Origin of the sequence: Fredinandcohnia onubensis (assembly GCF_002734215.1) — a bacterium.
Classification (GTDB): domain Bacteria; phylum Bacillota; class Bacilli; order Bacillales; family Bacillaceae_L; genus Ferdinandcohnia; species Ferdinandcohnia onubensis.
Genome location: NZ_NSEB01000004.1, coordinates 540,129 through 597,799, shown reverse-complemented (window position 1 = coordinate 597,799; position 57,671 = coordinate 540,129). Strand labels below are relative to the sequence as shown.

Here is a 57,671-nt window from a genome sequence, read left to right as displayed (position 1 = left end):
TACATTAATGGGTCCAAACTACTCATACTACAAAGTGAAATGTTAAGAATGGAGTTGAATGTAATGGGACGAACGAAGCGCGGAAATGCGAATGCACAACGAAATAATAATGCAAAAAAAGGAAATAGAATTAGTGAAGAGCTTGTAGAATTCGCATCTTATACAGAAGTAGAAGCAGAAAAACAAAATGTTCAAAAGAAGAAAAAGAAATAGTCTGCTCCGGCCAAGGGTTTCCTTGGCCTTTTCTATATTATCTAATCTGTGGTATAATTATCTTGAATTCAAGATAATTTATTTTTTGGGGGAATGAACATGCAATTACTAGGCTTACATCATGTTTCGTTACTCACTGGCAAAGCGGAGCGAAACTTTGAATTTTATACAAAAGTTTTAGGAATGCGCCTAATTAAGAAAACAGTGAACCAAGATAATACGCAATCCTACCATCTTTTCTATGGAGATGCAAAAGGAAATCCAGGGACCGAAATTACATTCTTTGATATACCTGGACTCGGAAGAACACACCCAGGAGTATCAAGTATTTCTTCCACTTCGCTACGTGTGAAATCAACTGATTCCTTGCATTTTTGGAGGAAGCGATTAGCGGAGTACCGCATTTCAACAGAAGAAATCACTAAGCGAGCTGGGCGCGACACTTTGGCTTTTCAGGATTATGAAGGCTCAAGAATCATCCTTGTTGCGGATAATGGCGAAGCGGGAGTTTCTGCAGGTGAACCTTGGGAAGTTAATGATATTCCAGCTGAACATGCGATAATTGGGCTCGGACCAGTCACTTTAACCGTTGCCAATGCTGAACCTACTATTAAAATTTTGACAGATGTCATGGGTTTCCGAAAGGTCGGCAGCTATCCTTCGCTTGCAGGTGATTATCCTGAAATCCTAGTCTATGCGACAGGTGAAGGTGGATCTGGAGCCGAACTTCATATTGAAACACGACCTGATCTACCAAAAGAACGTTTGGGACGTGGCGGTGTGCACCATGTGGCCTTCCGTATTCCGAACGAAGAGGAATATGAAAATTGGTTTACAAGAATAAAACAAACACGCCTTCCCAACTCTGGTAAGGTAGACCGCTATTACTTCAAAGCATTGTACTTTAGAGAACCAAATGGTATTTTATTTGAGCTCTCAACTGACACTCCTGGGTTTGATGTAGATGAACCATTGGAAACGTTAGGCGAACGACTTGCACTTCCTGCATTTTTAGAACCAAAGAGAAGCGAAATTGAAGCAAATTTACGACCATTAGAAATTTAAAGAAAGATAGCCCCTAGGATATTCGAATTTCTTGGGGCTTGTTTTAATTTTCACCAAAAAATCTGCTGATACGCCCAATTTACTAAAAAGGCAAGTACCCCGGCTGTTATATTAAACCATCCTAGAAACGTGCTAACCTTCTTTTCTTTTTGCATGTTCTTCGTTTTATAACCCTTCACATCAAACATGAGAATAAAGACCCCTGTCATGACACTTAGTACAACTACGTAATTTAAATACCCAATAAAAAACATGTAAACTCCTTCGGTACGATAAGGCTATTTTGCCTTTGTACCCACTCTTCGAATTTTTGATGTACATTGAATATCATAGGTCATATCCTTGTAGACTTCACGCCACTTCTCTTTTGTTTGAATCTCCTTATTCCAGTAATCAGGTTGTTTCGCTCGAAAATATTCTCCAAACCCAAAAATATCTGATTGTTCATCCTGCATTTTTTTGATTAATTTACTTGTTCCTTCTTTTACACCCTTTGAAGCCTCTACTTCAATTTTTCTAATAATTTCCGGATTATTTAAATCTACCCCAACCGCTCCTTCCGCGATTGTACTTTCATAATGAATTTTTATGTCCAAATGAGGCTTCCCGTTTCGTACGGTTGGTTTTAGCGATGACCTGCGATATTCTGCCCTCACAATCACCTTAACATCTGTATCAGGCACTTCAACAAACACCTCATATCCGCCTCTCCTCTCTCCTGTTACAGCCATGAATAAGCCTATTTCAACAGGTTCCGTTCTACCTATCATTCGATCATCTTTAAAATACGCTAAACCAGAAATTTGTATGTTATCCTCTTTTTTTAATTCAAGATATGGAAGGAATGTATCTTGACCTTTGCTTTGTAGCTTTGTCCAAAACAAGCCGATAAAATCTTCCGGAAATGTACCTAATCCAACAGCATTTTCGACCATTGCAGACAAATAAAGAGTAGGTACCCGCTCTAGTTTAGGTGCTACCTCCATAAATTTTATGGCTTCACCTTTTGATACTACCATCCAAGCAGTCCTTCTAATTTCAGGATTTCTTCGGAGATAATCGTTAAACCTTTTTACCCCATCCTTCGCAACGTCTTCACTTATGACAATGGTCCGTAGATGACCAAAAAAAAGCCGGTCAGCGACTTCTTGTTGAAGTACAGCTATCGCGTCATCTAATGTATAGCCCACTACACTGATTACCCAAAGAGGGTTTTGGTCTACTCCAGCCCCACCCGTTTGCGGTCCCAGTGGAATTCTTCCTGGAACAGCGATTTGAGCACTTAATTTAATTAATCCATCTTTCGGCTTTGGAAACTGATTTCCTAAACCGGTTATTTGAGCAAGGTCTGCACCGTCTACATCTTCAACCTTATCAATTGATATACCTAATACCGTCGCTCGTTGTTCAATATCATCACTATCCCAGCAACCTGTTAAGAATAGCCCAGGCACTAAAGCGATAAGTATAATTTTTAAACAAGTCTTCCAACTATGCTTTGATACTCCCACTTTTTTTCACCTTTTTCTTTACAAGGTCTACACTAACTAATAACATTGGATAACCGACTGTGAGAATTAGGCCTAATCTACCAAAGATTTCAATAACATCATATAAATGCAAAATATTTTGCGGAATCATCGCGATAATGAAAACAATCGGCAAAATAAAAAAGGAAAGCATTTTATGATCACGTAATCCAGCCATTTGGCTAATGGAATGAACCGTGAACATATAACTGGAAAACAATGTAGTGAATACAGCAATTACCCACACAGATAAAAAAACAATATCTAATCTCTGAAGAAGATTACCAGGTATTGAGGTCGTACGAGCTAATTCAAGGGTCGGCCATAGAAGGTTTGTTATTTCACCAGGGCCAAACACCGCAACCGTTGCAATGACAATTAACAGGTATAAACCACCGGCAATAACCATTCCCCAAATACTAGCTTTAACCGCTTTTCGTGGATGCCTCATAAAGGGAATTATCATTGTAAAAATAAAAGAACCCTGAAATAATGCTGCAATGGTTAAGCCTCCAATTAAGTAACTTCCAGGTTCATTTCCTAGTATTGGAAGTAAATATAAAGCATTTGCGTTCTTTAAAGATAAAGCAACGATGATTAAAGCAGGTGCCAAAATAAACGGAACATAAAAATTATGGATATAGGCAAAGACATTCATGTCATTCCTTGTAGACAATGCCGCGAGTATCAACATCACAATTACAGTCACTTCTAGTGGCGTTTGCTTTAGAATGGCAGTAATAACTACCGCTCCAAACTCCCGTGAAGTTAGTCCCGTTAATATTGCAAAAAAGAGAATGATAACTAGGTTCGGCACCCTGCTTAACCACTTCCCCAAAATATCTTCTCCATACAAAATGATAGATTTTCGGGGGTGACGGATTCCAAGAAATGTAATTAACCCAAGTCCAATGGATGCGATCCCTATACCGAATAAAGTGAGTAAAGGAGCACCCGTATCTGCGGACCGAACCGCAAAGAGAGGAAGAGCCAATAATCCCACTCCGATAATGGTACTAATTAGGATCGTTGTTGCTTGAATGACCGTTATCTCGCGTGGATATTCCACTTGACTTGTCCTCCTTCCATTTTTCATTTCCAACCATTACCGGATCCAAAGTGTTACTTGTTCCCTTTGTAGATTCTCCCTTCGTTTTTCCTAAACGGTCAGAGTTTTGAGAATGTAGCATTTCAGGCCTTTTTGGCATCCACCAAAAAGGTGCTCTAATAATAACATCCTTTAAACCTTGGAAATTACCAGGTGTTACTGGGCTCATATAAGGGACTCCAAAGGATTTTAACGAAAGCATATGATTAAAAATGAAAATAATGCCAATGACGACACCGTAAAGTCCAAAAAAGCCCGCCATTATGACAATTGGAAATCGAAGCATGCGGAGAGCAAACGCAGCATCATATGCCGGAGTTGCAAATGAACCAATCGTTGTCATCGCAATTACAACAACCGTTATTGGACTTGCAATTCCCGCTTCAACCGCTGCTTGTCCAATTACGAGTACCCCTACAATGGAAAGGGCTCCACCTACCTGCTTAGGTAGTCGAACAGTCGCTTCACGTAGGATCTCCATCGCAACTTCAATCATTAACACTTCTACCACTGCAGGAAAAGGGACTCCTGAACGTCCACCCGCAACAGCAACAGCAAATTCAGTCGGAAGCAGCTCCGGGTTAAACGATATAAAGGATACATAGAGTGATGGAAAGATTAAAGAGAAAACTAATGCCACCATACGAGCGAGTCGTACGAAACTCCCCATTAAAAATCGAGAAGAGTAATCCTCGAATGTTTGATAAAATTGATTAAATACCACTGGAGCAATAAGCGAGAATGGTGATCCATCGACTAGAATAGCCACTCTTCCTTCTAGAATACTACCTACTGTCTTATCAGGGCGTTCTGTACTCTGAATCTGTGGAAAGGGAGACATATGGTTATCTTCAATAAATTGTTCGATATAGCCTACATCCAAGATGGCATCAATATCAATTTTCCCTAAACGATCCTTCACTTCTTTTACTAAGTCATCGGTTGCAATCCCTTCAAGATAGCAAATGGCTGTCGTCGATTTTGACACACGGCCAATTTCCATAATTTCAACACGAAAATCTGCTGTTTTTAATCGATTTCGTAATAATGCTATGTTCGTTTGTAAGGATTCAATAAAACCTTCTCGAGGTCCTAAAATAACCTGTTCTGTTTCTGGCTGGGAGATTGAACGTTTATCGATATTCTTTACAGCAAATTGAATACCAGAATTGACCCCATCAATAAAAATAAAGGTTTCTCCACGTAATAACGCATTTATGATATTTTCAATATTACTTTCTTTTTTTATTTCAGTATGAAACATGGCCTCATTCAAAATGAAATCCAACACATTTGTTTTTGTAAGTTTTTCAAGGTCGGTTTGAACTGGAACATACATTAGAGGCTTCATAATGCCACTGTTAATTGTATTTTTATCAACAATGCTAGAGAAGTAAATAATCGCTGCACTAAATTTACCGTACATTTGAAACTTTCGACAAAAGAAATCAGCGTTTTTCCCTAATAGATTTTTCAATAATTCAATTGTGCCATCAAGGTTTTCTCCCAGTTGATCTGTCGGCAGCTCTTCAACCAATTTATGTGGAATGTTATTTTCATTTGCTGTCGCAGCTGGTTGTTGTGAAGATTTAGTACCTCTTCGTTTCGGACTTCTCTTTATGGTAGACCAAGACATTTCGATACCTCTTTCTTAAAAGAGACATTTTTATATATATTCCTCCATAAATGGTATTTTATTCTTTTAAAGGTAATTGGTATGGGATAAGGAAGTTGAGGATTGTGCGGTTGAGCGTTGCTATTGCGTAATTATCTGGATTAAAACGCAATTAACCCAAGATTGGTGTTTTTACAACACAATCTTGGGTTATTGTTTTGATGTATAAAACTGTTATAACGCAATTCCACTAGATTAACACGCAGTGAGACAGAAACCACCCGATTTTAAAAGTGTTTCTTGTACCACTTCGCTGCTTCAGCAACCTCTGTGCCAGTTAGCATATGTCCATTATTTTCCCAATGTACCTCGACATCTGCGTTTGCTTTCTGTAATAGGTCTTGCAGGTCAATGGTTTCCTGTGCTGGACAAATCGGGTCATTTTTACCTGCTGTTATGAAGACAGGTGTACCGGTAAGGTCGGGTAACTCTATACCTCTTCTTGGTACCATTGGATGGTGGAGAATAGCTCCTTTTAAGGCATCTTTATAATGGAACAGTAGGCTTCCAGCAATATTTGCTCCATTTGAGTACCCAATTGCAACAATATTATTTCGATCGAATGAGTAAGTTGTGGCAGCCTCGTCGAGGAACTCATTTAATTCTTTCGTACGGAAAATAAGGTCTTCCATATCAAAAACCCCTTCAGCTAAGCGACGGAAAAAGCGTGGCATGCCATTTTCAGATACATTTCCGCGCACGCTTAGTACGGATGCATCCTCATCAATATGTGGTGCTAATGGTAATAAATCTGACTCCGTTCCTCCTGTACCATGTAATAACAGAAGAGTTGGTTTTGTTTTATCTTTACCTTCATGGAAAATATGCTTCATTGTATTCCCTCCAAAACAAAATACTTTTTCTAGTATCTCCTAACGAGACCGTAATAATAGTGAATGATAAAATATCTTTAATTCAAGATAATATACTAGAATCTATTTGTCAAACCGCAAGCATATAACAAGGACAAGTCTCATATCTTTTTATATACGTTACTAGGGAGGGACAATATGAGTCGAAAAATCATTCTACCATTCATCTTTATCGCGTTATTAATAGGATGCTCCTCACCTTCTAGGACCGCTTCAGATCTATATAGTGCCCTTGATCAGAATCTTTCACAAAAGGATCAGGTTATATTAGATAGCCTGCATAGCCATGTTCAAAAATTTATTCAGCTTAATAAGGAATTAAATATGCTTTTGGAAGAAATGAAAAAAGAGGATGAATTAGAGGCAGCAGTTGAGACTATGCAAATCGCTAATGAGGAAGCGATGTACATTTTTAATCTAATTGAGCTTGATGGTAAACCGAGTAATAAAAGTTTGGACGAGTTACGAAATCATATTCAAGCGTCAATTGAACGATATATGGAAAGCATGAGTACTCTGCTCCAGGGGATTACGAATGGGGATACAAACAAAACGGACGATGGCTACGAGCAGATCAAATCCATTAACGAAGAGTTTGATCAACTATTATCTACCATGGGAGGTTGAATTGTTAAAGAATAGAAATTTTCATTTAACCAATACTACCCATATATGAAGTATTGGGGAGGGTGCCTCATGGAGAAACATAATATTCGTTTATCCAGTGCTGAAATCAGTGGATTATGGACCACGTTCATACAGGCTAGTATGACAGTTTGTTTGATTAGATACTTCCTTCACCATTTAAATGATGAAGAAATTAAACCACTATTAAAAGAATCTTTACAAATATATAGTGGGCAAATGAACGAAATAAAGCGAATCTTTTCGGAAGAGAACATACCTATACCGGATGAATTTTCCGACGAGGATATAAACCTATCGGCACCACCATTGTTCTATGATCCTTTTTCTTTAACCTTTGTTTATGCAATGAGTCGAATGAATATGATCAATTTTAGCTTTATAGCTTCAAATGTAGCTAGAGAGGATATTCGAACATTATTTTCTAAATGCTTATCAGATGCTTTAACACAGTATAATGAAGCAACCCAGTTAATGCTTGAAAAAGGAATGTATGACCGTCCCCCAATGGTTGTCTATCCTACTGAAAATGAGTATATAGAAAAAAAGACATATTTAACAAAGTTGATCGGGGATAAGAGGCCATTAAATGTTTTGGAAATCACAGATATGTTTTTTAATATGGAACGAAACTTTTTTGCAATTGTTCTTTGCACGGGTTTCCTGCAAGTCGTAAAGGACAAAGAAATATTTGATTTTATTATCGAAGGAAAAAAGATATCGGAAAAGCAAGTTACATTTATTAATGATCTGCTGAAAGAGGAAGATCTTATGGGGACTGTTTCCATTCCAATGGAGGTAACAGGTTCAACGGTTTCACCATTTTCGGATAAACTCATTGTTACACTTTTTCATGCCCTTAATAGTATCGATATTACTCTGATTGGACATGCCCAAGGAATATCCATGAGGGCAGATTTACTCGCATTTTACTCAAAAACGATCGGTGAGATTTTCGTTTATGCTGCTAAGGGGTTCAATATCCTTGTTAAGCGCCGGTGGATTCAAGAACCTCCAGCTACGATTGATCGGATTAAATTACAAAAACACAAATAAAAAACGACGTGTGTTTTGAGGCACGTCGTTTTTCCTATTGAAACTAATTGAATGACATCGTTGGTGCTTGAATATTTTCTTTTGGACGGCGAGATTGAATAAATAGAATCGCTACTAATCCAATCACACCTGCAGCTCCAAAATAAATACTTGGTGACACAAGGCTTAAGCCTGCAGCGAATAAGATAATTCGCTCCCATACAAATGCCCTACGTATGAAGTATCCGATCATGGCTGTGCTAATGCCAATCATACCAATGATTGCCGTTATAACAGAGATGACCAAGAAAGGAACCTCAAAGTCGATTAAAAGCATTTGCGGATTGATGACAAAGATAAATGGAATAATATAGGCAGCTGTCGCAAGCTTTGTTGCTGTAACTCCCGTGGTAAATGGATTTGCCCTCGCTAAGCCAGCCCCCGCATAGGCGGCTAAACAAACCGGTGGAGTGATATCTGCCACGATTCCAAAATAGAAGACAAACATATGAGCCGCAAGTACGGGTACATCTAATCCAAGGATTAATGCCGGAGCTGCCATTGTAGCTGTAACAACATAGTTAGCTGTAGTTGGCAGACCCATTCCGAGGATTAAGCAAGCAATCATGGTAAAGAACAAAGTAAGGATTAAGCTTCCTCCACCCAATGCAATGATACCATCTGCAATACGTCCACCGAGACCTGTTTGAACAACTACTCCAACAATGATTCCAGCAGACGCACAGGCTGCGATTACAGGCAATGCAACTCTTGCACCTTCCTCAAGTGTTTTAATGACACTTTTTAACGACATTCTTGTATCTTTACGAACAAGACTCACTAAAAATGAGACAAGAATCGCAAGCAATGCTGCACGCATTGGCGTCTTTCCTGTCAGTAATGTGTAGAATATAACAATAAGCGGAAGCAATAAGTAGCCGCGTTCAAGCATTAACTTCTTTGCTTTAGGTAAGGTCTCCTTTGGAACCCCCACAATCCCAATCTTTTTAGATTCGAAATGAACACCAAAAAATACGCCAAGAAAATAAAGGGCAGCCGGGATAATTGCAACCAACATAATTTGGCTATATGGGATATTGGTATAGGAAGCCATGATAAATGCGGCTGCTCCCATGATTGGAGGCATAATTTGACCACCCGTAGATGCAGAGGCTTCAGCTGCTGCCGCAAACTCTGGTTTATAGCCTGCTTTTTTCATCATTGGAATCGTAAACGAACCCGAACCAACTGTATTTGCTACAGAACTACCAGAAACCATCCCCTGCATGGCACTTGCTACGACTGCAGCTTTTGCTTGACCACCCGTAAACCGACCAGTGATCGCAAATGCAATATCATTAAAGAATTGTCCGACACCCGTTCGAATTAACATGACTCCAAATAATAAAAATAGAAAAATAAATGTCGAAGAAACTTGGATTGGCGTACTATAGATTCCTTTTGTCGTTAAATACAAATCTGTAACCAATGTATTCCAAGAGAAACCTCTGTGAGCAAATAGTTTCGTAGGAATCAAGTTTCCATACAATGCATAAAGAATGGCCACACTCGATACGATGACTATCGGAAGGCCAACACACCTTCTAGCAGCTTCAAGAACAAGTAATACTCCTAGTGTTCCAACAATAAAGTCTGGAGTTGTATATCCGAATACAATCCGTTCTGACACCAATTCCTCATAGAAAATAACATTATAATAGCCAACACCTAGTGAAATAATTGCTAGGATCACATCGTACCAAGGAATTCCTTTTTGCTTACGATGAAGTCCCTTTTTAATTGGATAAAGTAGAAAGATTAATCCCAATGCTGTCCCTAAATGAATGGGACCCTGAATTCGAGCTTCAAAGGCACCGCGATACCCTGTATAAAGATGAAATACCGTCAGGCCAACAGCCAAGATGAGAACAATCCATTTCCATTTCCCAAGATTCCTTCGATAGGTACTTTCCCGATCGTATTTTTCTAGAATCTCTTCTGCCGATACACTTTCTTTATTTTGAGCAGGTTCCTTCGAGTCCCTCATCTCCTTCTTCTTCCACCATTTCATTCTTACCACCACCTGTGAAATCATTTTATTTGACGATTAATTGGATTGAATTAATAAAAGTAATCCTTGTGAAAAAAAGGGCTAGAACACATAGTGTTAAGCCCTTCTTCTAATCAAATTCGCCTTGGCGTATTTGCGCCCGATTTTTTTCGAGCACGCTCGAAAAACTACCTCTGAAAAATCGTGGCATCCGCCGGAGGCTTTAACTTTATTCAGCCAGGGTTTGGACCCACCACTAATTTAAATACTCAAAATTGCATTTGTCCCCCACTTATTGAAGTAGGGGACTTCTGCTGAATAAAGTTAAAGCTATTAATCTAGTATTCCAACTTCTTTATAGTACTTTTCTGCACCAGGATGAATTGGTAAATCTCCTAATCCACTAAGTGCGTTTTCTTTTGTCATGTGGGCTGCTTGTGCATGTGTATTTTCACTTGCCTTTTCAAGCATGACTTTTGCAAGTTGGTAAGCTAATTCATCATCCACTGTGTCTGTATTTGCAACAAGAACAGCGTATGCCGATACAACATTCGCATCCTCTTTTAACCATTCGTAAGAACCTGCTTTAATTGTATACCCAGTGTATCCGCTTGTTTCTTCTACCGTTTTTAATTCATCACCTGTTACCTCTAAGAACTTCACATCGCCAACTGAGGCTTGAAGCTCGTCAATACCTGCATCTGGTAGGCCAAGTAATCCGAATGAAGCATCAATCGTACCGTCTTGTAGTTTCGATTTTGCATCACCGAATCCTTCTTGGTATGCTTCATAATCGCCATCGTTGATTCCGTAAGCTGCTAATACCGCTTTTGTTGCAGTTTGCGTTCCACTTCCTGGAGGTCCAATTGCAATTCTTTTTCCTTTTAGATCCGCAATTGTCTCAACACCAGTGCTTTCACGTGTAATGATTTGAAGAACTTCTGGATAAATATGTCCAATAAATGCGAAGTTTTCAACCTTCTTACCTTCGAAATCACCAGTTCCATTAAGCGCATTGTAAGCAGGAAGATTAACAGTCATCCCAAGGTCAAACTCACCATTTGAAATTTTTGCAAGGTTTTCAACAGAGGCACCTGATTCTGTTGATGTCACGTTCACGTTGTCAATATTCTTGTTCCAAACATTCGCCATTTCGGCACCAAGTGGAAAATAGGTCCCTCCTTGGCTACCTGTACCCATGAGAAGATCGATTGTCCCAGATTCAGCGCTGCCATCGCCTCCTTCATCCTTGTCGTCACCATTCGTGTTATCACTGCTACATGCAGCAATGAGTAAAACCAATGCTAGCAGCAAAGTTAGAAATGAGTACTTCTTCAGCATTTGCATTCCCCCTAGATATCATATTTTATGTAGACCCTCTTAGAACGAGGTTTACTACCAAACTACTAATTTGGATTAATTTGGTATATTTACCAATTTAAAACCTATAAATCTAGGTTAACATATATCATCTGTTGTTTGCAAAATTTTTTTAATATTCCTTTAATATAATTGTAATAATACATCAAAATTTATACTCCCTATTTTTATATGCGTATATCTCCTGAAAAATTAATTACATCATTTTGAAACCTTTTTTCTCTTTTTTCGTAAATAAACTAATTCCACTTTTGGAGAGGATTAGGAAGAAAATCGGATTGCATACTATATACTGTATAGTACAATCAAAAGGAAACATTTTTTAAGGGGGAACTATGAATGAAACGTACTGGTGAATTTGTTTTAACGATTATTGGAGCTTGTTTCTTTGTATTTTTAACTTTATTTGGATTTATGTTTGTAGGTCTTGGTGACAATAATGAGTTCACACAAGAAATGGAGAGCATCGCTGCTGAAGATCCAACTCTTGAAGGAGTCGATATGGGCATCATTACAGATATGGTAACATCCGGTGGCTGGTATTTCATTATCGTAAGTATTTTAGCCATCATACTCGGAGTTGTATCGTTATTTCTTCTTAAAGGGAATAAGCATCCAAAAGCAGCAGGAATTCTGTTAATTGTAGTAGCTGTACTTACTACACTTGCAACATTCCTAATCTCCATTATTGCAAGTATTCTGTACCTTATTGCAGGAATCCTTTGCTTGGTACGCAAGGAAAAGGAAACTTTTAACCCTGAATATTAAGTGTAAAATGTGTGTTGACTAAAATAAAAAAGGGGCTGTCCAAAAGGTCATGAAAATTGACTTCCAGACGGCCCCTTTATTTTTTATTTTCTTACTAATTCGCTAATCTCCCAACCCTTTAATACATTTTGAATCGACCACTTTTTTACTGTTTCCTCGGATAATTGTCTTCTTTTAACGTGATTAGCTGCACCAGGACCAAAGTTTTTATATTCATATAATCGAGCATCCTCAGGTTCTAAGCGTCCATTCATTGAGGTCCACCCATCGATTATAATATGATCGCCTAGGTCACATTCCCTTATGAGAACACTTCCAATAGCATCTGTGTTCCCACCAGCTGGCCATGGTCTCCCTAAATAAACAGTACCTGGTGGTGCATCGCTTGTGAATTTGCTTTTTATAATCATGATCCCAAATGGATCTGAAATGAGTGTACTAGCCGCGGTTACATACCCATTATCAATCTTTGATCCCCTATCAAGTGAATGGATTTGACATTGATTAAATACAGCCTGTGCTGCTCCAAAAATAAAATCGACATCCCCTTCAATGTAACAGTTGTAAAAGTACATCGTTCCTTTATGAACGTATAGGGTATCTTGTTTCCCTAGAAATCTCACATTATTGAAATATACATGTTGGCCAGATGTAAATACAGCAACAGCCTGTCTACCATTAATCTTTACAGGATCAATTTCCAAAGAATCATCATATGAATTTTCTAAAGTAATGTTTTCTACACGAGTGTCATCGGCGAGGAGGTACACTGATGCGCTTCCACTTGTACCGACTTTTTCTCCATTTTCCTTTACTTTTCCGGCAAAATTATCATACGTAATAATGGTGTTTAACGAACTCTCTCCAACAAGCGAAATAAACCTCCTGTTTTCTGAAACCGTTACTACTTCTTTGTAGGTGCCATTTTTGATATAAATGGTTACCGGATTTAAATTATTCTCTGGAACAGAAATAATGGCTTCTTGAACTGTCTTAAAGTCACCCGACCCGTCTTGAGATACTACTATTTTGTTAGTTTCAACGTTATTTACCAATTTAGTTACCACCCTTCAAATTGGTACTTAGTAAATCAACTATTTTTTACTATTTTGGTAGGCTTCATTATATTCCTTGATGATCTGGTCTCCGCCTGACTTTTTCCAATCCTCTATGGCAGCCTTAAAGCCATTTAAGTCAATATCACCAAGAATATAATTATAAGTTGCATCATTTATTTTTTGGTTCAGCATTTCACCTTTTTCAATATAAGTTGCAGAATCTAGGGCAGCTGTTGGATCCGTGATTAAATATTGATCATTATCAACTGTTAGCTTTTCTGCTTTTTCTTTTATATCTAACGTATAAATACTATCGTATCTTCCATTTGTTGTAGGTTCTCCAATCTCAATAGACTGGTATGGTTTTACATCACGTGTTGACAAATCAGTATCTAGACCCAATGCTTTCCCATCTTGTAATTCATAATGTTCTCCTTCGCTCCCCCAGAAAACCAGGTTAGAACCTTCAGGGCTCATTAGATAGTCAAAGAAACTAAGAATCTCTTTTAACTCTTCTTCTGTTTCTACAGATGTTTTCGGGAATAATACGACATTACCATATCCAGGTAGTGCCCAAATACCATACTCTCCACCTGGTCCCGTAATCACATTTTGGATTTCAAATGTAGCATTCGGATTAAGTTCAGTAGTATCAGCGTGAATACTGCTTATATCACCCATCGGTCCAATTACAATTCCCGCAGTACCGTTTTTCACTAATGCCCGGTGGTCGTCTTTACTTGTAACAGGAAAATCACTGTTCATATAACCTTTGTCCCGTAAATTTTTCATATAATCCATTGTTTGGATGTATTCATCGAACATAAATTCAGGAAGAAGTTCCCCGTCTTTAACTCCCCAGTTATTTGGCGTACCGTGCCATGATGAGATAATTTTAAAAGCTCCCCAATATAAATCAGAGAAATCAGAAAGGCCAATTGTGTCATCCTTACCATTCCCATCGGGATCCTCTTCAGTAAAGGCACGTGCCATTTCGTATACATCTTCGATGGTTTCAGGTGTTGAAAGACCTAGATGATCGGCCCAATCCTTTCTATAGATAATACCTGAACGAGCAGCCGGTCTCCCTTGATAAAGCGCATACATTTTACCATCGACTGCTGTATTTGCTAGTGTTTGTTCATAAAGTTTGCTCAGATTTTCATATTCATCTAAATAAGGTCCAATCTCCCAGAACTGTCCATCACGTATGGCTTGTTTAAATTTAATGAACGATGCCTGGTTTTTCAAAAAGGTTGCTTCTGGAAGTGTTTCTGTTGCAAAAGCAGTATTTAGTTTTTCTTCATAGTTTGAATCCGGTGTCCAGCTGAAGGTTAAATCAAAGCCAGACTTTTCTTCTAGTAGTTTTTCAATCTTGTCTGAAGGCACCTCCGGAGTATGCAGGTTGGCCATGATTGTGATGTTCTTTAAATCTTCTTGATCAGCTGAGGATTCTTTACTTGAACATCCTGAAAAGATAATGGCAACTACTAATAGCAAACAAGTACTCATGTAAAACTTTTTTACAGCTTTTTTCTTCAATTTTTTCCACCCTTTTCTAAATAAATATGTTGGGAACGCTTTTAAATATATATAAAACGCTTTATTTTTTTAATAATCATTATGTAATACATATAAATTAAATAGAAAAATCACCAATTAAATCCAACAATATCTAAGAAGATGATTATTATTCGAATATTAAAAAAGTGGAAAAAGAATAGATCTTTTTCCACTTAGAATCTCTTTATTTAATTATCTGTTTAACCGCTTGGCTAAATCGTTTCAACCCTTCTTCTAATAAAGCTCTTGGGCACGCGATGTTGATTCTGGTGAAGCCTTCTCCTTCTTTTCCAAAAATATAGCCTTCGTCAAATGCGACTTTACCTTGTTTTTGAATGACATGCTCTAGTTCTTTGGCTTCTAGGCCAAGCTGTCGACAATCGAGCCACACGAGATAAGTTGCTTCAGGTTCAATAACTTTTACCTCTGGAACATGGGTCTGAATATACTCGTTAAGGAAATCTAGATTTCCTTGTAAATAGTCCATGAGTTGATCAAGCCATTCGTCCCCTTCTTCATAGGCCGCAATAAGGGCCGTTACTCCAAATGTATTGGTCATACTAATGAAGGCATCCTCGACGGCTTTAGTAAATTTCTCACGATAATCTTTGTTCGGAATGATAATATTTGATGTTTTTAACCCAGCAAGATTAAATGTCTTACTTGGTGCCGTACATGTAATAGACTGCTCAGCAAATTCAGCAGAAATCGCAGCAATTGGTGTATGCACATTCCCTTTATAAACGAGGTCAAAATGAATTTCATCCGAAACCACAAGGATATTGTGCTTCAAACAAATTTCACCTAATTTTGTCAATTCATCCTTTGTCCACACACGACCGACTGGATTATGTGGATTTGAAAGAATAATCATTTTTACACTTGAATCAATTTTTTTCTCAAGGTCATCAAAATCCATGGTATAACGACCATTCTCAAATTGTAGCGGATTATTGACGATTTCCCGTCCATTCTTTTCAATTACACTCATGAACGGATAATAAACAGGTGGCTGTATTAAGACTTTATCGCCAGGGCAAGTAAAGTTTTGAACAATAATATGTAATGCTGGGACTACACCAGGACAAAAAGTAATCCAATCCTTTTCAATCGTCCAATTATGACGTCGTTTCATCCAGCCAACTGTTGCATCATAATAGGCATCAGGTCTTGTTGTATAGCCATAAATTCCATGCTCAGCTCGTTTTATTAAGGCATCGATGACCGGCTGTGGCGATTTAAAATCCATATCTGCTACCCACATCGGAAGCATCTCTTTATCCCCAAATAAATTTTCTACCTCATCCCACTTTATTGAGTTCGTTTGCAATCGATTGATTGATTCATCAAAATTATATTTCACGCCTATCCCTCCAAAGTTCTTTGGAATTACCAATTGTATTAATAGAGGCTTTTAATTTCTACGTTTTCTGGAAGCTTAAATGGATTCTGTTTGTTGATATGATCGTAAAACATGATTCCATTTAGATGGTCGATTTCATGTTGAAAGACGATAGAGGCATAGCCTTTTAAACGAAGCATAAATTCCTGACCATTGATATCATATGCTTTCACTTTAATTTTTTCATACCTAGGAACATAGCCTTCTACCGGGCGATCGACTGATAGACACCCTTCTCCTTCTGGCAAATAAGTCATGGAAACCGAATGACTCACGATTTTCGGATTCACTACATGGTATTCATGCAATTTGTCATCAAAGTCTGTAAAATAGGCAACAAACATACGCTTATTGAGACCAACTTGGTTTGCAGATAAGCCAACTCCAGGGCGTAAACCGTACTTTTTCGCAAGCGCTGGGTCCTGGCTGTTTTTTATATAATTCATCATGCTAATAAGTGATTCCTTGTCCTCTTCTGCTAGCGGCACTGGAACCTCCTTTGTTTTCTCAGCTAAAATCGGATGTCCCTCACGAACAATATCCTTCATCGTAAGTATGTAATCAGATTTATAATAGTTCATTTGTTTTCATCTACCTTTACTCATTCTCATGTTTTTATCTTAGCTTTCCTATTTACTTATGTCCATTGATATACAGTTTTTCACATTACTCTTGTTGTATTCCATTTTAAATAGAAAAATGCCACCTATTATGAAGTGGCATATTCCTTTTATTTTGTTTTTACTAAAGAAGAGAAAATGGCACTACTCATTGTTTTGTACCCTTCACCTGTCAAATGAATCCCATCATCACTAATAAAATCATTCAGGTTCCCAGCACGTTTCATGGCTGTACGAACATCAATTTTTAAGACATTTAATTGCTCAGCTAAGCTATTCAAGCTGTGATTATAGAGACCGTGCCAGTGCTCGATGCCTCCTTGAAGACTAATCCAATGACTGATTGAGCTACCATACGTTTGAGCAAGTAACTTGTAATACCGAACAGGGTCAAGTGGTGGTAAGGTCATCAAAATTGGAATACTATTCGTTTCTTGGATTCGTTGAATTAATTTTTTCAGGTTATCCATATACCGTTCAATTGGCACAATGGGCTGATGCTCATCTTCAGGATTCTTAGCCACTTCATCCCATTTAAAATTGCAGTCATTGCCACCAATATTAATGATTACGTAATCAGGGTGTTCGTCAATCACATCTTTTTCAACTCGGGACAACAATAAATCGGAATTATCATTAAAGACACCTTTATTTATAACAGTGATGTGATCAGAAGCAAATTGCTGTAAAAATGCAGGATAATTTTCTTTCAAGATTCGCATGCGACCTTTCACAAAAGAAACACCTCTAGTTAAACTATCACCAAAACATACAATTTTCATATTTATCACCGCTCATCTAATTTGATTTATTCAGGATACTATTACACGTGGTTTTCAATACTACTTATAATCATATACATATTTCACCATGTAGTCAACATTTACTTTCTGATAGTTATAGAGTAAACTAGGTAACAAATAATATCGTTATAAATGAGGTCATTACCATGAATATAGATGTTGATAAAAATATTTTTTTAGAGGACATTCCACAAATTGATTTATACATGGACCAGGTCATCCAACTTTTTGAAAATACGTTTAGCCCCACAAAAAGAAATGAGGATGAAAAGGTCCTTACGAAAACCATGATCAACAATTACGCAAAAGGTAAATTGCTGATTCCGATAAAAAACAAAAAATATTCGAGAGAGCATTTACTTTTATTAAGTTTGATTTACCAACTAAAAGGTGGGCTCTCCATCAATGATATCAAGGCAACACTTGATGGTGTAAATCAAAGAATCCTGAATGATGAAGAGTTCGAGCTCGAAGAATTTTATAAGAGCTATCTTGCTCTCTATAAAAAAAATGCAACTGAATTCAAAGAAGATGTCGATACAAAAATGAAGGATGTATCAGAAGAAATTGGCGCTTCGGAGGATGAACAGCTAAAAAAGGTGCTTTTGATTCTATCCTATATTACAGCTAGCCAATTTTATCGTCGTGCAGCCGAAGCCTTGGTGGACGAACTCGTTCAAGATCAGGGCGAAAAAAAAGAAAAGTGACCGACTCACTTTTCTTTTTTAATTCACACTATTAATTAACTTTGTCATCATTTCCTTATCCATAGGCCCGACAATTTTTTTCCGGACGACGCCTTTGGAATCAATTAAATAACTTGTCGGAATGGCGTATGCTTGATAAATTTGTCCAATACTACCTTTCTCATCAAGTAAGACTGGAAAGGTGAGCTCATATTCATCCACAAATTTCGCAACATCCGAGCTCTTTTTCTCTGCAGTTGTTAGATTTACGGATAATAGCGCGGCATTGGATTCTTTATTTTCCACATAAAACTCTTGCATGTGAGGCATTTCCGCTTTACAAGGTGGACACCAGCTTGCCCAAAAGTTTAAAATAACTTTCTTCCCTCTAAACTCTGAAAGCTTCATTTCTTCTCCACTTGTTGTTTTTAAAGTAAAATCAGGTGCCAATTGCCCTTCCGAAATTCCAACTTCAACCTCATTTGCTTTTAAATCTTCTGTCGGGGTTGCAAAAGAAATATTGCTATTGACCGTCCACACAATGAGTCCTGTTAAACCAACGATTAACGCTGCTTTTTTCATTTCATGAAGCACTTCCTTTTTTTGTTGTCCTTTATTATAGAGTGTCAACAATAAAAGAAAGAATGCACCCATTGATCTTATAAAATGAAAAACACTGTTATCGTGACGTAAAATTAGCGCTAGTAAATCATAGAGCATAGCGGTTGTGAAGCTCACAATAAGCACTGATCGAATGTAATGCGATGTCGATACAGTCCTCTTTTTTATGTGATATAGAAAATAGAGTACTATTATAACAACTGCAATCGCTAATCCTTTTGTTCCTCCGGTGAAATAGAGTAAAGACATCGGACTCTTTATAACGAGTGCTGGCTCTAAAAGGAATAAACTTCCCTTCCACGCTAAAAAGCCAATGAAAATACCGTTAGTGAGTAGATTGATAATGCTTTTGGTATTGTCAGTTGATGTAGTTTTTGCTAACCAAACCCGTGCTATGATAAGGCCTGCGATTATGCCAACTCCAAGGATGATCCATTTTGTCATGATGGCTAGAGATCCGATTTGTATGAATTGCATCTTGTACCTCCACTGTGCTATTGTATACCATTATACCATGCAGGGTATAATGCACACGAAGAAATAAAAGTATGTGCAAAACAACGTTTTTATATATTCATACAATTAATGCTCTGAATGAGTTTAAAGTATGAAGGCTTACGCACTTTATTAATATCATATTTTTTTGGAGGCCCAAAATGAGAGAATTTATTGAATTAACATCTGTTGATAATATCCAACATTTTATAGAAGAGCATCCCCTTTCTTTTATCTACATCTCAAGAACAGATTGCAGTGTTTGCCATTCATTATTGCCACAGGTTAGGGAAGTAATGGGTGATTTCCCCGAAATACAACTTGGATCTGTGAATGCCGACGATGTTGAAGATGTTGCAGGGTATTTTTCCATTTTTACTGTTCCGGTTCTGCTTTTATTTGTGGAGGGTAAGGAGTATGTAAGAGAAGCTCGTTTTGTCCCGATGGATCCCTTTAAGGAAAAAATTGAAAAGATATATCGGAGTTATATTCAGTGAATAACCGTTAACATAGCCTAAAAAACGAGGCCCTGCAACAGGGAGCCTCGTTTTTTAGATTAATTGGTTGGTCGTTTGAATGGCCACCAGTTAGCGATGCCAAAGTTTTTGACCATAACTGGAATAAATAACGGCAGTATTACAAATGCGTACAGCATGAGTCCGACGAGTGTGATTGATGCAATCTGGAGCAAGGAGAGCATTCCAGATGGCATCATAGCTGCAAATGTACCTCCAAGAATGATAGCAGCTGAGATAATAACAGTTCCCATCTTCTTCATGGAAAGAAGCATTGCTTCTGCTACTGGAATATCACGGTATTCGTTGAAGCGATCCATTAGGAAAATACTATAGTCCACACCGAGAGCAACTAAGATGACAAATCCAAAGAAAGGCACCGCCCAGCTGATTCCGGAATAACCGAGAATATTGACGAAAATAACTTCATTAATGGCCATCGATGTGTAATAGGTTAAGATTAATGAACCTATTAGATAGAGTGGCATGATTAACGAACGGAACAAGAAAATTAAGATGAGCGCAATACCAATAAACATTAACACGATTGTACGTGAGTAATCTTGTTCAGACATTTTACTTAAATCGGTATTGGTACTTGTAATACCACCAAGGGCGACATCTGCATTTTCAAGCTTGGTATCTTTTGTTGCTCTTGCAACAGCGGCTTCGATTTCCTCGATTTGTTCCATTGCTTCGTTAGAATATGGGTTCGCTTCAAAGATGACATCTAATGTCATGACTTTACGATCTTTTGACATGTATACGTCAAGGACTTGTGCGAAATCTTCACTCTCAAGTACTTCTTCTGGCATATAAAAAGCATTTAATTCTTCAGAGTTTGATAGATTTGATAAATATTCTTGAGCGGATCCTAATCCATCTGAAACCTGCTCTAGACCATCGGCACTTTGAGTCAGTCCATCTGTTAATTGTGTTAATTGACCACCTAGACTTCCGAATCCATCAAGGAGCTGCTGTTGGCCATCATTAATTCCTGAAAGGCCATTTGTAATTTGTGGCATACCTTGAACGATTTGTCCTTGGCCATTTGCCACTTGGACAAGTCCACCTTTTAGTTCTTCTAAACCTGCAATTAACTGCTCAAGACCAGCTGGAAGTGCTGCTTGTTCTTTGAGCAATTGTTCAAATCCTGCATTAGCTTGAGTCATTCCGGTATTTACTTCCGAAAGATGACCATTTAGTTCTTGAATCCCCGCTGATAATTGTGGGATCCCTTGCAAGGATTGCTTCATTCCTTTATATACATCATCACCAGCAATACTTTGGCCACTCTCTGCATGAATATAGTAGCCTTCTAGATAAGCAAATCCACCTTCATTTAGTTGGTTCACACCAGTGGTTAATTGTTGGAGGGTATTTGCTATTTCAGTGTAGCCAGTTTGCAAACCAGCAATTCCACTTTGGGCATCTTTATAACCGACTAATAGTTTCGTATTATAATAGTTTAATAATTCTTCTGATCCAGCCTTTGCTTTGTCAACTTCAGCAATCATCGTATCGATTCCAGCTGTTCCGCTACGGATACCTGACTCGATTTTTGAAAGGTTTGTTTGGATCTCTGTTAGGCCAGATTTTACCTGATTAGTTCCAGTAATTAATTCACCGATTCCATCCGTGGCGGTTTTAAGCTCTGGCTCTGATTTTGCAAGTTCACTACCTGCCTCTTCAAGCCCGTCTTTGATTTGAGTGAGTCCGTCTTTTCCTTCACCAAGACCTTCTTCAAGTGTTTTTGCTTGGTTCGCAACGAATAAATCCTCAATTGGTTCACCAGTTGGTCTTGTGACAGAGCGAACAGAGTCAACAAGGTCCACCTTTTCCACTTCACGGCTGATTTTTTCGGCTAATTCGATATACTCTGTGGAGTCCATTGCCTCATCATTTTTCAAGACGATTTGAGTTGGCATGGATTCACCAGGTCTGAAGCTGTCCGAAATCGCATTGAATGCTTTAATCGAGTTTACATCGCCACTTAATTCTTCTAATGAGTTATAAGATAGCTCTCCATCATACACAAATAAGAATGGAGCAATGATTGCAGCAACAATTAATAGAGATAAGAGTGGGCGACTTAATGAAAATCTTCCAGCAACTGCCCAGATTTTACTGTCTCCATGTTCTAAATTCTGCTTAGATGGCCAGAATAATTTTTTCCCTAAAACGGCCATAAAGAATGGAACGACCGTGAATAATGCAACTAGTAAAATGGCAACACCTACCGCTACAGCCACAGCTGATTGGTATAGAATGAACTGAGAAAAACCGATGGCAGCAAAGCCAATCATGACGGCAACGCCACTGAAAAATACTGTACGACCAGCATTTTTATACGTTTCAACAATGGCTTCTGTTAAGCTTTCTCGTTGTGATAGTTCTTCTTTAAATCGACTTAAAAGCAAAATACAGTAGTCTGTTCCAATTCCAAATAAGATAGCCACTAGGAAAATCTGTGTATAGGTTGAAATTGGAAAATCAAATTTATCAACCAGCATCGCAACAATCGATTGTGACGCAAGATAAGTAAATCCAACTGTCACAAGTGGAATAATCGGAGCTACGGGAGATCTAAACACAAGTAAAAGAACGACAAGAATAAAGACAACCGTAATACCTTCAGTCTTTTTCAAACCTTCTTGTGAACTAGTCACGAGATCTTCACTAATGAGCCATTCACTCGTATAATAATGGTCAACCTTTACATCTTCAATGGCTTGATACAAAGCATCGCTGACCTCTTTTGGCTCCCGGTCCTTCCAGCTAACTGTTACAGAGGCAAGGATTGCTTTTCCGTCCTCTGATACAAGCTGTTCCTTTAATGTTTCCTCATTAAAATGAGTAAGAATTTCGGTAATCCCGATTTCCTCTTTCTTCTCTTCAAGAAGTTGGATTGCTTTTTCAGCTTCTTTGATTTCGTCATCTGTTAACTTCTTTTTATCATGAAACACAAGGGCCACCTGTGTATCATCTCCTCCACCCTCTTGGGACTGTGCATCATTTAAAATTTGACCTGCAATGGAGGATGAGTATTCATCAGGTACAGTAATCTGGCCTTTTTCACGCACAAGGTCTCCCATATTCGGAGCTGCTAGAAATAATCCTGCTACAATCACAACCCATGCGATAAGGACAAACCATTTCCGTTTAATGATAAAATTCATACTTATTCCACCACCTTATTCTGTTTTATCTTTTGAAGGATTCCATTAAGTTTTTCATACGTTTTTAAAAATTGAACGATTTCCTCTTCAGAAAATTCACCAATAATAGACTCGACAAGGTTATTAACCCGCTCCTCTGTCTTTAAAAACAGTTTCTCCCCTCTAGTTGACAAAGTTAGATAGACAAGTCGTCGATCATTCTCGTCACGTGTTCTATCAATTAACCCTTTCTCAAAAAGACGATTTATGATGGCAGTAATTGCACTTTTTTTCACTTCAAAAACCTCTGCAAGTTCGGTTGATGTACACGAACCCACTTTATTTATGTAGCGAAGTGTATAATGCTGTTCATTGGTAAGTTCGGTTCCGAGCTGTTCCTTAACGAGCGAATCCGCAATGGTATTCACTGAAAATGAAACATCAACATATAAATCAACCAATTCCTTGATATTTGTTTTAGCCATATTTCACTGTCACCTCACAAAATAAGATTCAATCATTTAATAGTTAAACACTTTAACTATTAACATCATTAACTATAATTCCGTCTATCCAAAAAGTCAATAAAAAAACATCCCTCTAACCTAGAGAGATGTCCCTTATTCTTTCCACTATTCTCGAAATCAAAATAACACTATTAAATAAGTAACAAATTGTTTAGCAAGTTTGTCCGACTTTTGCATATGAATATAATACTTGCTCCTAGGCGCATCAATAAGAAAAGTTGAGGTAATGTGAATGATTATCGGATTGTCAGTAATTCTTATCTTTGTTCTATTTTTGCCATTTTCGGTCAGGATTGTTGAGAAAAATCTAGAGTTATTCCTATTTGTTATGGGGCTTCTTGCTGCGGTTGTCGGTGGTGTATTTAGCAGTCAGCTATTCATACGGGCAGCAGTTGATCCCATCAAAATCACGTTAGCTGTTTTTATAGCTGGCTTGCTATTCAAATGGTTTCATACACCATTACAAAGATCCATCGTTGGACTGAGCCGAAGAATCCCATTCCGCTTATTTATTGGATTAGTTGTCATTATCCTAGGGCTCATTTCAAGTATCATAACGGCCATCATCGCAGCACTTGTACTTGTTTTGGTTGCCTCTTCACTTAAACTAGAACGTGCATCTATGATTCGTTTCGTAATAATCGCCTGTTTTTCAATTGGAATGGGAGCAGCATTAACACCCATAGGGGAGCCCTTATCCACGATTGCGATTAGTAAGCTTAATGAAGAGTTTTTCTTTTTAATAAGCTTAATCGGTCCTCAAATTTTCGCATCTCTCCTTCTTTTCGGTTTATTGGCCACCCTTGTTGTCGAGCCGCCTAATCGGAAAAAAGCAACGGTTGGAAAGGAATCAAATCTTGAAACATATGAGGAAATTCTTGTACGAGCGTTAAAGATTTATTTTTTCGTCATGGGGTTAACCTTACTAGGTGCAGGTTTTGAACCAATGATCAATCGTTATTTCATCGGGCTTGACCCGCAACTTCTTTACTGGCTAAATATGATTTCAGCCATTCTTGATAACGCCACTCTAGCAGCCGCCGAAATCAGCCCTGCGATGGACCATTTTACAATTCAATCAATACTATTAGGACTATTGATTAGTGGTGGAATGCTTATTCCTGGTAATATCCCTAATATTATTGCAGCCGGGAAATTAGAAATTACAAGTAAGGAGTGGGCAAAGTTCGGAGTACCAATGGGAATTTGCGTGATGATGGGATATTTTATCATTATTTACTTAATCTAAAAAATGCCTTGTTCAGGCATTTTTTTATTGCTTTATTTTACTTCTCGTAGTCCTTTACCTTCAATCATTTCCTGTACCCCTTCCTCACAGACGCCATAGGAGCGCCATGAGCAAGATTCACACACTGTTTGAATGTCTGCAGGAATGACATGCTTTTGGATTCTAGCTTCAATGTCTTCCCATCTTAAAATTTGTCCGATTCGAAGTCCCATTTTTTCTAGAATCATAGCATCCCTTTCGTAGATGGACGCATTTTGACAGTGGTATTCACCAGTGTTCGGGTATTTCTCGCATAAATGATCTGGCCCTTTTACAATTTGAACAAGTGTCCTTGGGTTGTTTCTAAGAGTCTGGTGAACGATCGTCATGTTTTCCACGTACTTCCTGGAATAGCCCATTCCCCTATAACCTAAAAGGCAAAAAAGATGGTGACCCCGCAGCTTATACATCAACATCCCCCCCTGTTTTGAAGTAATGAATTCAATTGTCAACTTCTGTATTAATTTAGTTTACATATTTTTCATCTAATAATCTATACATTTATTAAAAAACACCGCATTGCGCGGTGAATTATTTTAACCTCTTAAAATGATAAATACCATATAGGCGATGTATGCGACGGCAAGGATACCACCTTCAGATTTGGCAATTTTGAATTCTGTTCGAGAGAATACAAATAGGACGATTGTTAAAATAAGCATCAATATGACATCGATGAGAATTTTTCCGTCGACCGGTAATGGTGAAATAACTGAAGAAGCACCTAGTACAAAGAAAATGTTAAAGATATTGCTTCCAACGATGTTTCCTAATGCTATTTCACTTTGTTTTTTTATGGCTGCTGTAATAGATGTCACAAGTTCTGGCAAGGAAGTTCCAACCGCTACAATGGTTAAGCCCACTAAGGTTTCACTCATTCCAAAGGAGTAGGCAATTTTAATGCTGTTATCTACCACCAAATCCCCACCAAAAATGATTGCTGCTAAGCCACCGAGTGTGAAAGCAATATTTTTGCCCCATTTTTTATCTGTCGTTTCAGTCACTACAGAATTACGATTATTTCTTCCCACCTCAATAATATAATACAGAAACACACTAAAAAAGAGGAGGAGGAGGATCCCTTCAGTCCGAGAAATGGTATTAACAGTTGCATTTTGTAAAGCCAGGTCACCCATCATTACAAATAGGGCAATGCTAGCCAAAAATGTAAATGGAATTTCTTTTCGAATCGTAGCATTCTCTACTTTCAGCGGGTTAATCATCGCAGTTATCCCAACGACGAATGTGATATTAAAGATGTTACTTCCGACCACATTTCCAACTGCCACATCGGCATTGCCTTCGATAGCCGTAATAATACTTACCGTTGCTTCTGGTGAACTCGTACCGAACGCAACAATGGTAAGCCCGACGAGGATCGGAGGAACGTTAAGAAGTCCGGCAATTTTAGAGGAACCTTCAACAAAATAGTCCGCACCTTTTATTAATAATGCAAATCCAACTAATAGCAATAGATAGGTCATGTATTCTCCTCCTTATACTTATCCTCACTTACTATATTTTACTTCGAGGTATAAATATTACTCATCTAAAAAAATAATGATGCCTGTCTTTTTGAATATTCTTTCGACATATAACTAGAAAATTATGGTAATATTTAATAGAGTCCCTGAATATAATTGTTGTTTGTCGCAAAAGCCAATTGGAATATGGACTAAGGAGTTATATGAATGCATACATTAAATTCAACTTTAAACAGTAAAATAAATGATTTTTGTAACCAAAGTCAGTTTTCCGGAGTTGTTCTTGCCAAACATCCTGATGAAGTAATGCTCCAATCAGCTTACGGCTTTTCCAATAGAGCTGAAGAACTAGATAACAAGGTCAATACAAGGTTTGGAATCGCATCTGGCTGCAAACTTTTTACCGCCATTGCAGTGTGCCAGCTTGTTGAAGAAGGTTTAGTAACATTTGATTCAAGATTAAAAGATTGCTTGAACTTGGAGTTTCCTAATTTTCATGAGAATGTTACCATCCACCATTTATTAATTCATACTTCCGGTGTCCCTGATTATTTTGACGAAGCCGTTATGGATGATTTTGAGGAGCTTTGGAAAGAAAATCCGATGTACCTAATCCGTGGATTGAAGGACTTTCTTCCATTGTTCCAGAATAGCAAAATGATGTTTGAACCAGGTGAAAGATTTCACTATAACAATGCCGGTTATATTTTATTAGGTTTAATCATTGAGGAGAAAACGGGGAAATCATTTACGGATTATGTGATTGAGAAAGTTTTTAATCCATGTGGAATGGTAGACTCAGGATATTTTTCTCTCGATAATCTACCGAAAAACACGGCAATTGGGTATATCGATAACGAGGAAGATGGAACATGGCGAACAAATATGTACTCGATTCCCATTCAAGGAGGAGCAGATGGTGGAGCATTTGTCACTGCACTCGACATGATGAAATTATGGGATGCTCTCTTGAGCCATAAATTAGTAAGCAAGGAAACGACTAACTTGCTTTTAACACCTCACGTACATGCTGAGGATGATGATTACTATGGCTATGGGGTATGGATTTCTAAAAGAGAATCTGAGATTAATAAATATCATGTGATGGGGTATGATCCTGGAGTGAGCTTTGCTTCTTCTTATTATCCTGCTACAGGTATCACGTTAGTCATCCCATCGAATCAATCATATGGTCCACACGATGTAACGGATGTTTTTGAGGAAAATATGTAATGAAAAATGAGGTCAGGATCGTCCTGGCCTCATTTTGTTTTTAATATTAGTTTTTGTCATCGTCATCATCGTTGTCGTTGTCATTGTCGTCAAGGTCATCTATTTCCTTTTTTAAAACCGTTCCGTCTACTGCAGAAATTTCCATTTCGACTTCTTTTCCTTCATATATCATTTCAATTTCATAATGATTATCATCATCTAGCTCAATTTCTACAATTTTACCTGGAGTATCCTTAGTTGCAATTGAAATGGCTTGTTCTTTTGAAACCTTTGGTGATGAAACAGCTTTTTGAGAAGTAACTCGGTCGTCATCATCATCACGATCTTCATTTACTTTCACAACTGTTTCAGTCGCTACGTTGTTTGCCTTTGCATCGTCATCATCGCGATCATCATCAACTCTTACAACTTTACCAGTAGTTGCATTGACGTCTACCTCAACATCGTCATCATGTGTACCTTCAAGCTCAACTTCGTAAATAAGCTCTCCATTCTCGCGCTCAAGCTCAATTTCCTTCACAAGTGCACCTTTTACCTCTTGCATCGCAATTTGTTCAGCTTTTTTAGATGGAACTTCAGCTTCTTTCGCGAATGCACCAACTCCTACTGCTCCTCCTAATACAACTGTTCCAACAATTCCTAATACCACAAGTTTTTTCTTCATGTTTGTTTCCTCCTTTATTTGAACTATCTTCATCATAGTCAATGAAAATGAGGAAACTCAGATAATAAAATGAGAATTTGATGAGAAATATGTGAGAGTTTCTAAGAATTAATCCTCTGAGACAATCGCTTTGACTTCACCGGAGATTGCATGAACCTGTACGGTGAAGTCTTCTTCTTGAGCGTCTTCAATTTCAATAAAATAGTAGAGCTGGCCCGCTTCTTCTTCAAGTTCAACATCATCCACAACACCATTTACAACTTTAAGAGCAAACTCAATTGCCTGTTGCGCAGAGATACGTTGTGCTGTATTTGTTGGAGGCTCTTGTGTATTTGGCGTTGTTTCTGGTGGAGTCTGTGGTTGCTGCTTATTTTCTACAACATCCACAATCTTACCTGTTATTGTTTCTAGCTTATAAGTTGCTTCTGTTTCGCCTTTTGTGACAGTTGCATAATAATAGGCTTTATCTTGTTCATTCTTCTTTTCAATTGTTTTAACTTCTCCGGCCTTCTCTTTGGCTAATATATCCCTGACCTCAGCCTCTGTTTTTTCCCGAGGCTCCTGTGAAATCTGAGTGAGGTTAGTAACGTCCCCCGTTTTCCGATTAACGTCTATTTCATAAATGCCAGATTCTATTTCAAATTTTATTTTATAAACGTCACCTTCTCGGCTCACCTCTGTGTTTTCACCGCTATACATCTTTTCTACAAGGCCAATGGCATCCTTTTCAGATAAAGGTTCTGCAGATGTAAAGGTCTTTGTTAGCTGCCAGATCACAACAGTTGCGACTATAATACCTGCTACAGCGAGTAGACTTTTCGGAAGTGTTCCTTTTTTCATTGCACTCACTCCATTGATTTCTTTTTATCTACTATAATACCCGCATTTTATGAGAAATTAATGAGAATCCTCATTGGATAGCAGAATATTGGCTGTTGTTCCTTCCCCTTCAACACTTTCGAGAACGAGTTTCGCCCCGATTGCATCTGCCAATTCCTTTGCTAGTGAAAGTCCTAGTCCATAGCCCCCTGTTTTTCTCGCTCTAGCTTTATCAACACGGTAAAAACGATCAAATACTTTTCCAACATCCTGTGACGGAATCCCAATCCCTTGGTCTATAATTTTAATGCTGGATTGATTCCGTTCCTTACCAATCACTACAATCACAGGTTTTTCGCTATATTTTAGAGCATTCTCCATTAAAATATAAAAAACTTGTTTAAGTTTTTGCTTATCAGTTTTCACTATGGATTCTTCTTCCACAATAATTGAAATGTCGCGTTTGTAGCCCTCGCGGAAAGAAGTAACCGACTCGTCCACTAATTGCAGTAGAGGAATGCTTTCCATCTGAAGTTTCCATTGCTCATCATGTTTTGCCATTAAAAGCAGCTGCTGCGTTAATTCCCTCATATGAATGGCTTCGGATTGTATCGCATCCACTGCTTCTTGAAAAAGCTTTGGGTCTGTCTGTCCCCTTCTCTTTAATAGGCTTGAGTAAGAGTCGATAACGGTTAAAGGTGTTTTTAACTCATGAGACGCATTTGAGACAAAAATCTCCTGTTTTTCATAGTTTACTTCTAATAAATCCATCATTTCGTTAAAAGTTTGACCCATCTCATGCAATTCATCTTTAGATGCATCAGTTAATTCAATTCGTTTATATTGGCCGCTTTTTCGAATTTCCCGCATCGTTTGAATCATCGCTGTAATAGGCTTTGTAATCACATTACTCAATACTCTAGTTGAAACGATAACAGGAATGGTTGCAATCATCGTTACAGCAAGTAAAACGAGGCTTAATGTTTTCAAGTTGGCAGCTGTCTGTGATAAATCTTCCACCATCTGAAGCTCAGCTACTTCACCATTTTGCCAAATGATTGGCAGTGAAGTAAAAGCGTAAGGTCTTCCATCATAATCAAGGACTTCTTTTCGTTCTGGTTTTTGATAGGAAGTTGGAAGATCCTTTAACACTTTCTGCTCGGGAACATACGCTTTTGGCCCTACCTTTCCATCCGGGTACACTACCCGAAGCATTCCGTTAATCGGCATATATGTAGTAAGTAAAGTCTGTACAGGAATTGTATTTATGGAATCGGATATCCCATTTAATGCTCGTACAGTTTCGGCATGTGTACGGTCTAATTCATTTTGAAACATCATATGCCTAAACGTAAAAAAAGACGCGACATTAATTAAGATTAACAAAATGATAAACAAAACAGCCGTGAATAAATTGATCTTTGTTCTTAGTTTCATTTCGATTCCTTCATCACATAGCCGATGCCACGTACTGTGTGAATTAATGGCTCGTCGTATGGCTTATCCATTTTATTTCGTAAATATCGGATATACACATCCACTATATTTGTGTCCCCGTAATAGTCATAACCCCAAACCGCATTTAATAATTGCTCCCGATTCAACACCTGTCTTGGATGCTTCATTAAATAGGTAAGCAAATCAAATTCTCTTGGTGTTAGCTCAATTGCGTCGTCTCTACGAATGACCTCATGTGTTCCTTCATTAAGTTTTAGGTCCCCCACACTTAACCAGTCATCCGTTTGTTCTTGACCGGAAGTTGAATGAGCGGGTTTACTTCGAAGTGCTACTCGAATACGGGCAAGCAGTTCTTCTATTTGAAAGGGCTTTGTCACATAATCATTCGCTCCCAAATCAAGGCCCGACACCTTGTCCTCTACGGAGTCTTTTGCAGTCAATAGAATAACCGGTGTACCTGAGTTTGCCGCACGAATGCGTCTAAGCACCTCAATTCCACTAATACCCGGAAGCATAATATCTAACAGGACCAAATCCCATGTTTCTTCTAGAAACAGTTGTAACCCCGTACTACCATCGAAGGCTTTTCCGGTTTCATAGCCTTCATATGTCAATTCCAGCTCCAATACCCTTGCAATCTTCTCTTCATCTTCCACTATTAAAATCCGTTGTTTTTGCATTTCCAGTCCAACCCTCTTTTCTATGTAACTATCTCTATGTATTTTTCTTTCTTACTAGTTTAGCCCAAATGTACAGGATTCCAACAACTGAAACCACTGTTAAAATGATTTTCCCTTCCATTGTCCCAGCAGCAACATTGTGCACCGAGTACGCCTCAATAAGTAAGGATGGAATTTTTCCTAGTGAGCTTGCGAAAAGAAAGATGATCAAACTCACTTCACCCATTGCTGCTGTAAAGGTAACTACCCCCGAAGGCATAAAAGGGAACAAACGTAATAGTAGAATCATCATGAATGCTTCTTTCCCTTTGGCGGAAAGAAGTTTATCAATAAGCGAATGTTTGTGTTTCTTCTTATCAATGAACCTTTTAAATCCTTTGCGGTATAACCAAAATGCCACAATCGCACCCATTGCCTCGCCAATAAAAGAGATAAGAGTCCCTTTCCAAACACCAAAAACAAGAAGATTAGCCGCTGTCATAAATACGCTTGGAAGAACTCCAAAAATGCTTATCACTATATTTAGAAATAAGCTTATGATTACTGCATATGCCTCATAATTTAGTAAAATATCTACTATTTTTTCCTGCATGGATATCCTCCGAATTATACTTGCTCTTATTATGCCATACTTTTAGATTAAAAAAGACCGCATGAATCAAAACAATCCATGCGACCTATTTTAAAGTTGCACCGGGCATATTACTCTTCTTCAATTACTTCCTCTTCGGACCTTGGTCTTCTTCCCCAAAAGAATTCCCATGGATCCATTCGTTGGAACTCCTGCTCCTCACGGATTTCTTTTTCTTTCTCATCAGCCAATACCGACACCTCCCCAAATTCGTTGTCGTTTATATCCTATTCAGGGCATTTGCATCTGTATGGGAGTATGCCTATTTTAGTTGAAAATTTCTAATGGAAGCAATGTGAGAAAACATGTATACTGATAATGAAAATGTAAATATTTTGAAGAGGTGATAGAGGATGGCGAAATCAAAAGCAAGGAAATTGCGCGAGAAGCTTGTTCGCGAAGGGAAACGAAATCCAGAAAACGGAAGAAGCCCCTTTGTAGGAATCGACATGCAAACAAGGATGACAAAAACGAAAAAAGATCACTTATACCGTAATAAACATAAGAACCAATCATTCAGAGATGGAAATGATGGTTCTTTTTTGTTGTTTAGGAGTGTTAGCTGTGAGGCTTTTTGTTTACGTTACCTTTTTTGGGGATGAACCTGCCAATCGGGTACTATTCTGCCGCTTGCGTTATTCTTTACTGAGCTTGCTCCGACAATCGGGCACGGATTTCCTCCCTTGCGTTCCTCTTTACTGATTTTCCTCCGTCAATCGGGCACGATTCCCTCCCTTGCGTTCCACTTTTCTTAGCTCCCTCCGACAATCGGGCACGATTCCTTTTCTCTTAAAACAAAATAATAGTTTCCTACTAGGTTACTGTTTATAAATCTAGCAAAAGGGACAAAATGGAATTATGTTCAAATGAGATAGAGAGGAGAAGTATCTTGACTAAAAATACTAGAAGAAAATTGATTAATACAGGAAGTTTTATTTTTGGCTTTGGATTTTTAGGTGCACTTGATGGGATTATTTTTCATCAGTTATTACAGTGGCATAGTGTATATATGGCAACAGATCGGCCTGGACAAATCATGAGTGATGGAATTTTCCATTTTGCTGTTACAATCACCCTTATCATTGGTGGTGTTCTGTTATGGTTGGCAGGAAATCCAAGCAATCTATCAAAGGGAGTTCGTTTGCTCGTTGGTTGGTTTTTAATCGGGGGTGGCGTGTTTAATTTAGTTGAAGGGATTATCAATCATCATCTCCTTCAAATTCATCGTGTCAAGCCTGGGGACCCCAACGCTTTAGCTTACGACTTAGCATTCCTTGCATCTGGATTATTGTTATTCATAATTGGCTATTTAATTAAACAAAGAAAAGATAGACAAAGTTCACCTATTAGTTCTTGAGTTAGGAGGCGGCTATGTATAGAATCATAAGTTTTTTTGTTATTTTTGGGATTGTATCACTGATGGTATATTTTCATAATCAAAGCAGCCACTTTAGTGCCGGAAACCATGAAATGATGCATCAAGAAAACCAAATCATTATTCCTCCTTCACACCTTGCACCTACCATTTCTGGTTCAGTTATGAAAGACCCTTCCGGAACATGGTTGTTAGAAATTCAAACTGAAAATTTTACATTTGAACCGAAGAAGGCTGGTATTGAGGAACCCAGCTACAATGAAGGTCATGCTCATATTTATTTGAACGAGAATAAAGTAAATCGTTTATATGGGCAATACTATCATCTGGACGTTTTACCGCCTGGTACGCACGAAATAAAAGTTACACTGAATGGAAACAATCATGGCGTTCTTATTGCCAACGGAGAAGAAGTTGCATTTACAGAGATTATCAAAGTACCATAAAAAATGCTGACATTGAGCTGTCAGCATTTTTCACTTTCCTATGATAAAATCCGTTTTTCCCCTTCAATTTCCTGGATTGGAGCAATATTTTGAGAGAATTCCATCGTTCCGATATATTCTCCATCCTCATCACGGACTGCAAAATAACGGATATACACATATTTGCCTTTTGCTTTGATCCAGAAATCTTCAACATCTTTTCTTCCTGCTTTAAAGTCATCTAGCAGATTTTCGACGACATGAACACTTCTAGGCGGATGGCAGTTTTGAACAGTTCTGCCAATCACAGCCTTCGTCCTAGCAAAGATACGCTCTTTTCCTTTTGAGAAGTAGCGAACGACATCATCTTTATCAATAAACGTAATATCTACCGGTAAATGGTTTAGAAGTAATTCAAGTTGTTTAAGGGACAGGATACCCGTTTCCATTTTAATAAATCCTTTTGACGTCACTTGCTCGTCATCTATCACACTTCGCTCAGGCTTCCAATCTTCCGGAGAAATTAAACAAAAACCGATTTCATCGCTTTCATGAGCCATTTTTAACCATTCGTCCTCTGTTAAATTATTTAACGACATTGGAAAGAGAATATTTTCTTCGCGATAAATCATTTCGTCAATTTGATCGGCAAAAAAGTTAATAACCTCCACAACTGACTGTTTATCCCCAACATATTCGGTAAGCATTCTTTTTGCATCTTTTATTGCGTCTACAATAAAATCATCAATCTTCCACATCATATTTGTTGGGCCATATATGCCGTATTTTTCTAAATATGGGAAGAGAAGCTGTTCTTTTCGTTCATAATGCTTTCTGATATCCAGTAAAAGATTACAATCACCGAGTAACTTCAGTCTATTTTCATTATGATCATCTGCTTCGAATACTTGCAAATGCTCCTTGATTGTAGTTACTAGCTTCTCAAGTTCTCTATTTTCAAGCTTAAACGTATACACAGGATGTCCAGGTTGTTCTTCTGGGTGTTGATTTAAAGTATCTTCTATAAAATCCTTAAAAATCTCCCTATGCTTTGAACAAATTTCTGTAGCTTCATGCGCTTGGATATTTTCTTCCTCCATTAACACATGTTGGAGCCTGGACACTTCCCCAATCGTTATATAGCCCACTTTATCCTTTAATTGAGATTTTACCTCTTCAACAGATTTACCATTATATAAATCTTTAAAGCTTTGTCTTATAAGAGCCTCACGCTCTTGATCACTGATTTTATTTAGTTCACGGTTATTAATAAGTTCACTCACACGAATTTCTCCTTTCAAACTATGCATTATTGAAAAACACCTGTTATGTTTGAAAATAGCATAGTTTAAAGAATTGTTTCGTGATTCGAATCACATCTTAAAAATAAGTAAAGACTCACTTATCGTGAGCCTACGGTTTTGGGTATTGATATTCTATTTCATCTTTATCTGGATTATAGTCAACTATGAGATTATGGCCGTTAAAGAACCAAATGTCATCCTCTTCTACATAGAATTCAATGTCATCAATCTTTTGACTTGTATGAATTTGGATGGGCTCATCATGCGTTGAAAAGGCTAGTGAGTACTTTTCTTGTACTGGGCTTGTTCCGTAAAACATTGGATAAAATCGAACGCTATCCCCTTCTTTTACACTTATATCCTCTTTGAACCATTTTACAGCTGCTTCACTGATTGTCATTTCCATCTGTACGAACCTCCCTAGGTGTCCTTCTGATATTTTGTGCAGAAAGATATCCTTTATTACTTTTATAGTACTAAAGATTTCATATATAGGAAATCAACAAGTTTGTGAAATATTTCTCAAACATAAAAAAAAGTGCATACATTCATGAAAGAATGCATACACTTTTGATTCATTTATAAGAGAACAAAGGCGATTATGGCTCCAACAATAATGGAGATGCTCACAATCTTTCCCCAAACAGGAACTTTGTCATTCGTTTGCTGATTGACCTTCTGCTCTTGAGCCTCGACTACCTTCCGATATTCAGGACTACAGCAACCCATTTAAGCCACCCGGTTATAGTCTGAGATATCTACTTCAAGCGGAAGATTTGCTGCTCTTAACTTCTTAGCCTGACGGAAGAATAATACAAGTAGTATTGCAGTTCCTGCGAAACCACCGTACCAAGCAATGTTCATTGGTAATCGGAAACCGATTTGTGCATTTAGGATATACGTGATTACCATGATAAGCATGAATGTTCCTGGAATTAGTGAGATCCAGTAGTTCTTTTTCGCAATGTATAGGTACATTGCACCTACAAACAAGGCAATTACGGCTGTAGCTTGGTTCGCCCAGCTAAAGTATCTCCAAAGGATATTGAAGTCAATTTGAGTTAATACAACTGAGATTGCAAATAATGGAACAGCAATCCATAAACGGCTAGACATTTTCTTTTGCGCCATATTAATATATTCAGCTATAATCATACGAGCACTACGGAATGCAGTATCACCAGAAGTGATTGGTAATACGATAACCCCTAGAACTGCAAGTGTTCCACCAACAGCACCAAGCATTAATGTTGAAACTTCACTTACAATTGCTCCTGGTCCGCCTGCTGCAAGAAGTTCTTGTAAACCACCATAACCATCGAATAAGCTCATTGCTGCTGCTGCCCAAATCATGGCGATGATCCCTTCAGCAATCATCATACCGTAGAAAATTTTACGACCTTGGCTTTCCTTTTGTGTCGTACGTGAAATAATTGGTGTTTGTGTCGCATGGAATCCGGATAAAGCACCACAAGTGATTGTAAAGAATAGTAGTGGGAAAATTGGTGCATTATCAGGATGGAAATTTGATAATGAAAGTTCTGGAATTGGTGCTCCTTTAACTATTAAACCAATACCGATTCCTACAGCACTGATTAAAAGGATTGCTCCAAACCATGGATAAAGACGACCGATAATTTTATCTACTGGCAATAAAGTTGCCAAGATGTAATAGATGAAAATGGCAGCAATCAGAATTCCTAAAGCAACTTTTCCATCTAATAATAGATTTAATAGACTTGCTGGAGTTGAAACGAAAACGGTTCCAACTAATAGTAAAAGTAAAACAGCAAAAGCATTTACAACGTGTTTCATTGCTTTCCCTAAAAACTTAGTTGCAAGCTCTGGTAAGTGAGCCCCTTTGTTACGTATAGAAATCATACCAGTTAAATAGTCATGAACCGCACCAGCAAAAATACAGCCAACTACGATCCAAATGAATGCGACCGGTCCGTAAAGCGCTCCCATTATAGGTCCGAATACTGGCCCAGTACCTGCAATATTAAGTAACTGAATCAACGAGTTTTTCTTTGTGCTCATTGGAATATAGTCCACACCATCAGCATTTACATACGCTGGTGTCGTACGTTCTTCCTTCACTCCGAATACTTTTTCCACATATTTACCATACGTAAAGTATCCTATGATTAATAAAGCAATACTTGCTAAAAAGGTAATCATTCTAATTCCCCCAATTCCCTCTAATTATAATTTTATGAATGCGTTTACAATGATTATAATATTTAAAATGAGTTTTAGGAGGGTTTTAGATTAAAAGGTAGAAATTCGACAATAACGTGTCCAAATTGTGAACTAAAACGCAAAATTTCTACCTTTTTGTTTAAATTTCTAAGCTCGCTCTTAATGCCTTTACATAATTTCGACTAACTGAGAGCTGTTCACTTCTACCTTCAATTTCCAATTGATACGCACCGTTAAACCACGGAGTGAGGCGCGTGACATATTTTAAATTGACAAGGAAGCTTTTATGAATGCGGAAGAACCCGAATGATTCAAGTCTGCTTTCCAAATCTTTCAGCTGTATTTTTGTCTCGTATTCTCCCATCTTAGTTATGAGCTTGGTTACTTTTTCATCTCTTACAATGTATAAAATATCCTTGGGCTCAAGATAGATAATCTCACCGCTTGAATCAATCGCTAATTTCCCAGTTTGCTTTCCTTTTTCCCTTTCATCAGATGTTTGGAAATGTTTTTCGATCCTTTTTACTGTTTCTTCTAGTTGTTCCTCATCAAATGGCTTTAATAAGTAGTCAATTGCATTAAAACGGAATGCTTCCACAGCAAATTCCGGGTAGGCGGTTGCAAACACAATGAGTGGTGACTTTTTTAATTCCAAAAGGGCCTTTGCTGCATCCATTCCGTTAACCTTTGGCATTTCTACATCTAAAAAGACAACATCTGGTTGAAGTTGAATCGCTTTTAAAATAGCCGCCTCTCCTGAATCTGCTTCCCCGACTATTTGAATGGATGGATGCGCCTCTAAGAGATGTGACAGTTCATCACGACTATATAATTCATCATCAACAATGAGTGTTTTAATTTTTGTTTCCATTTTATATAGCCTCCGTAAGTGGGATTGAAAACGCGATTTCCGTTCCCTTATTTACTTCGCTTTTAATTGCTAATGCGGACTTTTCACCAAAATGCATCGTGAGTCTTCTATTCACATTATATAAAGCGACACCACTACCTTTTTCTGACTTGATGGGGGTAACGCAAATTTCCCTAGCACGTTCTTTACTCATTCCCATTCCATTATCCTCAACCTTTACATAAACACAGTCATTCCCTCTTTGAATGGAAATACTGACCTGAAAGTCTCCATCACGATTCTTCATGCCATGCTTGATTGCATTTTCTACAATCGGCTGGAGGGTAAGTGGTGGAATATGCTGATACAAAGCAGCTTCCTCTACCTTATATGATACCTTCAATTTATCTACAAACCTTGTTTCCTCAATTTCTAAATAAGCTCGAACCTGCCGTAATTCCTGCTCTAAAGTTGTTACATTTTGTGTCGTTACGGATAAGTTCTGACGTAAGAAATGTGATAAAGAAACGAGTAGTTTTCTAGCTTTTGTTGGGTCTCTCCTTACTAAAGAGAGAATCGTATTTAATGTATTAAACAGAAAATGCGGACTGATTTGGGCTTGAAGCACTTTGATTTCCGCTTCTTTAGCAAGCTGAAATGCCTTGTCCGCCTCCGCAATTTCAAGCTGATTACTTAAAAGGGAACTTAATCCAGAGATTAGCTCTGTGACAACAGGTGTAATTTCTTTTTCAGAACGGAAATAGAATTTTAACGTCCCAATCGTTTCTTCTCTACGTTTTAAGGGCGCAATCACAGCGGCACCAAGTGGACAATCCTCATCTCGACATTGAATCATCTTTTTGTTTGCGATTACAATTTTTCCGTTATAAATAACTTCCTGTGTAATTTGTGTTTGTATAGGCATTTGTGAACGGTGGTGGTCATGGCCAAGACCCACATGCGCTAGGATTTCGTTCGTGTTTGTCATCGAGACAGCTGTAGCTTGAATTTCATCCTGAATAATATGGCAAACAGCCTGAGCTGTTTCACGATTCAAACCGTTCCGTAAATAAGCGAGCGTCTTGTCAGCAATCCGCAGTGTTTTTTGAGCTTGAACTGCACCCACCCGTTCTCCCTCATTAATAACACTTTTAATAATCATAAGGAAAAGCGCACAGCCTAGACCATTTGCTAAAATCATCGGAATTCCAATGATCTCAACTAAAGCCCATGCCTTTTCAAACGGGCGCGAGAAGAGTAAAATAACCAGCATTTGAAGTGCTTCCGCAGAGGCTGCAATAATAAATGCTGTACTCAGTTTCACATGTTTATTTTTCTTATAAAAGTATCCGGAGATAAAACCAGCAATAATTGATGCAAAGCCACAGGAAAATGCAGTAAACCCACCCAAGGTAAAGCGATGAATTCCTGCAATTAGGCCCGCTCCTAAACCAACCTTGTAGCCTCCAAGAAGGCCCGCAAGCACAACGCCAATTACCCGTGAATTCGCTAAGGCCTCATCAGTGGTTAAAGCAGATGCCCACCGGTCAAGCTGCAAACTTTCCGTATTCAGGCTTAAACCAGTATACGTACCGATGATTCCAAAAAAACCAAAGAAGACAATCGCCACAAGCTTCTGCCAGCGGTTCAGCTCCTCCTGATACATCATCCCTCTAAAAAACTTCAATCTCGTCAAAATAAAAGCGATTGCAACAATAATCCCTAACCGCTCCAACATCGTAATCAACAATACGAACATAAACATGCTCCTTTTTGAGACTGTGGGTCGCGGGGACAGGTCCCTTGTCCCACTTCAGGTAATAATTTTGGAACAAGGGACCTGTCCCTCTGTCCCTATTGTATCAAGATTTTTGGGGTTGTGGATAGTTTTTTGAGGGGAGAACTCAACTCTACTGTGCTTCAAATACCTTATATTATTTATATGATATTTTTCAAAAAAAAAAACACAGTCAACCTCATTTAAAGGTTAGGCTGTGCGTTCTTTTACCTGTAAGAAAAGGCCTTTAGTGTAAATGCTTCCCTAATACTCCCAACTTCAACCCCTGAGTCATTTTTTATGAGTGAAGGTTTTAATGCTTTCAATCTATGAATTGTTTCTTTGTTAGAGTAATTGATTTGTTCCAAGATGGCGGCAACTATGTTTGGCCAAACATCCTCAGATCCATTCGCTACTTTTAAAGCAAATCCAATTTTTTCTTTTTTTAATCCAATGCAGTAAACACCCTGAGCACCACCCTTTGCTACAATGTTTGTATCTTCTAGCAAAGTCGTGCAAATAAACTGATTGGATGCAACCATCCTTGGATGATCATTCATTATACTCGTCATTTGTTTTACTGCTTCTTTTAAATTAGGAGAATCAATCAAATCGGGGCATGCAAGCTTTAGATACGTGATAGCCATGTTTTTCAACGGAATAGCAAATACAGGTACTCCACATCCGTCAGTCCCAATCTTTATATCAGAGATTGGTACCTCCGAGAGAGTAGAAAGAACACTTAATATGTGTTGCTGGAGGGGATGATCCGCTTCCCAATATCCCTTAACTGGATAGCCCATTTCACGACAAACAGCTAAAAATCCCATATGTTTACCAGAGCAGTTGTGGTAAAGTCTTCTCTTTTTTATTCCCTTCTTTAGCATTTCCTCTCTTGGAAATACATTTAAAGGGTAAGAAGGTGGGCAGAACAAATCCTCCTCTTTAATCGGGAGCTTCTTTAGCAATGATTCAAGAGCCTCAATATGATATGTTTCACCCCGATGAGAAGCAGTAAACAGTGTAGCCTCTTCCCTTGTTAGATTATATTTCGATATAATATTTGATAGAAATACTGGTAATGCTTGAATTGGTTTGGCGGCTGAACGGAAATAAGTATAATGTTCTGTGTCACCGATCTCATATTTTATTTCGAAAAGTTCATTAACCCCACAAATCATCCCAATATGAACATTTTCAAGTAAACCAGCCCTTGTTTCTTCAATTAGTAGTTCAAATTTCATGATATTCCTGCCCTTCGATGTTTAATCAATACACCAAGTTTATTCAAGATCTAGAAGCATATTTTGTGCCTGGATTGCTGAACCAAGTACTACACCACGATCCCGCAACTCAGAATACACCATTTTTACTTTTTCTTTAATAGGCTCCCAAACAAATAAATCTAATTTCCTTTCTATTGCCTCTTTTATTTCCGGAAACTTTTGAATGGTATTCCCACTCAGAATTATTACTTCTGGGTCATATACGCATAAGATATTGCTTATCGCAAGAGCAATATAGGTAGAAGCTCTATCTAGAATATTGACTGCCCAAGATTCTTGGTTTCGATATGAATCAAAAACATCTTCAATACAATCAACATCTTTTACTTTCCTTGCGTCAGACAAGATTGCTCCCTCTGAAATATAGGTTGCTAGACAACCAATCTTTCCACAGTTACACACATTTCCAGTTGGGTCTATTACTGTATGACCGATCTCACCAGCGTTATTTGACTCTCCTCTATAAATTTCACCATTTAAAATAATTGCAGAACCAATTCCTGAGCCAATCCCTACTAGTACTGCATTACGACAATCTTTTGCTCTACCAGTATAATTCTCAGCAATTATTTTCATTTTTAATTCATTATCAATAATTACATTAAAACCTAATCGTTCCCGTAGATCAGATGCTAAGTTTACATTTTTCCATTTTAACTGGTCTGAAACATTAACAATTCCATTTTTGTAATTAATTAAACCGGGTAGGCCAACAGCAACACCAATTATTTTTTCTCTTGGTATTTTGTTTACTTTAATTAATTCATTAATAATTTTTAAAACCTTTTCGATCGTTATATCGTATTTTTCGGACTGTTCCCTTAACTCACTTCTCCATGCAACAATTTCGCCAATATAGTTCACGATGCCTACTTTGATTATCAACTTATCAAGTTCGATTCCGATAGTGTAAAGCACTTCACCAGACACATCGAGTAATGTTGCTCTTCTCCCTACACCTGAGGTAACTAATTCAGTTTCCTTTACAAATCCTTGTTCGTGCAATTCGTTTACAATTCTAGTAATTGTTGTGGGACTCATTCCAGTTACTTTTGCAATCTCCATTCTAGAAATAGGTGACTGATGCTTAATAATCTCTAATACTAACTTCTTATTCTGTTTCTTCATTAATAATTGGTCTTGTTTCTCCATTTCATAACCTTCTTCACAAATTATTATCTATACTGTTCAATAATCAATCAATTAATTAAATAAAGTTGTTAAAATGGCATCCTAAAGCGATTTTATTACCTCCTTTAGGATGCCTTTGTGTAATAATTATTGTGTACAGATAATTGATATTTCTCGTTCTATCTATATCCTTTAATAAACTGTACAGCTTCTGATATATCCTTTATTGGGTTAGATTTTACTTCTCGTTCAATCGTTAGATATCCTTTATATTGAATCTCATCTAAAACTTCAAAATACTTGTTAAAGTCAACAGAACCTTCGCCAAGAGGTACTTCCCTGAAGAACTTTCCAGACGCAACCATTTGGGAAATTTTTTCATGTTCTAAACCTTCCCCATATCCAATTGAACCGTAAACATCTCGTGGATCAACGGGCTTAAGTTGTATCCCATCTTTTACGTGAGTGTGAACAATATAATCCTTTAAAACCCTTACACCTTCAACTGGATCATCTCCAGTTACCATAACCATATTAGCAGGGTCAAAATTAACAGAGACCCCATTGGTACTCAAGCTATCTAAAAATGACTTCAATGTCATAGATGTTTCGGGTCCTGTTTCAATTGCGAAATAAGCATTCAAACTTTTAGCATAAATACCTAGTTCATCACAGGACCTCTGCATATTTTCATATATAAAACTATTTTTTTCCTCAGGAACTATACCAATATGTGTTGTAACGATATTTGTGCCCAATTCAACTGCGAGGTCTAAAATTCTTTTTGATTTTTCAATTTTAGCTTTATTTTGTGCGCTATCCTGAAATCCGTGACCTCCTAGATCACCGCAGAGAGCAGATATCTCCAACCCTAATGATTGAATGTAAGTTCTAAGTTCCTTCCGTTCAGTTGTGCTGAGGTTTTCTGGCGCCATTTCTCCTTCGACCGCGTAGATTTGTACACCGTCTGCTCCAATATCCTTCGCAACTTTAAGTCCTTCTTGAAGGGGTAATCCCAAGCCATCTACAATAATACCTATTTTATTTAAGACTTTTACTTGTTCCATTTATGAAAATGTCACCACACTTTTATTATCAGAAGCTTCATAAATTCCATGGAGAATTTTCATAATTTCAACCCCATCCTCAACAGTAGCAACAGGTTTTTCTCCAGTCAAACAACTAGTGACAAAAGCATCTATTTCACTTTGAAATGCATTATTAAAATCAAAGGATTTATGATCGACCTGTGGGTCAATATTAATAATTGTATTATTTTCTTCACTTATTAGCATTAATTCAGGTTCTAATTCTGCTCCACCATTTGTACCAAATAACTTCACTTGAATCTCATCTTTCTTTGCATGGAGTGTAAACGAAACATCAACCATTAGTGAAGCACCATTTTCAAATGTAATAAGAGCATTTGCCATATCCTCAACAGTATTCTTTTCTTTATCATAATCAGCAGCCTTATAAAAACTAAGGTTTTCAACATTTCCGCGGTTCCCAAGTTGATGATAAGTGTGTCCTGTAATTGACTTTACCTTCGGACGACCCATTAAGTACCAACAAATATCAATAATATGTACACCTAAATCAATCAAAGGACCTCCACCAGAACGTTCTTTATCTGCAAACCATCCACCAGGATTCCCTAAACGGCGTAAACATGATGCTTTTGCATAATATATTTCTCCCAATTTACCATTGTCAATGAAGGCCTTTAGTACCTTTGTATTTGTTGCAAATCTTCGTACAAAGCCTACTTGCAATATTTTGTTCGTTTCGCGTACAGCTTCCTGTACTTTAATTGCTTCCTCAACATTCATTGACAAAGGTTTTTCAACTAATACGTGTTTTCCACCTTTAAGGGCACCAATTGAAATATCAGCATGAGTATTATTCCACGTACAAATACTTACAGCATCTACCTCTGGATCCTGGAAGACATCTTCTAAGCTGCAATATATACGCTCTATTCCGTATTGCTTTGCTTTTTTTTCCGCTCTCTCTGTCGAATAATCATAAACTCCGTATAAAATTGCGTCAGAATTATTCGCATAAGACTGTAAATGCATGTCAGAAATTGAGCCCGTACCTATCACACATACTTTTAATTTCTCCACATTTATCCCATCCTTCCCCAAGGGCTTTTTTTATTTTATTTCATTCCATAGTCTTCTTACGTTATCCATACCAATTTTCGAACCAACCTTACAGTCTTCCATTCCCTCAAATTCAACTGTTAAATACCCATCATAACCAGAGTTTTTAACAATTCTAATAATCTCTCGAATATTTAGGTCACCATGGCCAACAATTGCACCTCTTAAATAATTTTCATTTACTGTTCTAAACCAAACACCATCTCCTGGATTTTCATAATATGGACGGATGTAGAAATCTTTAAAATGAACAGTTGCGGCATATTTAATATTTTTCTTAACTCCTACGAGTGGATCTTCATCAATACAAAGGAAATTGCCAACATCAAGTGTTGTCTTGAAATTATCTCGGTTTACTTCACGAAGTACTCTTTGAACACGGTCACTTGACTGAACATTAAAACCGTGATTTTCTATCGTTGTGGTAATTCCATATTGTGATGCATAATCAGCTATTAATTGACTTCCTAATACTAGTTTTTCTAAATGTTCATCAAAATAATGTATAGTCATATGTTCTGGTGGCAAGGTGAATGCAGTTACGTCATGTCGCATAATTTTAATTCCTAATCGATTGACAATATCTACATGCTTTTTAAGTCGTTCAACTTCTTCATTGAAAGCCTCCTCTGTTTCCTGAACAAAATTGGCTGGTAAAGAATAAGCTGACAATTCAACTCCTACTTCAGCAGCTTTTTCTTTGATTTGGTCAGCTAATTCGATGTTATCGACAACTGAATAGCCGTAGGGAACTAACTCTACATGTTCTCCACCATTATCAGCAACCCATTTTATAACATCTAACACGTTCATTGATTCTTCTCTTAATTCTCTAACTAAACTATAAGTACTTAAACCAACTTTCACTAAACTCACTCTCCAATTCTTTTATCTATTTTTCTATATAAATCCCCAATAATCGCCTAAATTCAAGGCTAGTCAATTAATACCATAAGATGACCTTCAATTTTATCAATATTAAATTTAATATATTCATTCTCTACTTCAAATTGCATTTCTTCTTGTTTTTGTATATTTTTTACCGTTTTCACTTTTCTGTCTCCAATAAGCAACTTAACTTCGATATTATAAAGAGGAATAACATCCTCAATTGTATATATATCTTCAGATCTTTTTTCTGTAATATAATGAAGGAAATGCAACAATTTATACTCATTTTCCTTTTCGTTCAAAGTTGTTAAAAGGGTAGAAGGTCCATTGTGAGTAACCAACTTATGATCTAACAACAGTTCTATTGCATCTTTAACCATCTCTTTGCACCAAGTAGGGCTATTTTTTCGATACAGCTTAAAAATAGGATGTGCAAAATAGATTACATTTTGTTTTCTAGTGACAGCAGGAGAACCGAGTGTTTTTGAAGAAGGTGCATGTTGATGAGAGCAAAAAGTCTCGCCTTCTCTGTTAAAGTACGGTTTAATTGTATCCATTAATACTTCAGACTCTAATGATTCTATTTTTGCAGCTTTTCCATACATTACATATTCTTCTTGGTAAAGGTTTTTTCCGATAGTAGCATTGGGTAACACGAAATCTCGATCGTACTCTGAACTTCCATGAAATTGATTACCGTAGAAATTGCTAACTTTTTTATCTTTATCTATAAGGGACTCGTAGGTTCCTATTACTTTGCCACCATTTTGCGTATAGGCTATTAGCTTGGTTTGCAATTCAGGGGTAAAGTCAATTACATCAGGTAAAATTAACAATTGATATTTTTCAAAGTCCATTTTGCTATCGATTATATCGAACTGGTATGACAATTCCTGAAGCATTCTAACAGTACCAATCAATGATGGATGAATCCCAAGATTGTGATCGCCCGGTACGTAATATTCTTCTGGTGTAAATACTCCTATTTCTGATAGAGGTTTATTGTCTTTAATGTATTCTTCAACTTTTGCAACTTTACTATAAACATGACCAATCAAATCATAAGCAGCTTCTGACAGCTTTCCACTTGGGTGAAGTTGATCTCCAATCGAACAAGCAGCTCCGAGTGCCAACATATTAAAACATTCAAATTCTAATGCTGCTTTATTTTTAAGTGAATGGAAGTCTCCCCAATATGTGTGGAACTTTCCTGTCATACCGACAATATCTTTGCCTAACCCTCTAGAATATCTCATAGTTGCAGGAAAATGGTCGTATCCCCAGCCTCCACTAGGCAATGATTCTAATTCTAAATGTGTAAAGCTTGCCAAACTCTTTTTTTGAGTTGGACCAATATGGGAACTATTATAGAATATAGTTGCTTGTGGAACTTTTTCTTTAATTAAAGCACTTATCTCTTCTCTAAATTCATCTAACATAATCAATGAATAAGAAATTCTATCTCTTTTAATCTCTGTATTAAGACCCTTACGTTTCATCTGTTTAAAACAGTTACTACAATGACAATCTACCTTAAAAAGAATATCTAAAAAGAAGCCATCTATATTTTCAGGTCTCACTACTTCAATAATATCTTCTAAGTGCTCCTTGAAAAATTGTCGGTATTCACTATTTAAACAAATTGTATAATAAAAATGAGGCTCAGGAACGTTCTGACTATTAATAAACTCTCCATTCTCGTCCACACAGAGCCATTCAGGATGATGCTTCATTACATAACTATCCCACTGAACCGTTGTATATATTGGAACCTTAATATCATTTTTATGACAAATCTCAATTTGTTTTAATAATAGGTTTTTATTTTCTAGATTAGGATGTATTAATTCTGGATGTTTTTTTGATGGATAGTATAACCATCCGTGATGGCATCTCGCAAAACAAGTAATCGAATTTACATTGGCCTTTTTTAGAGTCTCTACAAAGTCTTCAGCAACAAACTTACTTGCAACATTAGGAATATGTTCACTAGTATGAAAGTCTAAATGTACCTGTCTGTTTCTTAATTCATTCAATTGCGCAACCTCCGTACTTTATTCTAGTTTTGTAAAAACATTGAGATAAAAAGATATTAGGATAATAAATAGGTTACTAGTTTTCCTTTTAAATAAAGGGATTTTCTACTCTTTCACAGCGCCTGCTGCGAGTCCACTTTCGACTTTTTCTTGGAATAATAAATAAACAAATAGTGGGACTAAAATAGTTATTACAATTGCAGCCATTAAGGGTCCATACTCAGAACCACGTTCTCCACTAAAATTTAGTAGACCTAATGCAATCGGTTTTAATTTATCATCGTTTATAAAGAGAAGTGGGAAAAGAATGTTATTCCACGCACCTAAAAAGTTAAAAATTGAAACTGTTGATATAGCCGGAACAGACATCGGTAGAATTACCTTTAAATAGATTTGCATATAACTTGCACCATCGATAATCGCAGCTTCTTCAAGCGATTGACTTATCCCCTGCATAAAACGTTGAAGGACTAATATACTGAAGGATAAAGAAAAAGCAACGAAAAGTAGGATTAATGCTACCAGGTTATTCTTTAACCCCAACAAACCAATCATATACGCTACAGGTACGAGAACAGTATGCATAGGAATCATCATTCCCAGTAGAAAAAACAGCATAAGAAATTTATTTATTCTAAAGTTAAACCTAGCAAGAGCATAGGAGGCCATAGATGCAACGATAGCGAGAATAACCACAGTTCCCACAGATATAAGGATACTGTTAAAGAAGTATCTACTCATATTCGCTTCATTCCATGCAATTAAATAATTTTCAAACTTAAAAACTTCAGGTAAACTAAACGGTGCACTAAAAATCTCATTATTTCCTTTTAGAGAAGAAAGTAATGTAAATAGCATAGGACCAACAAATACGAAAGCCATAACAATAATAAAAGTATATAATACTAATTTACTTCTCATTAATTCTTCTCCTTTCTATTCATGACAGCTTCACTACCTATAGTTAATATAAGAGCAATGATTAAGATGATAATCCCTATAGCACTTCCCACTCCATAATTACCATATCTAAATGCTTCATAATACATTAAAGTTGTTGGAAGATTTGTTAATCCGTTTGGGCCACCTTCTGTCATTACAAAAATTAGATCAAATACTTTTACAGTTCCGATAATATCCATTAATATACATAATGTAATTATTGGTTTAAGCATAGGAACTGTTATGTGAAAAAACTTTTTTGATGGTGATGCTCCATCTATTTCAGCAGCCTCATAAATCTCATTCGGTATTGTTGTTAAACCTGCTAAAAGAATTACCATATAATAACCAATACCTGCCCAAATATTTACAAATATAATAGTTCCCATTGCAGTACTAGGGTCTATTAACCATCCCTTAGTAATTTCCGCTAGTCCAATTAAATCTAGAAAACTATTTAAAGAACCATTAGGCATGAAAATAAAATACCAAAGTAAACCAATAGCAGTTAATGGGAAAATGGTTGGCACAAAATAAACAACCTTGAAGAACCTATACCCCTTAAATTTAGAGTTAATTGCAACTGCTAACAATAAAGCAATGGGTGTATGAAATATTACGCTAAAGACGACCATATAAAACATATTCTTCAATGAAATAAGGAAGCCCTTATCTTGAAAAACATAAAGGTAATTATCAAGCCCAACGTATTCTAAAGGTGAACCTTTTATACCATTCCAATTCACGACGGAAAAATAGATTGCTCCAATCATTGGAATAATTAGAAAAACTATGTATATAAGTAAAGCTGGTAAAGTAAATAGAAAGATTTTTGACTTTTCTTTTTTACTCCTTACATTCATCTATTTCCCCCCTTTTTTATAGACTATTGCTTTAGAAGTGTCCCCTATCTAACATGGATTCTTAGAAAGATAGGGGCTATACTTACGTTTTTGAGTGCCTTTATTTGCCTATTTCATTCTGAATTTCTTTTGCTGCTTCTTCAGCGCTAGAACCAATGAACATACTTACAATGGAATTTCTGGTTCTATCCTGCATAGACGTTAATGGATCAAAATCAAATACATCTACTGCTATTCCACTGGAAGTTGAACCTAATTCGATATTCTTTAAAAATAATTCGGAGACTTTTGATTCATCAATGTCAATATCTGACCTAGGAACTAAGAATTGTGCTTCCTCAGCATATTTTTTAGCTGCCTCTGCAGAGGTAAGCATTTTAAGCAATTCAATAGTATATTCCTTTTCCTTACCTTCAAGTTGTCCATTAACCATATAAGGACTTAAAACTTGCATATCTTCATTTTTAAACTCTGGTTTTTCTTTAAAATAAGGGAACTTAGCTAGTTTAATAGAGTCCGTATACTCTGTGTCCTCTGAACTAATAAACTTGCCGATATTCCAAGGACCAGTTATAATCATCGCGGCCTTCCCTTGTAGGAAATCTGTTAATACAATATCATCACTAATACCTGCAGAATCCTTACCAAAAGCTCCCATGTCATTCAATTCCTTAACGTATTCAAGAGTTTGAACTACGTCAGGATCAGTCCATTTTAGCTCTCTTGTACCAAGCTTTTTGGCAGCATCGGTTCCCAACCATTTGTAAAAAATCTGATTATGCAAATGACCTGCCATATAGGTTGCTTTAGCACCTAGTGCTATTGGTGTCACATTTGTCTCTTTTAACTTTTTGATAGCTGTAAGTAAGTCATCCCAAGTTTCTGGAAATTGACTAATACCAGCTTTTTGAAGTAATTCTTCATTATAATACACCCCTATTAATCCTGATTCCATTGGGATTCCATATGTTCCTTCATGACCTGGAACTTGGTAATATTTTAATGCACCTTCAGTAAAGCCAGAACCCCACACAGTGTCTTCCTCTAAAACAGGATTCATATCCATTAATAGGCCACCTTCAATATATTCACTTAGGTTTGCAACACCTTGAACTCTAAAAATATTTGGTAGAGTTCCTGATGCAAGGTCTGTTTTCAATTTATTATTAAAAGCAGACTCATCTCCTTGAGATTCATCAATCACTTCTACATCAGGATGCTTTTCTTCAAATTCTTTAATGATATCTTTATAGATGCCAACTTGTGTGGTAGTACCTGCCATTCTAGTTAATAATCGAATCTTTATTTTATCTTCTTCACTATTAGCCTGATCCCCTGAACCACTACATGCAACTAGGATTGTACTCAATAAAACCATAAATGCAATTATCACTGTTTTTTTCATCGTTCTATCCCCCTGTTTTTAATTAATTTTCAACTCTCAAACGCTTACATTTTTTTATTAATCACCCCCCCGATCGCGTTTTAGTATTACTGTCTCGTTTGATTACAGAAACAACATCTTTTCTCCATGTTAATAAATATGATTATTTTAATTAATTAAAACCAAATTTTATATATATTTACCATTAATTTCTCCACTGATGAAATTAATTAAATATAACTATCTATTTGCAAGTATAACTTCAAGTACAGTTTGTTTCAATGCGAAGTTTTATGAAAAATGATAATTTTTTGCAAATCCCCTCACATATATTTAGTTTTATATTTTACGAAAAAGACATAATATTTTTTACCAAATAGAAAGGAAAGCTTAGCTTTCCTTTCTATTGCTAAGTTTCATAATTCAATATTACAGTACTCCCTTTTTTAAAATTATATTTGCATAAGGAGAGCGCTCACTAGTTGCCACGATAACATATGCCTTACGACTACGTGTATAGAAATCAAATCTATCAATTTTTTCGATTTGGAATTGCGAATCACTGTTTTGCTTTATAATCTCTTCATATCTATTCCAAATATCTGGACAAGGGTCACCATCAACTGTTCCCATTAACATAACAGGAGAAACTACATACGTATCGAGTGGAAATAACTCTAAAATTGCCTTAAGTAATTCCTCTGTCCCATGTCCGTGCGCAGGAATTAATTGATTAGCATGGCTTGCAGCTGGAAAGTTTCCATCTGCAAGTACAATTTCATCTCCATGCCCCATTTCCATCAACGCTTTGATTAAGTCTGGTGAAAGAATGGGCGGAATTCCCTTAAGCATTTACTAAAGCTCCCTCTTTGACAAATGCATTTGTTAAACGGCCTAATTTTTCAACTTCAACCGTTACTTCATCACCTGGTTGAATGTACACACGCTCTTCAATAGGCAATCCAAGTACAACACCCTCAGGAGTACCAGTTAGAATTAAATCTCCAGGCTCTAATGTCATATATTTAGAGATATAGCTTACAATTTCTGCACAATTGAAAATCATGTCCGATGTGTTCGAATCCTGGCGTAACTCTCCATTTACATAAGTTTTCAACGCGAGATTATTCGGATCACCAACTTCATCAGAAGTTACAAGGTATGGACCAATTGGACTGAAACCGTCAGATGTTTTTCCTAATAACCATTGTTGTGTTCTAAATTGCAGATCACGTGCGGAAAGGTCATTTACTGTGCAGTAGCCAAATACCTGGGAAAGTGCATCTTCTTTTGATACGTCTTTAGTTTTCTTCCCAATTACAATACCTAGCTCCACCTCATAATCAAGTTCTTTTGTCACATTTGGTACCACAATTTCACAGTTGTGACCTGTTAATGTGTTATCAAATTTATTGAATAAAATTGGGTATTCAGTATATGGGGCATTAGTTTCGTCCGCATGTTTTCTATAATTCAAACCAACACAAATAATTTTATGTGGTTTTGTAACAGCAGGTCCCCATGTTACTTCATTTTCATCGTATTCTACAACACTAAATGCATTCTTTAGTTTTTCTTCAAAACGGGTCCTTTCTGCTTCTTTTAAATTGATGACTTCCATTATATCCGATGGAACTCTGTCCCAGTTATTTTGGATTGCTGTTGCTTCAATATCAATTAATTTCCCTTGAAGTTGTACCGCTAGTTTTTCATTAATAGTTGCGAATTTCATGATTTATTCCTCCATTAAGCATTTTTCCCAAAAACAACTCCGCCATCTACATAGAATGGCGATCCCATGACGAATGAAGATTCATCTGAAGCAAGAAATAACGCGGCTTTAGCCACATCAATTGGTCTTCCTAAGTCTCCGCTTAATTGTCTTTTCTTGATGTTTCCGATAGCTTCCTCTGGGTTATCATAGCTTGTTCGTAAATAGCCCTCTACAAATGGTGTCATGATTGTTCCTGGTAGAAGTGCGTTAACACGAATATTGTAAGGAGCATAATCAACTTGCATTGATTTTGACATAGCAAGCACAGCTCCCTTCGTTGCTGCATAAGCAGCACGTTTCGCTAACCCCATTTCTGCAACGCATGATGACATATTAATTATTGAACCACTTTGTTGTTTCATCATAAAAGGAACAGTATATTTAGATACAAGGTAGACGCCGTTAACATTTACTTGCATAATGCGATTCCATGCATCAGGCTCGACTTCGTCCAATCTTCCAACGTTGCTAATTCCTGCGTTATTAAATAACACATCAATTCTTCCATTTTCTTCAACAATCTTTGAAATGACAGTCTCTACCTCTGTTGGGTTCGTTACATCTACCTGAGAAAACGCTGCCTTCCCACCATTATTTTCAATATCATTAACAGTTTGTTGACCATTTTCACTATTTACATCAAGTACGTTCACCACAGCGCCTTCTTTTCCAAATAAAAGTGCTGTTTCTTTCCCAATTCCACTCCCAGCGCCAGTAATAATTACTACCTTTTCTTGTAATCTCACAATGTGGCCCCCATTTCATGGTTTAGATTATCTTCCGGTTGCGCTGCTTTAGCAGTAAGTCCACCATCAACCATCAACAAATGTCCATTGATTTGCATCGCTTCCTCTGAAGCTAGAAATGCCACTGCATCCGCAATTTGCTTTTCAGTTCCGAGCCGTTTCATTGGGTTAGCTGCGATTTCCTTAGCACGAATTTCTGGGTCATCTAAATACCCTTTACAAAACTCGGTATCGATGGTACTAGGACCAACCGCGTTCACATTAATATTGTATTGGCCGAGTTCGATGGCTAAAGCTTTTGTTAAATGAGCCGCTGCCGCTTTTGATGAAATATAATGTGGAATCACTGGACTTGTTACGACAACACTGGCTGTTGAGCTGATGTTGATAATCTTCCCAAATTTTTTTTTGATCATATTCTTTGCTGCTCGTTGGGATGTTAAAAAGATCCCTTTTACATTGGTTTGGTACGTTCGATCCCATGTTTCTTCAGATAGATTCATAAATGTTTCAAAAGGAGCAATCCCTGCGTTGTTGACAAGAATATCGATGATGCCAAGTTCTTTTTCCACTTCATCTATCATATTATCAACCTCATCTTTTTTACCTACATCGGCCTGAACGGTCACTGCTCGAATACCAAACTGTTTTTCGATTTCTGCTTTAATTGCTGTTGCATCCTGATAGGAATCTGGAGAAGGATAGTAGTTAATAGCTACATTCGCCCCTTCTTCTGCTAACTTCCTCACAATAGCTGCTCCGATTCCTTTGCTGCCACCGGTAACTAGGGCAACTCGATTGTTCAATTTCCCCATTATCGCTAATCCCCCTCCCTTTACAAACTGATGCTAATTCTACTAATACTGAACTCCTGATGGCCTAAAATCTCCGCCTTTGTCAGTTCACCATTAGCTACATTCACGATTGACTCCAAAATACGTCTTCCTGATTCTTCTAGTGTTTCGTTTCCTTTCATGACGGGACTTGTGTCAACATCGATATTGTCTTCCATCCTTTTGGCTGTTATTTCATTCCCTGTAATTTTTATGACCGGGATAATTGGGTTTCCAGTCGGTGTTCCTCTGCCAGTTGTAAAACAAACCATATGCGCACCTGCTGCTGCCATCCCTGACACGCACTCAATATCGTTACCGGGAGAATCCATGAAATAATAACCCTTACCCGGAATTGGATCAGCAAATGGGATAACATCCTTCAGTGGACTTGTTCCTGCCTTACTGATACAGCCAAGTGATTTTTCTTCAATTGTTGATAAGCCGCCATCGATGTTACCAGGGCTAGGATTACCTCCCCTCATATCCGCGCCGATACGCTCTACTTCTTTTTCAAATTTTTCAACAGCCCTATAGACTTTCTTTGCAACTTCTTCATTTATTGCCGTTTCAGCAACTATGTGTTCAGCCCCGATGATTTCTGTTGTTTCACCCATGACAATTGTGCCGCCTTGTGCTGTTAGTAAATCAGATGCTTTTCCTAAAGCTGGGTTACTACATAATCCTGAAGTTGAATCTGAGCCACCACATTTTACACCGACGATTAATTCCGATAGAGGTACTTCTTCATTCGGTATACTTTCAATTTCTTTATGTAATCTCCTTAGTATTTCGGAGCCTGTTTGAATTGCTTTAATCGATCCGCCTGCATCCTGAATATCAATCCATTCAACCGGCTTACCTGTTTCTTGTATGATTTCTTTTTGTAGTTCACTCGCATCGATAACTTCACAGCCTAAGCTTACTAATAGAACAGCACCGACATTTGGGTTTTTACCCATACCAGCTAGAATCTTGTGTGTACGTTCCTTGTCTTCACCTATTTGGCTACATCCGTGCTGATGTGGAATAGCTACTGATTCTGGTACGGATTGTTGAATTCGATTTGATACATGATTTGCACAAACAACTGTCGGGATGATGAGTAAATGATTGCGGATTCCAATCCCCCCGTTTTTTCGACGATACCCCTTAATGAGTGTACTCATTCTCTTCCTCCCCTTTCGCTTTATCCCCTCTGCCTCGGATTCCTTCAATATTATGAACATGAACATGTTCACCTGGTGTTATATCAGCGCTTGCTGCACCAATAACCTGTCCATATTTCACAATATTTTCTCCTTTTATAATTGGTTTAATCGCAATCTTATGGCCAAATGGAATGGCTTGTTTTAAAATTACTACTTCTCTTTTTCCATTTAAAACAAATTGAACCGTGTCACCCAACTTAGCTTCTTGTAAAAGGGTGGCTACATTATCAATTTCTGACATTACAATACTATTAATTTCTTTTTCTTTATTACTCACACTTATCACTCCTTTCTCTTAATTTATAAAATTTTATTGCATTTGAATAAAAGATTTGTTGTTTTTCTGAAGTACTTAAGCTTTCTGGCAAGCATTTATTAACAATTTTAAATACATCTTCGTAGTTTCCAGCTGCTAAACAAACCGGCCAATCCGTTCCAAAAAGGATACGTGACGGGCCAAATGAATTTATGATTTGGTGAATATATGGTTGAAAATCATTTACCTTCCAAGAATGAGGTTCCGCTTCTGTCATTAACCCCGAAACCTTGCACCATACATTTGAAAATGAGGCTAAATGCTTAATATCCTTCTTCCAAAGCTCAGTATCGCCATTAGCAATTTTCGGTTTTGCAAGATGATCAACGACAGCCGTTAGATCAGGAATTTTTTCCAAAGCTGAAATCACATATGGAATATGGCGTTCCTTAATTAAAAGGTCTAGTGGAACTTGTTCCTCAGCTAGTACTTTCAAGTTTTCTATAACTTGATTTTGTAAAATCCAGTCACTCGCATCAATATCCTGTAGCATCGGTCGTAACCCAACAAGACCCGGTCGGTTTAATAATGATTGTAACTGAGCTTTAAAATTGGTAGAGGAGAAGTCTAGCCAACCTACAACACCATAAACCCACTCATATTGACGATATAAGGATAGTAGATAAAGAGTCTCTTCAACCGTCGGCGCTGCTTGGACAAGGATCGTACCAGAAACTGAATGTTTTTTCATAAATGGCTCAAGGTCTTTTGGTAAATAATCTTGATAAAGGATACCTTGCTCCTCCGTCAACCACCCATAGTCTCCTCGGTCTAATTTCCAAAAGTGCTGATGTGAATCAATAATTTTAATGAAATTCTCCCCCATTCATGTTACTTTAACGTTACCGATAACACAACTTGCAGTACGCCACTATAAAAGTAGGATTTAACCATTTTTGTTATGGTCTACTGTTAACGTTTGGTCAAGGGCAGTCCTAGAGTAACTGGGGCTGCCTATTTAAATTTGCAGCCCATCCAATCTCAAATTCTCCCTAAACGATTATTCCTTCAACTTAATCTTGAAAACATATGAATGATGGCAAGGTAATTTTGCAGGGTGCAGTAATGGCGTTTTTATTGTAAGCTTTTGACCCTCTACTTGATAGTCCAAATCTGTATCTAATCCTAAAATTTGAATCGATTCAATCGATAAATTCTTTTTTAGCTCGAATTTTTCCTCTTCATTCGGCCAATTATCCATGATACAGTAAATATGATTGCTATTTGAAGTAAACTTTAACGTTGACCCACTCATTCCCACAAACGGTCTTGTCTCGTAAATAGCCTCACCGTTAACCTGTAGCCAATCACCAATATCTTTTAACCTTTGCTGTTGAATAATTGGAATTCGTCCATCCCATGTTGGGCCAACGTTCAGCAACAAATTCCCGCCACGTGCAACAATACTTGTTAGCTCATGGACAAGTTGCTCAGACGTTAAGTAGTTTTCTAAATTTTCCGCACGGTTAAATCCATAGGATCCTCCGATGCCTCTACTTTCCTCCCAAATTTGGTCTTGTGCTAAGTGATCGACATCATGGTACTCGCTTGAGAAATAGTCACCATGCTTTCCTGGCATCCCTACACAGAAGCGATCATTTACGACGACTTCCTCTTTGTTAGATGCTTCGTTGTACAACCATGCTAAAAATTCCTTTGTTTGTGCTACAGTTTCATCTAAATCCCATTCCCCGCCATCCGAGAAGATTAGGGAAGGTTTATATGTTTCAACAAGCTCTTTTAATTGTGGGATAAGAATTTCGTCGGTGTAATTTTCTTCATTGATTCCATACTTTTGGCGATCCTCTTCGGGAATGAAATATCCTGATTCCGGTCGGTGGCTCCAGTTTGTTTCCCAATCGATAATGGAATAATAGATACCCATTTTCATCCCTTGGTTACGAACCTCATTTGCCAGTTCACCAAGGACATCAACCTTTGGACCGACATCGGTTACACGCCAGTTTTTTTTGTGTTTATTTTCAGTTGGCCATAGGCAGTATCCATCGTGATGTTTCGTTGTTAAAACGACATACTTTGCTCCTGCATTTTTAAATATTTTTGCCCACAAGCTTGGATCAAACAATTCAGCTGTAAATTTGCTAGCGAAAT

General features: G+C 37.4%; 57 protein-coding genes (1 of these 57 only partly in view). 12 read left to right on the top strand and 45 right to left on the bottom strand.

Annotation, left to right across the window (positions count from 1 at the left end):
• The first annotated feature begins 63 nt into the window (after positions 1-63).
• Both ypzF and CKK03_RS05950 read left to right on the top strand, forming a co-directional pair.
• The gene (gene ypzF, locus CKK03_RS23620) at positions 64-213 is read left to right on the top strand and encodes a protein YpzF (RefSeq protein ID WP_165918145.1); all 150 of its coding nucleotides are present in this window, start codon (positions 64-66) and stop codon (positions 211-213) included.
• Between the two features lie 99 nt (positions 214-312).
• Entirely contained in the window at positions 313-1,278 is a 966-nt protein-coding gene (locus tag CKK03_RS05950; RefSeq protein WP_099361678.1) for a ring-cleaving dioxygenase, read from the top strand.
• 50 nt (positions 1,279-1,328) lie between these two features.
• On the opposite strand, the gene CKK03_RS05945 is transcribed toward CKK03_RS05950, so the two are convergent.
• The 5 genes from CKK03_RS05945 to CKK03_RS05925 form a co-directional block, all read right to left on the bottom strand.
• Positions 1,329-1,532 (bottom strand): CLC_0170 family protein, encoded by a 204-nt coding sequence (locus tag CKK03_RS05945; protein WP_099361677.1) that lies wholly within the window; start codon positions 1,530-1,532, stop codon positions 1,329-1,331.
• A 24-nt stretch (positions 1,533-1,556) separates the two neighbouring features.
• Positions 1,557-2,789: a Ger(x)C family spore germination protein gene (locus CKK03_RS05940; RefSeq protein ID WP_099361676.1), complete on the bottom strand. Its 1,233-nt coding sequence runs from the start codon at positions 2,787-2,789 to the stop codon at positions 1,557-1,559.
• Entirely contained in the window at positions 2,770-3,876 is a 1,107-nt protein-coding gene (locus CKK03_RS05935; RefSeq protein ID WP_099361675.1) for a GerAB/ArcD/ProY family transporter, read from the bottom strand. Before CKK03_RS05935 ends, CKK03_RS05940 begins: the two co-directional genes overlap by 20 nt.
• Entirely contained in the window at positions 3,824-5,551 is a 1,728-nt protein-coding gene (locus tag CKK03_RS05930) for a spore germination protein (RefSeq protein ID WP_099361674.1), read from the bottom strand. The genes CKK03_RS05935 and CKK03_RS05930 overlap by 53 nt, the downstream gene beginning before the upstream one ends.
• Positions 5,552-5,817: 266 nt before the next feature.
• Positions 5,818-6,423 (bottom strand): alpha/beta hydrolase, encoded by a 606-nt coding sequence (locus CKK03_RS05925; RefSeq protein ID WP_099361673.1) that lies wholly within the window; start codon positions 6,421-6,423, stop codon positions 5,818-5,820.
• A 177-nt stretch (positions 6,424-6,600) separates the two neighbouring features.
• Between CKK03_RS05925 and CKK03_RS05920 the strand changes: the two genes are divergently transcribed.
• Both CKK03_RS05920 and CKK03_RS05915 read left to right on the top strand, forming a co-directional pair.
• A complete protein-coding gene (locus tag CKK03_RS05920) occupies positions 6,601-7,089 on the top strand; it encodes a hypothetical protein (RefSeq protein WP_099361672.1) in 489 nt (162 codons plus the stop codon).
• 69 nt (positions 7,090-7,158) lie between these two features.
• Positions 7,159-8,163: a DUF3231 family protein gene (locus tag CKK03_RS05915; RefSeq protein ID WP_099361671.1), complete on the top strand. Its 1,005-nt coding sequence runs from the start codon at positions 7,159-7,161 to the stop codon at positions 8,161-8,163.
• Between the two features lie 43 nt (positions 8,164-8,206).
• Here the strand turns inward: CKK03_RS05915 and CKK03_RS05910 are convergent, their stop codons facing one another.
• Together CKK03_RS05910 and CKK03_RS05905 are read right to left on the bottom strand one after the other, a co-directional pair.
• On the bottom strand, positions 8,207-10,213 hold the full coding sequence (locus CKK03_RS05910) for a TRAP transporter permease (RefSeq protein ID WP_099361670.1): 2,007 nt from the start codon (positions 10,211-10,213) through the stop codon (positions 8,207-8,209).
• Positions 10,214-10,525: 312 nt separating this feature from the next.
• Entirely contained in the window at positions 10,526-11,533 is a 1,008-nt protein-coding gene (locus CKK03_RS05905; RefSeq protein WP_099361669.1) for a TAXI family TRAP transporter solute-binding subunit, read from the bottom strand.
• A 378-nt stretch (positions 11,534-11,911) separates the two neighbouring features.
• Between CKK03_RS05905 and CKK03_RS05900 the strand changes: the two genes are divergently transcribed.
• Positions 11,912-12,340, top strand: coding sequence for a DUF4064 domain-containing protein (locus CKK03_RS05900; RefSeq protein WP_099352613.1), 429 nt, complete (start codon positions 11,912-11,914; stop codon positions 12,338-12,340).
• 83 nt (positions 12,341-12,423) lie between these two features.
• Here the strand turns inward: CKK03_RS05900 and CKK03_RS05895 are convergent, their stop codons facing one another.
• The 5 genes from CKK03_RS05895 to CKK03_RS05875 form a co-directional block, all read right to left on the bottom strand.
• The gene (locus CKK03_RS05895) at positions 12,424-13,395 is read right to left on the bottom strand and encodes a pectinesterase family protein (RefSeq protein ID WP_245864015.1); all 972 of its coding nucleotides are present in this window, start codon (positions 13,393-13,395) and stop codon (positions 12,424-12,426) included.
• A 39-nt stretch (positions 13,396-13,434) separates the two neighbouring features.
• Complete coding sequence (locus CKK03_RS05890; protein ID WP_099361823.1) at positions 13,435-14,910, bottom strand: extracellular solute-binding protein; 1,476 nt, start codon at positions 14,908-14,910, stop codon at positions 13,435-13,437.
• Positions 14,911-15,145: 235 nt separating this feature from the next.
• Complete coding sequence (locus CKK03_RS05885) at positions 15,146-16,324, bottom strand: MalY/PatB family protein (protein WP_099361668.1); 1,179 nt, start codon at positions 16,322-16,324, stop codon at positions 15,146-15,148.
• Positions 16,325-16,362: 38 nt separating this feature from the next.
• Positions 16,363-16,944 carry a peptide deformylase gene (def, locus tag CKK03_RS05880; RefSeq protein WP_099361667.1) on the bottom strand — a complete coding sequence of 194 codons (582 nt, stop codon included), beginning with the start codon at positions 16,942-16,944 and terminating at the stop codon, positions 16,363-16,365.
• Between the two features lie 149 nt (positions 16,945-17,093).
• On the bottom strand, positions 17,094-17,765 hold the full coding sequence (locus CKK03_RS05875) for an SGNH/GDSL hydrolase family protein (protein ID WP_099361666.1): 672 nt from the start codon (positions 17,763-17,765) through the stop codon (positions 17,094-17,096).
• 167 nt (positions 17,766-17,932) lie between these two features.
• On the opposite strand from CKK03_RS05875, the gene CKK03_RS05870 reads away from it, so the two are divergent.
• Entirely contained in the window at positions 17,933-18,493 is a 561-nt protein-coding gene (locus tag CKK03_RS05870) for a DUF1836 domain-containing protein (protein ID WP_099361665.1), read from the top strand.
• A gap of 18 nt (positions 18,494-18,511) precedes the next feature.
• On the opposite strand, the gene CKK03_RS23970 is transcribed toward CKK03_RS05870, so the two are convergent.
• A complete protein-coding gene (locus CKK03_RS23970) occupies positions 18,512-19,570 on the bottom strand; it encodes a peroxiredoxin family protein (protein ID WP_245864013.1) in 1,059 nt (352 codons plus the stop codon).
• Positions 19,571-19,749: 179 nt separating this feature from the next.
• On the opposite strand from CKK03_RS23970, the gene CKK03_RS05860 reads away from it, so the two are divergent.
• Entirely contained in the window at positions 19,750-20,085 is a 336-nt protein-coding gene (locus CKK03_RS05860) for a thioredoxin family protein (RefSeq protein ID WP_099361664.1), read from the top strand.
• A 59-nt stretch (positions 20,086-20,144) separates the two neighbouring features.
• Here CKK03_RS05860 and CKK03_RS05855 read toward each other — a convergent pair whose 3' ends face one another.
• Both CKK03_RS05855 and CKK03_RS05850 read right to left on the bottom strand, forming a co-directional pair.
• Positions 20,145-23,282: an MMPL family transporter gene (locus tag CKK03_RS05855; protein ID WP_099361663.1), complete on the bottom strand. Its 3,138-nt coding sequence runs from the start codon at positions 23,280-23,282 to the stop codon at positions 20,145-20,147.
• A 2-nt stretch (positions 23,283-23,284) separates the two neighbouring features.
• Positions 23,285-23,746: a MarR family winged helix-turn-helix transcriptional regulator gene (locus CKK03_RS05850; RefSeq protein WP_099361662.1), complete on the bottom strand. Its 462-nt coding sequence runs from the start codon at positions 23,744-23,746 to the stop codon at positions 23,285-23,287.
• A 274-nt stretch (positions 23,747-24,020) separates the two neighbouring features.
• Between CKK03_RS05850 and CKK03_RS05845 the strand changes: the two genes are divergently transcribed.
• Complete coding sequence (locus CKK03_RS05845; protein WP_099361661.1) at positions 24,021-25,037, top strand: DUF1646 family protein; 1,017 nt, start codon at positions 24,021-24,023, stop codon at positions 25,035-25,037.
• A 32-nt stretch (positions 25,038-25,069) separates the two neighbouring features.
• On the opposite strand, the gene CKK03_RS05840 is transcribed toward CKK03_RS05845, so the two are convergent.
• Positions 25,070-25,486 carry a DUF1284 domain-containing protein gene (locus CKK03_RS05840; protein WP_099361660.1) on the bottom strand — a complete coding sequence of 139 codons (417 nt, stop codon included), beginning with the start codon at positions 25,484-25,486 and terminating at the stop codon, positions 25,070-25,072.
• Positions 25,487-25,612: 126 nt separating this feature from the next.
• Positions 25,613-26,560 (bottom strand): calcium/sodium antiporter, encoded by a 948-nt coding sequence (locus tag CKK03_RS05835; RefSeq protein WP_099361659.1) that lies wholly within the window; start codon positions 26,558-26,560, stop codon positions 25,613-25,615.
• A 207-nt stretch (positions 26,561-26,767) separates the two neighbouring features.
• On the opposite strand from CKK03_RS05835, the gene CKK03_RS05830 reads away from it, so the two are divergent.
• Positions 26,768-27,793 carry a serine hydrolase domain-containing protein gene (locus CKK03_RS05830; protein WP_099361658.1) on the top strand — a complete coding sequence of 342 codons (1,026 nt, stop codon included), beginning with the start codon at positions 26,768-26,770 and terminating at the stop codon, positions 27,791-27,793.
• A gap of 46 nt (positions 27,794-27,839) precedes the next feature.
• Here the strand turns inward: CKK03_RS05830 and CKK03_RS05825 are convergent, their stop codons facing one another.
• From CKK03_RS05825 to CKK03_RS05805, 5 genes are all read right to left on the bottom strand, one after another.
• Positions 27,840-28,457, bottom strand: a complete 618-nt coding sequence (locus tag CKK03_RS05825) for a PepSY domain-containing protein (RefSeq protein WP_180271163.1) — start codon at positions 28,455-28,457, stop codon at positions 27,840-27,842.
• 108 nt (positions 28,458-28,565) lie between these two features.
• Positions 28,566-29,297: a PepSY domain-containing protein gene (locus CKK03_RS05820; RefSeq protein WP_099361656.1), complete on the bottom strand. Its 732-nt coding sequence runs from the start codon at positions 29,295-29,297 to the stop codon at positions 28,566-28,568.
• A gap of 57 nt (positions 29,298-29,354) precedes the next feature.
• Positions 29,355-30,713, bottom strand: a complete 1,359-nt coding sequence (locus CKK03_RS05815) for a sensor histidine kinase (RefSeq protein WP_099361655.1) — start codon at positions 30,711-30,713, stop codon at positions 29,355-29,357.
• Positions 30,710-31,414: a response regulator transcription factor gene (locus CKK03_RS05810; RefSeq protein ID WP_099361654.1), complete on the bottom strand. Its 705-nt coding sequence runs from the start codon at positions 31,412-31,414 to the stop codon at positions 30,710-30,712. The genes CKK03_RS05815 and CKK03_RS05810 overlap by 4 nt, the downstream gene beginning before the upstream one ends.
• 34 nt (positions 31,415-31,448) lie before the next feature.
• Positions 31,449-32,006 (bottom strand): TVP38/TMEM64 family protein, encoded by a 558-nt coding sequence (locus CKK03_RS05805; RefSeq protein ID WP_099361653.1) that lies wholly within the window; start codon positions 32,004-32,006, stop codon positions 31,449-31,451.
• Positions 32,007-32,398: 392 nt separating this feature from the next.
• On the opposite strand from CKK03_RS05805, the gene brfA reads away from it, so the two are divergent.
• The 3 genes from brfA (at position 32,399) to CKK03_RS05790 (ending at position 33,866) form a co-directional block, all read left to right on the top strand.
• Positions 32,399-32,647, top strand: a complete 249-nt coding sequence (gene brfA, locus CKK03_RS05800) for a ribosome rescue factor BrfA (protein WP_099361652.1) — start codon at positions 32,399-32,401, stop codon at positions 32,645-32,647.
• Between the two features lie 287 nt (positions 32,648-32,934).
• Positions 32,935-33,402 (top strand): DUF2243 domain-containing protein, encoded by a 468-nt coding sequence (locus CKK03_RS05795; RefSeq protein ID WP_245864011.1) that lies wholly within the window; start codon positions 32,935-32,937, stop codon positions 33,400-33,402.
• A 14-nt stretch (positions 33,403-33,416) separates the two neighbouring features.
• Complete coding sequence (locus CKK03_RS05790) at positions 33,417-33,866, top strand: hypothetical protein (RefSeq protein WP_099361650.1); 450 nt, start codon at positions 33,417-33,419, stop codon at positions 33,864-33,866.
• A gap of 38 nt (positions 33,867-33,904) precedes the next feature.
• Here CKK03_RS05790 and CKK03_RS05785 read toward each other — a convergent pair whose 3' ends face one another.
• From CKK03_RS05785 to CKK03_RS05680, 23 genes are all read right to left on the bottom strand, one after another.
• Complete coding sequence (locus CKK03_RS05785) at positions 33,905-35,128, bottom strand: DUF438 domain-containing protein (RefSeq protein ID WP_099361821.1); 1,224 nt, start codon at positions 35,126-35,128, stop codon at positions 33,905-33,907.
• A 130-nt stretch (positions 35,129-35,258) separates the two neighbouring features.
• Positions 35,259-35,555 (bottom strand): HesB/YadR/YfhF family protein, encoded by a 297-nt coding sequence (locus CKK03_RS05780; protein WP_099361649.1) that lies wholly within the window; start codon positions 35,553-35,555, stop codon positions 35,259-35,261.
• Between the two features lie 173 nt (positions 35,556-35,728).
• On the bottom strand, positions 35,729-35,878 hold the full coding sequence (locus tag CKK03_RS23615; protein WP_180271162.1) for a hypothetical protein: 150 nt from the start codon (positions 35,876-35,878) through the stop codon (positions 35,729-35,731).
• Positions 35,879-37,330, bottom strand: a complete 1,452-nt coding sequence (locus tag CKK03_RS05775; RefSeq protein WP_099361648.1) for a carbon starvation CstA family protein — start codon at positions 37,328-37,330, stop codon at positions 35,879-35,881.
• 160 nt (positions 37,331-37,490) lie between these two features.
• Positions 37,491-38,222 (bottom strand): LytR/AlgR family response regulator transcription factor, encoded by a 732-nt coding sequence (locus tag CKK03_RS05770; RefSeq protein WP_099361647.1) that lies wholly within the window; start codon positions 38,220-38,222, stop codon positions 37,491-37,493.
• A gap of 1 nt (position 38,223) precedes the next feature.
• Complete coding sequence (locus CKK03_RS05765; protein WP_099361646.1) at positions 38,224-39,960, bottom strand: sensor histidine kinase; 1,737 nt, start codon at positions 39,958-39,960, stop codon at positions 38,224-38,226.
• A gap of 245 nt (positions 39,961-40,205) precedes the next feature.
• Positions 40,206-41,222, bottom strand: a complete 1,017-nt coding sequence (locus CKK03_RS05760; protein ID WP_099361645.1) for an asparaginase — start codon at positions 41,220-41,222, stop codon at positions 40,206-40,208.
• A gap of 39 nt (positions 41,223-41,261) precedes the next feature.
• The gene (locus CKK03_RS05755; RefSeq protein ID WP_099361644.1) at positions 41,262-42,416 is read right to left on the bottom strand and encodes an ROK family transcriptional regulator; all 1,155 of its coding nucleotides are present in this window, start codon (positions 42,414-42,416) and stop codon (positions 41,262-41,264) included.
• Positions 42,417-42,574: 158 nt separating this feature from the next.
• Positions 42,575-43,462 carry a sugar phosphate isomerase/epimerase family protein gene (locus tag CKK03_RS05750; protein WP_099361643.1) on the bottom strand — a complete coding sequence of 296 codons (888 nt, stop codon included), beginning with the start codon at positions 43,460-43,462 and terminating at the stop codon, positions 42,575-42,577.
• Positions 43,463-44,524: a Gfo/Idh/MocA family protein gene (locus tag CKK03_RS05745; protein WP_099361642.1), complete on the bottom strand. Its 1,062-nt coding sequence runs from the start codon at positions 44,522-44,524 to the stop codon at positions 43,463-43,465.
• A gap of 30 nt (positions 44,525-44,554) precedes the next feature.
• Positions 44,555-45,430 carry a sugar phosphate isomerase/epimerase family protein gene (locus tag CKK03_RS05740; protein ID WP_099361641.1) on the bottom strand — a complete coding sequence of 292 codons (876 nt, stop codon included), beginning with the start codon at positions 45,428-45,430 and terminating at the stop codon, positions 44,555-44,557.
• A 68-nt stretch (positions 45,431-45,498) separates the two neighbouring features.
• Positions 45,499-47,490: a beta-galactosidase trimerization domain-containing protein gene (locus CKK03_RS05735; protein ID WP_099361640.1), complete on the bottom strand. Its 1,992-nt coding sequence runs from the start codon at positions 47,488-47,490 to the stop codon at positions 45,499-45,501.
• 105 nt (positions 47,491-47,595) lie between these two features.
• A complete protein-coding gene (locus CKK03_RS05730) occupies positions 47,596-48,411 on the bottom strand; it encodes a carbohydrate ABC transporter permease (RefSeq protein ID WP_099361639.1) in 816 nt (271 codons plus the stop codon).
• The gene (locus tag CKK03_RS05725) at positions 48,411-49,295 is read right to left on the bottom strand and encodes a carbohydrate ABC transporter permease (protein WP_099361638.1); all 885 of its coding nucleotides are present in this window, start codon (positions 49,293-49,295) and stop codon (positions 48,411-48,413) included. Before CKK03_RS05725 ends, CKK03_RS05730 begins: the two co-directional genes overlap by 1 nt.
• A gap of 100 nt (positions 49,296-49,395) precedes the next feature.
• Positions 49,396-50,700: an ABC transporter substrate-binding protein gene (locus CKK03_RS05720; RefSeq protein ID WP_099361637.1), complete on the bottom strand. Its 1,305-nt coding sequence runs from the start codon at positions 50,698-50,700 to the stop codon at positions 49,396-49,398.
• Positions 50,701-51,108: 408 nt separating this feature from the next.
• Complete coding sequence (locus CKK03_RS05715) at positions 51,109-51,531, bottom strand: RbsD/FucU family protein (RefSeq protein WP_099361636.1); 423 nt, start codon at positions 51,529-51,531, stop codon at positions 51,109-51,111.
• Entirely contained in the window at positions 51,524-52,411 is an 888-nt protein-coding gene (locus CKK03_RS05710; RefSeq protein ID WP_099361635.1) for a fumarylacetoacetate hydrolase family protein, read from the bottom strand. The genes CKK03_RS05715 and CKK03_RS05710 overlap by 8 nt, the downstream gene beginning before the upstream one ends.
• 14 nt (positions 52,412-52,425) lie before the next feature.
• Positions 52,426-53,199 (bottom strand): SDR family NAD(P)-dependent oxidoreductase, encoded by a 774-nt coding sequence (locus CKK03_RS05705; RefSeq protein ID WP_099361634.1) that lies wholly within the window; start codon positions 53,197-53,199, stop codon positions 52,426-52,428.
• Positions 53,196-54,014 (bottom strand): SDR family NAD(P)-dependent oxidoreductase, encoded by an 819-nt coding sequence (locus CKK03_RS05700; protein ID WP_099361633.1) that lies wholly within the window; start codon positions 54,012-54,014, stop codon positions 53,196-53,198. Before CKK03_RS05700 ends, CKK03_RS05705 begins: the two co-directional genes overlap by 4 nt.
• Positions 54,015-54,034: 20 nt before the next feature.
• Entirely contained in the window at positions 54,035-55,201 is a 1,167-nt protein-coding gene (locus tag CKK03_RS05695) for a UxaA family hydrolase (RefSeq protein ID WP_099361632.1), read from the bottom strand.
• On the bottom strand, positions 55,185-55,526 hold the full coding sequence (locus CKK03_RS05690) for a UxaA family hydrolase (protein ID WP_245864032.1): 342 nt from the start codon (positions 55,524-55,526) through the stop codon (positions 55,185-55,187). Before CKK03_RS05690 ends, CKK03_RS05695 begins: the two co-directional genes overlap by 17 nt.
• A complete protein-coding gene (locus tag CKK03_RS05685) occupies positions 55,513-56,385 on the bottom strand; it encodes an amidohydrolase family protein (RefSeq protein ID WP_099361631.1) in 873 nt (290 codons plus the stop codon). Before CKK03_RS05685 ends, CKK03_RS05690 begins: the two co-directional genes overlap by 14 nt.
• 174 nt (positions 56,386-56,559) lie before the next feature.
• Positions 56,560-57,671: the 3' portion of an alpha-L-fucosidase gene (locus CKK03_RS05680; protein WP_099361630.1), read on the bottom strand. It continues 256 nt past the right edge of the window; only the last 1,112 of its 1,368 coding nucleotides appear in the window; the start codon falls outside the window, past its right edge; the stop codon is at positions 56,560-56,562.

Coding starts and splice junctions, on each gene's coding strand:
- CKK03_RS05805 (WP_099361653.1), bottom strand. CDS start 32,006: ATGCAGGAAAAAATAGTAGATATTTTACTAAATTATGAGGCATATGCA.
- CKK03_RS05715 (WP_099361636.1), bottom strand. CDS start 51,531: ATGCTTAAGGGAATTCCGCCCATTCTTTCACCAGACTTAATCAAAGCG.
- ypzF (WP_165918145.1), top strand. CDS start 64: ATGGGACGAACGAAGCGCGGAAATGCGAATGCACAACGAAATAATAAT.
- CKK03_RS05695 (WP_099361632.1), bottom strand. CDS start 55,201: ATGAGTACACTCATTAAGGGGTATCGTCGAAAAAACGGGGGGATTGGA.
- CKK03_RS05750 (WP_099361643.1), bottom strand. CDS start 43,462: ATGGAACAAGTAAAAGTCTTAAATAAAATAGGTATTATTGTAGATGGC.
- CKK03_RS23970 (WP_245864013.1), bottom strand. CDS start 19,570: ATGCAATTCATACAAATCGGATCTCTAGCCATCATGACAAAATGGATC.
- CKK03_RS05770 (WP_099361647.1), bottom strand. CDS start 38,222: ATGGAAACAAAAATTAAAACACTCATTGTTGATGATGAATTATATAGT.
- def (WP_099361667.1), bottom strand. CDS start 16,944: ATGAACTATTATAAATCTGATTACATACTTACGATGAAGGATATTGTT.
- CKK03_RS05720 (WP_099361637.1), bottom strand. CDS start 50,700: ATGAAAAAAACAGTGATAATTGCATTTATGGTTTTATTGAGTACAATC.
- CKK03_RS05945 (WP_099361677.1), bottom strand. CDS start 1,532: ATGTTTTTTATTGGGTATTTAAATTACGTAGTTGTACTAAGTGTCATG.
- CKK03_RS05820 (WP_099361656.1), bottom strand. CDS start 29,297: ATGAAAAAAGGAACACTTCCGAAAAGTCTACTCGCTGTAGCAGGTATT.
- CKK03_RS05860 (WP_099361664.1), top strand. CDS start 19,750: ATGAGAGAATTTATTGAATTAACATCTGTTGATAATATCCAACATTTT.
- brfA (WP_099361652.1), top strand. CDS start 32,399: ATGGCGAAATCAAAAGCAAGGAAATTGCGCGAGAAGCTTGTTCGCGAA.
- CKK03_RS05855 (WP_099361663.1), bottom strand. CDS start 23,282: ATGAATTTTATCATTAAACGGAAATGGTTTGTCCTTATCGCATGGGTT.
- CKK03_RS05825 (WP_180271163.1), bottom strand. CDS start 28,457: ATGAAGAAAAAACTTGTGGTATTAGGAATTGTTGGAACAGTTGTATTA.
- CKK03_RS05845 (WP_099361661.1), top strand. CDS start 24,021: ATGATTATCGGATTGTCAGTAATTCTTATCTTTGTTCTATTTTTGCCA.
- CKK03_RS23615 (WP_180271162.1), bottom strand. CDS start 35,878: ATGGGTTGCTGTAGTCCTGAATATCGGAAGGTAGTCGAGGCTCAAGAG.
- CKK03_RS05950 (WP_099361678.1), top strand. CDS start 313: ATGCAATTACTAGGCTTACATCATGTTTCGTTACTCACTGGCAAAGCG.
- CKK03_RS05850 (WP_099361662.1), bottom strand. CDS start 23,746: ATGGCTAAAACAAATATCAAGGAATTGGTTGATTTATATGTTGATGTT.
- CKK03_RS05790 (WP_099361650.1), top strand. CDS start 33,417: ATGTATAGAATCATAAGTTTTTTTGTTATTTTTGGGATTGTATCACTG.
- CKK03_RS05810 (WP_099361654.1), bottom strand. CDS start 31,414: ATGCAAAAACAACGGATTTTAATAGTGGAAGATGAAGAGAAGATTGCA.
- CKK03_RS05890 (WP_099361823.1), bottom strand. CDS start 14,910: ATGAGTACTTGTTTGCTATTAGTAGTTGCCATTATCTTTTCAGGATGT.
- CKK03_RS05830 (WP_099361658.1), top strand. CDS start 26,768: ATGCATACATTAAATTCAACTTTAAACAGTAAAATAAATGATTTTTGT.
- CKK03_RS05925 (WP_099361673.1), bottom strand. CDS start 6,423: ATGAAGCATATTTTCCATGAAGGTAAAGATAAAACAAAACCAACTCTT.
- CKK03_RS05775 (WP_099361648.1), bottom strand. CDS start 37,330: ATGATTACCTTTTTAGCAAGTATTGCTTTATTAATCATAGGATACTTT.
- CKK03_RS05685 (WP_099361631.1), bottom strand. CDS start 56,385: ATGGGGGAGAATTTCATTAAAATTATTGATTCACATCAGCACTTTTGG.
- CKK03_RS05900 (WP_099352613.1), top strand. CDS start 11,912: ATGAAACGTACTGGTGAATTTGTTTTAACGATTATTGGAGCTTGTTTC.
- CKK03_RS05915 (WP_099361671.1), top strand. CDS start 7,159: ATGGAGAAACATAATATTCGTTTATCCAGTGCTGAAATCAGTGGATTA.
- CKK03_RS05910 (WP_099361670.1), bottom strand. CDS start 10,213: ATGAAATGGTGGAAGAAGAAGGAGATGAGGGACTCGAAGGAACCTGCT.
- CKK03_RS05710 (WP_099361635.1), bottom strand. CDS start 52,411: ATGAAATTCGCAACTATTAATGAAAAACTAGCGGTACAACTTCAAGGG.
- CKK03_RS05905 (WP_099361669.1), bottom strand. CDS start 11,533: ATGCTGAAGAAGTACTCATTTCTAACTTTGCTGCTAGCATTGGTTTTA.
- CKK03_RS05875 (WP_099361666.1), bottom strand. CDS start 17,765: ATGAAAATTGTATGTTTTGGTGATAGTTTAACTAGAGGTGTTTCTTTT.
- CKK03_RS05815 (WP_099361655.1), bottom strand. CDS start 30,713: ATGAAACTAAGAACAAAGATCAATTTATTCACGGCTGTTTTGTTTATC.
- CKK03_RS05700 (WP_099361633.1), bottom strand. CDS start 54,014: ATGGGGAAATTGAACAATCGAGTTGCCCTAGTTACCGGTGGCAGCAAA.
- CKK03_RS05835 (WP_099361659.1), bottom strand. CDS start 26,560: ATGACCTATCTATTGCTATTAGTTGGATTTGCATTATTAATAAAAGGT.
- CKK03_RS05930 (WP_099361674.1), bottom strand. CDS start 5,551: ATGTCTTGGTCTACCATAAAGAGAAGTCCGAAACGAAGAGGTACTAAA.
- CKK03_RS05765 (WP_099361646.1), bottom strand. CDS start 39,960: ATGTTCGTATTGTTGATTACGATGTTGGAGCGGTTAGGGATTATTGTT.
- CKK03_RS05755 (WP_099361644.1), bottom strand. CDS start 42,416: ATGGAGAAACAAGACCAATTATTAATGAAGAAACAGAATAAGAAGTTA.
- CKK03_RS05780 (WP_099361649.1), bottom strand. CDS start 35,555: ATGGAAATGACAATCAGTGAAGCAGCTGTAAAATGGTTCAAAGAGGAT.
- CKK03_RS05840 (WP_099361660.1), bottom strand. CDS start 25,486: ATGTATAAGCTGCGGGGTCACCATCTTTTTTGCCTTTTAGGTTATAGG.
- CKK03_RS05870 (WP_099361665.1), top strand. CDS start 17,933: ATGAATATAGATGTTGATAAAAATATTTTTTTAGAGGACATTCCACAA.
- CKK03_RS05730 (WP_099361639.1), bottom strand. CDS start 48,411: ATGAGAAGTAAATTAGTATTATATACTTTTATTATTGTTATGGCTTTC.
- CKK03_RS05920 (WP_099361672.1), top strand. CDS start 6,601: ATGAGTCGAAAAATCATTCTACCATTCATCTTTATCGCGTTATTAATA.
- CKK03_RS05725 (WP_099361638.1), bottom strand. CDS start 49,295: ATGAATGTAAGGAGTAAAAAAGAAAAGTCAAAAATCTTTCTATTTACT.
- CKK03_RS05760 (WP_099361645.1), bottom strand. CDS start 41,222: ATGAAATTTGAACTACTAATTGAAGAAACAAGGGCTGGTTTACTTGAA.